We start from the raw sequence: 57,671 nt of genomic DNA, 5'->3' as shown, positions 1-57,671 counted from the left end.
GGAGACAAACAGCGCCTGTGTCATGGTTGACAGGCTGGATACAGTATAAGAGCCTGGTTTATAGGCATCACCGGCCACAAAGATACGGATAGAACGCAACTCTCCCATGGTGATATTGGATTCAATGCCTATCATCTGATGCTTGATGCGCTTTTGCAGCGTGTCTTTGGTTTCCGCAAAGCTCAAACCCGCCACACTAATTGGGCCAAGCTCAGGGAATTGCACTGTACCGTCACGGTTAACAGTAAGAGTAAACTCCCGATTATCTTTACCGAAGAGTTGTACATTCAGAGTGTCTCCAGGCCCCATAAGGTATTCACTGGGAACAGGTACATCTGAAACTGGGGCAAAAGTGCTGGGTTCACCTTCAAACAGAGAATAGCCAAATCGTTCTAGCTCTGCCTTGTCTGCCGCAGCGGTAAAATCCAAGCTGTGCTTATCTTGACTGCGGCGATTATTCAGCTCTCGCCCTTGGCCATTTTGATATTGCCAATTTTCTTGATCATTACCTTGAAAATTCTGCTGTCCTCTGGGGTAAACCAACTGTGGGTTTTCCAGTTTCTGACTGCCGCTGTTACTGCTACCTCTAAGCATGGCGGGATCAATACCATACTGTTTGGCTAACCTTTCCTGCTCAGCACGAGGCAAATTTTTGAATTGTTCAATCATCTGAGGAGATGGCGTAATTGCCTGAGCTTGCGAGCCAAGCAAAGCCAGTGCTCCTATACTCGCTATGATGAGTTTTTTGGTTTTCTGTAACACCAGTTGTCTCCGTAATGGTGAGTAACACTAAAAATCAAATGAACCTTGCAACAACAATAAAAACCGGTTCGGGTGTAGTAACGCCCCCAACCAGGCCTTCATCTCAGGTCAATGTTCCCCAAAAGTGGATTCTGTATATCAAGCATTGGTAATTAGATAGGACCTGTTGCCATCTGGAGAATATAGAAGTTGTCCATACTGATAGCTTCAGACACAACTGTTCCTAATGGCGCCCAGACGGCTTAGGCGTTCACTAAGAATATGAAATTATTCATATTCTTATCTTTCAGACACGCTACCGATCCGCGTGGCGCCCAGAGGGCTTCGGCGTTCACTAAGAATATGAAACTATTCATATTCTTGTCTTTCAGACACGCTACCGATCCGCGTGGCGCCCAGAGGGCTTCGGCGTTCACTAAGAATATGAAACTATTCATATTCTTGTCTTTCAGACACGCTACCGCCCATGGATTTCGGCCTCCAAACTGCCCTTTGCAATGCAAAAATTTATATTTTTTAGTAAGTTAAGAATGTCATTCAAATAAAATAACATTCCTACCCTGTACCGGCTCTTACTTTAACCGGGGATTATACCCCACACCAAGATGTGACACAGATCGAAAAACGCTCAACTCTCAGAGCACCGAGTAATTATTCAATTTGTATTCTAAAACAAGGATGGCTTGTCCAACCAGAATCCATAACAAATTGATTTCCATACAAAACGAAATACGGTTTCAAGATTAACAAACGTTGGATTTGTGTAACAATGGCAAATGTCTCACATACCAGATGGCTGATTACGCACATACAGCTCTGATTGCACTTTGTTCAACTGTGATGCTCTTATGCTGGCCAAGGAAGGTGAACAATACCTTGCAGCGGGTATCACCACACTTCTCTGCGAAAATTCCGTCAAAGTCTGCGAATGGCCCTTCGGTGAACTGTATTTTATCACCAGACTGCAGGGGCTTTTCTGTGATCAAAGGCGTAGCCAATTCACGTTGTTTGAGCTGAATGATCAGTTGTTCATCTATTGGCAGTAGTTTCTCGCGGCAGTTGACTAAATCAGCAACACCACGAGTAGATCTGAGCTGACGAACACTGGTCTGCTCAGGATCAAACTTGATGAATATATAGTTGGGGAACAGAGGTTGCTTACGAACGACAGTCTTGTTTTTCTCTTTTTTTTCGCTCCGCACCATCGGCAAATAAGTCTCCAGCTCTTGGAGCGTTAGATTCTGTTGTGCCCTCACTTCGCTGCGAGGTTTACAGTACAAAAGGTACCAGGCCTTCATGGTGTTCTCACTACTTGGTTTCTGTCGGGTGACGTCCTATCACAGCGGGCAATCATATCAGACATGAGTTTGCGATTGAAAGCGAATTTCAGACCACGCCTTCACCCCACTTTAGTCTAATTGAAATTGCGAACTATTCCAGCACAGCTCCGACCACTACCAGCCTAACAATTGTTCACAAAGCAGCCGTCTCGGGGGGCTAAAATTGACTTTGTTGCTGAATCCAGAGTATATAGGGTGGGCTTTGTTGCTTTTGATGAACAAATTACAATACAGAAAACCAAAGCCTCAATCACAGCGCATTAAAAGATATGCCCATAACACTTTACAAAACAGTGTGATGTTAACGGCAATACAGCTGGGATAAAAACAATCGCTTTCTGTGTCGACTTTTGTCACACGGCCAATTAACAATTTAAGGTGGAAGACTTCATGAGCTTAGCAAAACCCAAGGGGACGATGCTCGGGCATCCCAAGGGATTGTTCCTGCTGTTTACAACAGAGCTTTGGGAACGATTCAGTTATTATGCGATGCGAGCCATTCTGGTTCTGTATCTGGTTGATCAGGCCAACTCTCAAGGCGGTGGACTGGGTTGGACTCAGGCCGATGCACTCTCACTCTATGGTACCTTTACCGCGTTGGTTTACCTTACGCCTCTTATCGGCGGCTGGCTCGCGGACAACTACCTCGGACAACGTAAAGCGATTTATATTGGTGGTGCGCTGATGGCTATAGGCCAGTTTACCCTGGCAACGCCTCACAGCATGACTCCCGGCCTTGAAACCATGGTGTTTTACATAGGTCTTGGCACTCTCATCATAGGTAACGGTCTGTTTAAGCCTAACATTTCAACTATGGTGGGCGATCTGTATGAAGAAGGTGATCATCGTCGCGATGGCGCCTTTACTATCTTCTACATGGGTATCAACTTAGGTGCGGCGCTTTCTGGTTTTGTCGTTGCCTGGGCCTATACCAACTTTGGCCATAAAGAAGTCATCGATGGTGTTGAAACTACCATCAACAACTGGCAAGCAGGTTTCATGTGTGCCGGTATCGGTATGGTATTGTCGCTGATTATTCAATTCCTGTTTGCCCAAAAGTTATTGGGCGACATAGGTACAGTACCTTCTGCCAAGCTTGAGCGTGAAAAAGACTTGGCCCGCGGCCAGGTACGTAAAGAACCACTGACCAAGGTAGAACGTGACCGCATTAAAGTGATCATGGTGATGGGTCTGTTTACCATCATCTTCTGGGCGGGTTTTGAACAGGCCGGTGGCTTGATGAACCTATTCACCAATGAGTTTACCGACCGCTTTATCGGTGCCTGGGAAGTACCGACAACTTACTTCCAGTCGCTGAACGCCATTTTCATCGTGGTTTTTGCCCCGGTTGTTGCTTCTATCTGGATCCGCCTGGGTGATAAAGAGCCTAACTCACCGGTGAAATTTGCCCTTGGTCTGGTTCTGTTGGCTATCGGCTTCCTGTTTATGATTGGTGCCGTACTGGAAATGGGTGGTGACGCCTCAGCCAAGTCCAGCATGTGGTGGTTGGTTGGTGCCTACTTCTTCCACACCATGGGTGAGCTTTGCCTATCCCCTATAGGCCTGTCTATGGTAACCAAACTCGCTCCTCTGCGTATTGTATCTCTGATGATGGGAGCATGGTTCCTGTTTATCGCCATGGCCAACAAGATAGCCGGTGTAGTCGGTTCCTTTATCGGCCACGGCGGCGAGAAAGAAGAACAGCTGGCCAACGCCATGTCTATCTTCTCCGGCATTGCCATCACCGCTGCTATTTCCGGCGTTATCCTTTATTTCATGGCTGACAAGCTGGTTGACTGGATGCACGGTGCTGAAAGCAAAATCCATGATCATTCTGAAGAAGAAGCTCTGGAGCAGGAAATGGCTGTAACCGGCGAGCACGAAGCCATTAAACGCTAATTCTGATATATACAAAGAAGGCTGCAAAATCTGCAGCCTTTTTTATTGGAGTTTTTCACAGTTTTAAGTTCAAGCCAATTAAGCCTCAGTTTGAAAACCAGAAGGTGCTTTCTCTCACTATAAAAAATGGCACTCTTACAATGTCGATACAAAACTAAAAGTAGTGAGACAAGCATTAGGGAAGGTGCGAATAAGTCCTCGTGGCACTCTCTTTTGTAGAGAGTGGCTTGCACAGCAATTGGCATTCAAGGCATCTGAGTGAAGGCATGCCGGGGCCTGTCGAAGTCGGATAACGCAGAGAGCCGGTTGTTGTGAAAGCCCCGAAGGGCCTGGCTTACAGGCCTGCCTGCTGTGTTGTGCTTCTTGCTAAGGATTAAGGCCATTAAAAGGCCAGTTGCAGGAATCCACCTTGAGGTATTTTAGGGTTAAAAGTCAGCCCCAGGAATTTATCTTGCTGAAGCAGTTGTCTGTGCTCTGCCTCACTGGTAACAATGCAGAGCCTTTCACCTGGCATTAAACTCCGGAACTGAGTCGCCGGCTTGCCCCACTCCAATAACCCCAACTGCAGTGAATCTGCCAACGCCAGAGGTGTAAGACCATCCTGGTTACGAATGTAGCATCTCAGCCCCCTGCCCGCCTGGGCAATAGCCGCGCGATAACTATCAAGCTCAATCGCGATGTAAATCATGTCGCAATAGAGATCCAGCCCCGACTTGACCAAACGATCATTCAAATAGCTGAGCATATTGAAAGGTTCTATCACCACAGAACTGACACCGTTGCGATTCAGTTTCAGCTTTTGATTGACGAAACTACGCATCAACACGCTGGCAAAGGCGGCCCTGTTGTCTTCCGGGTGAAAGTGGGCCATGTACATGATGAGGTGGTTATTCCCAACCATAGCCGAGTCGATGAAGTAAGGGCTTACCTGCTCATGTTTGAACAAGCTATAGTCCAACCTGGCCTTGGGATATTCAATACGGCTTGCGGGGAATAGCTGTTGCTGTACACACCTGGCCGCTTCAGCGTTTTGCTCCAGCAGTGCCAGGTTTTCGTTCAACTCCATAAAGGAGAGCTCTTCCACATCTCGATTAAGAGTATTTTGTTCCTGCTCAGGAGCCGTAAGACACTGATTAATGGCGAGCTCTATGCTGTAGAGATCCGATACGGGTTTAACCAGATAGTCACTGGCACCAATCCGCAGCGCCTCGACAACATCGGCCATAACCTGGTTTCCGGAAATCACAATGGAAGGAATAGCAGGGTTGATACGCGACATGGCTTTAAGCATTTCCAATCCCCCCATTCTGGGCATGGAGAGATCGGCTACAACTACATCATACTTTTGGCTTTTAAAGCTTTGCAGTCCTTGTTCACCATCCTCGGCTTCAACAACATTGGCACCTCTCCCGGTAAGAAAGGCGGCAACGATATTGCGAAAGACGGGATCATCCTCAACCAGCAGTACATTGAGACTGTTCAGCGCCATGGTCAATTCCCCGCAGGTTTCAATCGCCGGTAACGAGTGACCGAATCAACCACCTGCGGGTAAGCAAACAGATGGTGGGTTACTCCAGTTCCTGCATATATTCATCAAGCAACTCGTCTTCGTCCTCATTCGAAGGCACATTGCCATCGTACACCTTATAGTCCATGTGCTGTATATAAGCGTCTTTAACAAAAGTGTATGGATCGAGCGCGTTGTCTACTAATCTTTCTTGATCTATGGCAACAGAACGGGCGTGGAGATTCTTCAGGCCCCACTTGATAACTGACTGCCACATTGTTAATTCAGACAATGGAAAGTATAGACCATCCACCCAATCTGAAGCGAGTTCACGGGTGACGTAGGGGCCGAAGAATGGTGCCATAAAGTAAGGACCATTGGGCACTCCGTAGTAACCGAGTACTTCGTTGAAGTCATCCTGTTTACGGGGCATCCCCATCATATCGGCGACGTCAATCAAACCAAGCAAACCCACGGTCGAGTTAACGGTAAAACGGCCACCGGCATTCAACGCCCAACCCCACTTGCCCTGCAATGTGTTGTTGACCAAGCTGTGGGGCTCTTCCAGGTTGAGAACAAAATTGTTGAGACCTGACTTGACCGGCATAGGCACATAGTCGTTGTAACCATGAGCAACCGGACGATAGAGAAATCTATCCAGATACAGATAGTTGAAGTCCCACATGACACGGTTGAACCCTTCTATCGGATCCCGCGGGTCGTTATAACTGATGCGCACATCCTGTGTATTGTTGCTTTCGCCACTCCCTGCAGCCACTGCCGAATGCGCACTCAGGGCAGCCACAACCATCAGAATCCATTTAAACTTCATATTGCTCTCTTTGTAAAAGTACCGCTGTAATCCAACCGAAAAACAGTTAAAGCTTTGATTACCATAGGCCGATAACCTGAGTATACCTATGGCGACAGTCAAATTTCTGTCTAATGTCGATTTGGACGGATAAGGATACTTCGCTGTGGAAATAGATCAAATTTAAATTTACGATTGCCTACAGATAAAGCAACTTGAGGAGTGGGGTTTGCAACAATGGATCCAGTGAATGGTACAATCCCCCCCTCAGGGTCAAGCCCAACTCCTCAAGCAAATGCATCCATCCCTCTGCTTCCGGTAACCACAGTCGATGTGGGTAGCGAGCTCAGACTACAACTGCAAAATGCACAGTATCAATTGCAGCTTGCCAATCAAGAGTCCAACGCTCAAGCCAAAGCCCTGTTGCATCAGGCCAATACTACACTGCTGGAGCTGACTCGCCCCTTACCGGAAATCGTTCAGGGCAAAACTGCCCAATTGCTGTTGCTGGCCGGTGAAGTCCAAATAAAACTGCCGGACGCTTTGATGCAGCTGGCGGCCAAAAATGGCATCAGTCAAACAGCACTGCAGCAGTTGGCAGCCAGGCCACAAGGTTATCCCTTACCCATGTTGACTGTTTCCCAGGGTGAAATGCGTTTTGCCAATGGTACAAGCATAGCCTTCCCGCCGCAGTTACAACTACCTGCCGGAGAATACGTTGCCAAAGTTGTCAGCAACAGTCAGGGGCTACAGCTGCAATTAAGCCCCATCAATGCCAGATTGGAAGTAAAACTGACGCCAGTAGCAAATCTGCAACCCGCTGCCCCAACACAGGAAAGTGAGCAACTGATAACCAAGCCGGAAGTCGCCCAAACCTATGCCAGGTTGATAAAACTCCTTGAGCAGCAACCCCAATCCCAAGCGCAGCAAACCCAAAGTAAAGGGGAATCAGCACCATTGAGGGAAACGGCGGTTGATCTCAAAGCAGGCTTGTCTCAAACAGTTGCCAGCGGCAGCAAGTTGCCGGCTTCTGCCTTATCTCAGTCAACACAAACAGTTGATAATGCCCAGTTGCAGCAACCGAAAAATGCTCCGCTGCCGGGGACAGATAAATTCAGTAACCAAGTACTTCAGCAGGCGACTCAAGCCAATGCGGATAAGCCTGTTGGCACAAGTGCATCCAATAAAGTTGCCGGCGAAACGGCCAAAGCGCCCGAGCTGAACTTTCTCCAGCGCGCCTTCAATAAGGCCGGTGCCATGCCAAGGGCCGAGGCTATGACACTGGAGGTGAAACATAACCTGGCCGCTGAACTGCTCAAGCAATTGCCGGCACTGTCGCCTGTGCCCCTGAGCGAGCTGACAGAGCCGTCCCAACTTCGAAGTGAACTGCTTGGGCTCACAGGGTTGCAACTGACCAGTCAGCAAACGCAATCCCAGCCTTCAACTCAAGCCAGTGCCATTACCACCTTGTTTCAGCTGTTGCTTGGCGTTAGGGCTGGTAACCAAAACCTGAGTGTGCCGCAACGCCTGAAGCAATACCTGGAAGGACTTCAGAGCCGATCCGGCCTGCAAACTCATCAGTTAGCTTCACTGGAGAAGAGCGGCACTCTGGACGCGCTACAGCAGATGTCCCAGGCTGTCGCCCTATACCAGCAAGCCAATACAGACAATAGTGGTCAATGCTGGTATTTCATGCTGCCCTACTATCTCAACCAAAGAAACGAACAGTTGGAAGGCAAATTCGAACACAACAATCAGGATAAGGACGCAGACAAAGACAAGACCTGGCAGTTGCAACTCAAGTTTAATCTGGGCATGGGCTCCTTGCTCGTCAAGGCGCAGGTGAAGGATTCCAAGGTCGACCTGCAGTTTATCGGCAGCACCCAGGCGCTGATCAGCAGGGTCAGCAACTTCCTGCCCCCCTTGTCGCAAAAGCTGGTTCAGTTAGGACTCACTCCCAATAAATTGAACGCCCACGTTGCCCCTGTGCCGGCCACCCTGCTGCCAGGCGATCACTATCTGGTGCAACTGAAAGCCTGAGGAAAGACTATGCCCATGGATTCAAACGACAAGCAAGCCAAACCTCGTCAGGCAGTGGCCCTGAGTTATGATGGCAAAACTGCGCCCAAGATAACGGCCAAGGGCCAGGATCTACTTGCAGAAGAGATCATTGCGTTAGCACAGGAGGCCGGGGTTCATATACATCAAGACCCTTACCTGAGTGACTTTCTGCAGATGTTGGAACTGGGGGAAGAGATCCCCAAGGAGCTCTATCAGCTAATCGCCGAACTGATAGCCTTTGTCTATATGTTGGACGGGAAATTTCCCGAGCAGTGGAATAACCTGCATCAGAGAATTGTCGACAAGGTTTAGGGAATCCGACTTCGACAGGCCCCGGCATGCCTTCAGTCAGATGCCTTGAGCGCCAATTGTTGTGCAAGCAACTTTCTAAACAAGAGAACGCCACGAGGACTTATTTGCTTTGCACCTTCCTTTAGTAACGGATAACACAGACAAGCCGTTACCCTGAGAGCCAAAACGGCTTGAGGTTTCTCGCATTCCTTTCAAATAGAAACAGAAAGAGCGCATCTCAATGCGCTCTTTCTTTACTCAGGCAAAATATCAAGCCCGGGCCGTTTTACCGTGCAGACGGATCAAGAGTTCAGCTTCCGCCTTGGGCAACTCGCACTCGCGGATCAGTTCATCGACACCGGCTCCCAACTGCACCATCTTCATGGCCCGGCTGTAAAGCTTGGCCTGAGGATCCTGTTGCATCGATTCATCGAGACGGGCATTTTGCTGCGCGAGGCGCTTCTCAAGCTCCAACACTCGCCGGCCAACGCCTATGGTGCCACTACGCAGTTCTTGCAACTCCCGCTTGAAGGCATCTCTTTGCCTGTCGCTTTCCTTGACCAGAACAGTTAACGCCTCAACCTTGCTTCTAAGCTTGTTGCTTTGTTTTTGCAGGTACAGCACCAGTCCGAGACAGGCAATGACATATACCAGCGCAGCGATAAAAAAAACATCGCCCATCATCGGTTAAAACTCCTTTTCCCGCAAAAGCCTATCAGATTTGCGCCAACTCGGCCCATTCATCATCTGACAGCAGCTTATCCAAGTCCACCAGGATCAGCAGTTCGTCGCCACGGTTGCTGACACCCTGAATAAACTTGGCACTCTCTTCGGTTCCCACATTCGGGGCGTTATCGATTTCAGAGCGGCGCAGATAAACCACTTCGGCCACACTGTCGACCAGAATACCTATCACCTGCTTTTCCGCTTCGATAATCACGATTCGGGTAGAATCGTCCACTTCAGAGGAGGGCAAACCAAAACGTGAGCGGGTATCAATAACGGTAACCACATTACCGCGCAGATTGATGATCCCCAACACATAATGAGGAGCTCCCGGAACCGGAGCTATTTCGGTATAACGTAATACTTCCTGAACCTGCATCACATTGATGCCATAGGTCTCGTTATCCAGCCTGAAGGTTACCCACTGGAGAACGGCATCGTCCTTGCCTCCGGATACCGCTGCTACATTTCTTGAATCAGTCATATTTACCTCAGTCTATCGGATCCTGACAACCTAACCCGGCATTGAGCATTTCAATCAATGCCTGCACGTGCAAAATGCCACACATTTGTTCTTTGACTACTCCAGCCAACCAGGGGCGCTTACCTTCACTGCCACGCCAGTTGACCTGTGACTTGTCAATCTTGACCGCATTGACCAAAGATTCACAAGCCAAACCCCAATTACTGTTCTCTAATACTACAAGATATTGATAATTTACGGATTGCGCCAGTTTATCATCATATTTTTCCGGCATAACCCAGGCGCAGGTATCAACGATATTCAGCTGGGAGTCCCGATAACCCTGAACCCCCATAAACCATCCTGGCCGCCCAAAGATATGATTGATGCGCTCTATTCTGACTATGCCGCCCAGGCTTATCAGAGGCACGGCCAGCGTGAGTCCCGCCACCTTGAAGAACAATACTTGAAATTCATCTTCCAGTTGTTCCTTGAGCGGTTCTATAGGTGCCGCCGGCGCGCCGACTTGTGTCTCGAGCTGAACCTGTTCCAGAACCTCAGGCTCAGTCACCTCTTGGACTTGAGTCTGCTCGCGCTGAGCCGCATCGGCCTGAGTATCCCCCTGCCCGGTTATGGGCTCGCTTTGCAGCGAAGCAGCTGTGATGGTTTCCGACTGAGTTTCTGTCGGCACCTCTGTCTGCGTTACCTCGGCAACCTGCTCTTTAAACACCGGCGCCAGTAGCTGTTCCAGCGCATTACGGTCGAGTCTCGGCTTATCTGGCTCTGCCGGGTATTGCTTGGCAGTACCGTCCGCTCGAGAAAGCGGCGCTTTCTTGGGTGCCGTATCAACTGGCACAGCGATATCGTCCCGTAACCTAGACGTTGCCGGCGGAGTCTGCTCAGCTCTTGCCTCAACTCCAGCTTGCGCTTTTTGTTCAAGCTTAATCGCAGATTGCGCCTCGGATTTAACCTCGGGTGCCGGCTCAGTCAGCAGAATGCTGAAATAATCAAAAACAGTTTCATCAACCGATTTTGACATGGTCAAACTCCCCCGCCAGCAGATAATCCAGCAAACGCTCGTAAGCCTTCACTCCGCGCGAGCTTGGGGCATAGTGGGACGCCGGCAGATGAGCCAAACTGGCATCGCGAAACTTGGTATCCACAGGGATCACATCCGGCCAAAGCGTGTCGCCGTAAACCTCACCAAGATGTTGCAGCGCCGCAGGTGAAGCCTTGGTACGTCTGTCATACATGGTTGGCACTATGGAATAACTGTAGCGGGTCTTTTTCGAGCGCCCCATCAGTTCCATGGTTTTAATCATTCTATCCAGGCCTTTAATCGCCAAAAATTCGGTCTGAACCGGGATAACTATGTGTTGACTGGCCGCCAGAGCATTGACCATCAATACACCCAGCACCGGGGGACAGTCGACCAAGGCAACATCGTAGTCATCCTCAACCGACTTGAGAATACTACGCAGCACCAGCCCCATCCCCTCTTGATGACCAAGGGCACGATCCAAAGTGGCCAACGCCATGGTTGCCGCCAAAAGATCGACTCCCTCAACAGATGTGGGAACCGCGTGTTGCTTTACCAAAGAGGTATCAAGATTCTTGTGAGCCAGAAAGAGATCATACAATGAGCCGGGCACCTCTTCCGAATCTATGCCCAGGTAATAACCCAGCGAAGCATGGGGATCTGTGTCTATCATCAGAACCCGCTGACCACGCTTGGCCAGTGTGCCCGCCAAACTGGCAACTGTTGTGGTTTTGCCCACTCCGCCTTTTTGGTTTGCAATGGTCCAGACTTTCACTTTCCGCCCCTTATTCTCGCCTTATCGGCCAACTAGTGTAACGAGCCACTATTATTGTCGTTCTTGTCTTGTACGGCTACTCATTACCCTCTTCACGGGTAGTGACACGGATCCCACCGTGAGGTAAACGTATTACTTTTACGCCATTTTCCAGCTCTGTCACCCTGGCATCTTCAGTCTGAGCAGGCAGCGGCACTGCGGCCCCAGCCTCGCCCTGGGCTCTTTCCGGTGAAATATCACCCGGCGGGACTGACAAGTTGGCTGAAGTCTGAGCCTCTGGCTCCGTCCCGGATGTCACCTTAGGTCGAATCACATCCAATAAGGATGCGGTCTGTTGTGGGTGACGACTCATCCAATCGGCAATAATCGCAGCCTGTTCATCCGGCACCATCAAGAGGACCTGGGACGATTCAAGCTGGGCGACTTTCTCACTCAGTTGCCGATTTTTTTGTCGCAAGTCCCAGTAAAGCGCCGCCACTACCACCAAGGCGACCAAAAACAAAAACAGCGCCAACCGGTATCCCAGCAGGCGCGTCTCTTTGTCAGCCACGAGCCGATTCTCTCAATATCGCCTCTGCCATATTATCCAGTGAGATGGACTGGCTGGAGATACCGGCCGCGGTCACTGCCTGTGGCATGCCATAGACGACGCAAGAGGCTTCATCCTGGGCCCAGATGGTGGCACCAACACCTTTGAGCATGCGCGCGCCTTCTCGGCCATCGGCACCCATCCCCGTCAGAATAACCGCCAGTACATCTCCGCCAAAGGCTTTGGAGGCTGAAGCAAAAGTGATATCGACACAGGGCTTGTAGTTCATCTCTTCATTGCCGGCAAGAATTTTAATCCGGCCTCCGGCGCCGGAGCGCTCGAGCATCATCTGCATACCACCGGGCGCGAGATAGGCGCAGCCTGGTCTTAGCATATCGCCATTGACCGCTTCTTTGACTTCTATCTTGCACAAGCCATTGAGCCTGCTGGCAAAGGCCGGAGTAAAGGCTGCAGGCATGTGCTGTACCAATAAGATGGGATGCGGATAATCTGCCGGAAACTGGGTCAAAATTCGCTGCAATGCCACAGGGCCGCCAGTGGATGTGCCTATAGCCAACAGCTTGTATTGTTTACCACTGGCTCTGGCAGGGGCCGCACCGCCGCTGCGCCTCACCGGCTGGCGACTGGCGGCAGCACTTTCAGCTGTGACGGCTTGACGCTGCAGAGTGCCTGGCGCCGTGGGTCGGCTTGGGGTGGTTGCCGGCGTAGGCGCCACACTCGGACGGACTATAGGGCGGAATATACGCCTGCGTCCCAACGCCTTGACTCTTTGCTGAAGCAGTCGAATCGCTTCGTCCTTGTTGGTAGCAATGTCCTCAAAACGTTTGGGCAGAAAATCGAGAGCCCCGGCGTCCAGCGCATCCAAGGTCGCCTTGGCACCATCATGGGTCAAGGAGGAAAACATCAGGATAGGTGTCGGATGAGAGGCCATTATCTGCCGCACGGCGGTAATCCCGTCCATGACAGGCATTTCAATATCCATGGTAATCACCTGAGGCTTGAGCTCGGCGGCCAGTTTAACGGCTTCGGCACCGTTATTGGCCATACCTATCACCTCAAGCTCAGGATCCTGATTGACTATCTCGCTGACACGTCGTCGAAAGAAGCTCGAATCATCGACAACCAAAACTTTAATGGTCATTTAAATCCTTATACGGCACTTCAACGCTTGGATTTGGCGTAGTGCTTCAATAATCCTGGTACATCGAGGATCAGCGCGATTCCGCCGTCCGACGTAATTGTGGCCCCGGCCATACCCGGTGTGCCATGCAACATGGAGCCAAGAGGTTTAATTACCACCTCTTCCTGACCTATCAGGGCATCTACCACAAAGCCTATCTGCATGGTGCCAAGCTGAACTATGACCACATGGCCATGTTTCTTGTCACCATGCTGGAAACTCATCGGCTTACGGCTGAGCCAACGCTCGAGATAGAAGAGTGGCACAGCTTTGTCCCGAACAATCACTGTCAATTGCCCATCTACAATATTGGTCTTGGTCAGATCCAGATGGAAAATCTCATTCACGCTGGAGAGCGGCAAGGCAAACACCTGCTTGGCAACTTCCACCATCAGAGTGGGCATAATCGCCAAGGTTAAAGGTACCTTGATCTCCAGACGGGTGCCTTTACCCTTGACCGAGTCGATATGCACAGAGCCGTTAAGCTGAGTAATACGGGTCTTGACCACATCCATCCCAACACCTCGGCCGGAGATATCAGAAATCTCCACCTTGGTTGAGAAGCCGGGAGCGAAGATCAGGTTATAGGCTTCCTGATCGGACATTCGGGCGGCGCTGTCTTCATCCAGCACACCACGACTTATGGCAATCTCTTTGAGTTTGGCAGCGTCCATACCGGCGCCGTCATCCTCAATTTTAAGCAGGATATGGTCACCTTCCTGACTGGCCGCCAAGGTAATAACCCCGGTTCTGGGCTTACCATTGGCCTCGCGCACATCAGGCATTTCAATACCGTGATCCACTGAGTTACGCACCAGGTGCACCAGAGGGTCGGCAAGGGCTTCGACCAGGTTCTTATCCAGATCCGTGTCTTCACCTATCATCCGCAGATCTATCTCTTTATTGAGACTGCGGGCCAAGTCGCGAACCACCCGAGGGAAACGGCCGAATACTTTCTTAATCGGCTGCATCCGGGTCTTCATCACGGCACCCTGCAGATCGGAGGTCACCAGATCCAGGTTGGCCAGCGCCTTGGACATCTCTTCATCTTCGCGGGATATCCCGAGGCTGACCAAGCGGTTACGTACCAATACCAGCTCACCGACCATGTTCATGATCTCATCCAGGCGAGCCGTATCTACCCTAACAGTGGTTTCCCCCTGAGGCACACTGGTCGCAGCCTTGGCTGGAGCTGTGTCTTTGGCAACAGCAGGAGCCTTGGCCTGAGGTTTGGCGGCCGCTTTAGGTGCCTCGACTTTGGCAGCAGCTGGAGCCGCCTTTGGCGTAGCAGCGGCATTCGCTGCCGGTGCTTTGGGTGCGGCTGCTTGAGATGCAGAGGCTTGAGATGCAGCAGGCGCTTTGGCAGTTGCATTACCCGCAGCAGGCTCTGAACCACTGGTGTTAGCGCCAGGGCCGGCGCCTTTACCGTGCAACTCATCAAGCAGCTTTTCAAACTCATCATCGGAAATTTCATCGGCATCGACACTGGCAGCAGGCGCTTCCTCTACGGCACTGTTGGCCGCGGGTGCGGCAGCAAACTGGCCTTTGCCGTGCAGCTCATCGAGCAGCTTTTCAAACTCATCGTCTGTAATGTCATCGGAAGAGGAGTTGGTAGGTGCGCTATCGCTGGGCTTGGGAGCATCACCACTCGGGGCCGGTGTACTATTGGCAGAAGGTCCCTTGCCTGAACCATGCAGGGCATCCAGCAGGGCTTCAAACTCGGCTTCATCGATTTCATCTATGCTGCCTTCAGCCCCTTGGGCCGAGGCCTTGGGTGCTTCAGGAGTTGGCGCGGCCGGCTCATCAAACAGTTCCACACCGGCGCTGTCGAGCATGCCGTCAAACAGCTCATCAACACTCTCATCGCTGGTTTCTACTGCAACAGAAGTTTCCTCCTGAGCCTGCTCGGAGGGCAAAGGCGCCCCAGAACTGAGCAACTTGAGTTTGTCCAGCAAGACTTCATCCGCGGGCTCTTGCTCCTGACCGGACTGAGTTTGGCCGAACATGGTATTTATACTGTCGAGCGCCTGCAGAATGATGTCCATCAATTCAGAGCTGACGCTGCGCTTACCGGTACGCAACAAGTCGAAGGTGTTTTCTGCCTCGTGGCATACATCCACCATGGGGGCCAATCCCAGGAATCCGGCACCGCCTTTGACCGTGTGAAATCCCCTGAAGATGGCGTTGAGCAGATCCGTATCTTCCGGATTGTTTTCCAGAGACACCAACTGTTCCTGCAACAGCTCTAGGATCTCGCCTGCTTCAATTAAAAAATCCTGGAGTATCTCTTCATCAACATCAAAGGCCATTAAATTGACTCCTATTAGAAACCCAGACTCGAAAGCAGATCATCTACTTCATCCTGACCGTTCACCACGTCTTCGCGTTGCTCTGCGTTCAGGATAGGCCCTTCTGCCTCTATGCTCTTCTCTTCCTTGCCGCGAATTTCATCCAGCGGCTGCTCACCGAATACTGTCAGCATAGAAACCAAACTGTTTTCGACTTCCCGAACCAGTTCTATGACCCGGCGAATCATCTGTCCGGTCAAGTCCTGAAAATCCTGGGCCATCAGAATCTGATTCAGCAATTCCCGCAGGCGACAGGCATCGGCTTCGCTCTGCTGCATAAAGTGCTGTACGTCATGACACAAGCTCTTGAATTCATGCAAGGCCAGATCGCGGCGCATCAACTTGTCCCAGGCGGGCTTAACATTTTGCAGGTTGGTACTCAGAGCATCCGACAGCGGCAGACATTCCTCAACCGCGTCCATGGTCTTGTTGGCGGCTTGCTCTGTCATATCTATGACATAAGTCAGTCGTTCTTTGGCATCGGGAATATCAGTATTGGCAAGCTCAATAAGCCGGCTATCCACTTGAAAATCCACCAAGGCGCTATGCAACTGGCGGGTCAACTTGCCAACTTCATCAAACAGATCCCGTTGCAGGGGAGCCGCCAGTTCCCGAAGTAATTCATCGGCCTTTTCCTGCTCGCCCTGACTGAGCAAGGCCACTAATTCCTGCGCCTGCTCCAGTGTCACCAGCCCGGATGTCTCTGCTTTCATCGCATCACCCCACTCAACCGAGCCGTTCGAAGATCTTATCCAACTTCTCTTTCAGCGTAGCGGCAGTAAAAGGTTTAACGACATAACCATTCACACCGGCCTGAGCAGCCGCGATGATCTGTTCGCGTTTTGCTTCGGCTGTCACCATCAATACAGGGATATGCTTGAGGTGCTCATCGGCGCGAATCGCCTTGAGCAGGTCAATCCCCTGCATACCTGGCATGTTCCAGTCGGTTACGACGAAATCAAAATCGCCCTTTTGCAGCATAGGCAGGGCTGTTGAACCGTCGTCTGCTTCCTGGGTGTTGTTGAACCCCAGGTCTCGCAACAAGTTCTTAATGATCCGTCTCATCGTTGAAAAGTCATCAACGATAAGAATCTTCATATTCTTGTCCAAGGTTTCCTCCGGTGAGCTGACATACTTAAAAGTTGCTCAATCATTAATTACGCTTGTGTCCAGTGCTTGAGTTTGGCTTTCAGCCTCAGCATGGCCTGACTATGGATCTGGCTCACCCTGGACTCACTTACCTCAAGAATGGCACCAATCTCTTTTAAATTCAGTGCTTCATCATAATATAGCGACAAAACCAAGGCATCGCGCTCTGGCAAGCGCTTAATTGCATCGGTCAAGGCTGATTGGAATTGGCTTTGGGCCAGATCCTCAAAAGTGTCGTCGGCCGGCATATCTTCCGACACCAGTACATCGGGCGCTACCCCCAGGTCTTCTATCCCTATGATTTTGCCGGTAGAAACATCATTGAGAATATGATGGTATTCATCCAGCGACATATCCAGTCGCTCGGCAATTTCACTATCACGGGCATCCCGGCCCAGCTCCTGTTCGAGCTCATCCATCACCTGAGCTACACGCCGGTTGTTGCGATGAACCGAGCGTGGCACCCAGTCGCCACGGCGTATTTCATCTATCATGGCGCCACGTATGCGGATCCCGGCAAAGGTTTCAAACTTGGCACCTTTGCTGCCATCAAATTTGGATGAAGCTTCCAGCAGTCCCATCATGCCGGCCTGCAGCAGGTCATCGAGCTGAACCGATGCAGGCAGACGCGCGAGCAGGTGATGGGCTATTCGTTTTACCAACGGTGCATATTGCTCAACGATCTGTGTCTTATCGTTTAAACCTGAGTATGCAGCCGCTTTATTCACTCGCACCTTCCTCCTGGTATTCAGTTCTTTGTACCAAACGTTCGACAAAGAACTCGAGGTGGCCTCCCGGTTGCTGAGGTATAGGCCAGCTCATAATCTTGTTGGCCAGCCCATGGTAGGCGATGCTGGCCGGAGATTTGGGATAAGCTTCCACTATCAGTTTCTGCTTTCGCACCGACTTGCGCAGGTTCTCATCGAACGGAATAGTTGCTACAAGTTCCAGTGCCACATCCAAAAATCTGTCGGTTACTTTACTGAGCTTAGCAAATAACTCCATACCTTCCCGCAAACTACGTACCATATTTGCGACAATTTTGAAGCGGAACACACCATGCTCACGACTGAGTATCTTAATCAGTGCATAAGCATCGGTAATTGAGGTAGGTTCATCACAGACCACCACGAGTACATCCTGTGATGCACGAGAGAAGCTGAGTACCATATCTGAGATCCCGGCAGCCGTATCGACTACCAAAATATCAAACTGGGTTTTCATTTCGCTGAAGGCGCGGATAAGACCTGCGTGTTGGGCTGCAGTCAACTCGACCATGGCCTGGGTGCCCGAGGTGGCGGGAATAATGCCAATTCCTTTTGGGCCACGAACAATAATATCATCGAGTTCAGACTCACCCGAGAGCACATGGGATAAGTTACGTTCGGCGCGCAGCCCGAGCATCACATCCACGTTGGCCAACCCAAGGTCAGCATCCAATACCAGGACGCGTTTGCCTTTCTCTGCCAGAGCAACCGCAGTATTGATGGAGACGCTGGTTTTACCCACCCCACCCTTGCCTCCGGTCACGGCAATCACTTTTACTTTTTCGTTATTTGGTTGATTCATCATTCGTAAACCGCTCGCTTGGTCCCGGGTCATAGCTTTACTCAAATGCATAGGTCATCTCTTCTGACCTGGCTTTATTATTAAAATGGCTTGCTTCTGTCTTGTTCAATACGGCCAATGCCTGCTTGGCCAAGGTCAGGGTATCGGCTACCTGCATATCCTCAGGAACCCTTTGACCGTCAGTAATATAACTTAATGATAACCCACTTTGGATCAACACGCTCAGCGCGGCGCCCAAAGAGACGGACTCATCAAGTTTAGTTAAAACCGCCCCTGCGAGATCAATTCGCTGGAAATGACTTACCGCCTCTTCAAGCACCCGGCGTTGACCGGTTGCCGAGAGCACCAGATAGCTACGAATAGGCAAACGGGTATTGGCGGCAAGGTTATCCAGTTGTTGGTACAGGCGCATATCCCTTTGTCCCATACCTGCGGTATCTATCAAAACCAGTTTCCGGCTACGGAACTGATACAGTATCTGCTCCAACTCATTGAGATCATGAGCTTGCTTCACCGGACATCCCATTATTTTGCCATAAGTTGCCAATTGCTCAAAGGCTCCGATGCGATAATGGTCCATGGTGACCAACAATACAGAATCCGGGCCATGATGGGCAATGAAACGGGCCGCAAGTTTGGCCAATGTTGTGGTTTTACCAACACCGGTAGGACCGACCAACGCGACAATGCCGCTCTGACGCATTAAATCATCACCTTGATTATCAAGCAGGTTTGCCAGACTTTGGGGCAAGGCACGGCCAAGTTCAGCGCTTTGATAGTGCTGGCTTAAAGATGCCAGGCGCTCGGCAACATCAGGGGAGAACTCGGCTTCCAGTAATTTACGCTTCAACATGGCACCGACAGGATCTGTACGGCTGCGCTGATCCGACATCAAACTGGAAAGCTGATGGGTCAACAAACCACGCAGGGAAGCCAGCTCTTCACGCATGGCTTCCATCTCTTGCTGTTGCTTGGCGCTGTTGCCCTTGCTTGCCCGCTCAGGCGTTTTTTCACGCAGCTGTGGCGCTGGCTTGTGCTCTTCAGCAAGCCCTTTGGCCCAAGCAGGCATATCCAAATCTTTGGCGCTGTTTTGCTGCCCCAACTGTTCATTCAAACGGCTCTGTTGCCGCTCAAGCAGAGCTTGCAGAGAATCGGCAACAGGCTCCGGGTTGGTCTTACTATTGCTGCGCACATGACCACTGCCGAGGGAGACTTTGTCCTCACCCAGCTCCATAAAAGGCGATGCGGTTGGCGCCGCAGCGGGCTTGGGAGAGTCGTAGTCAACCGCCGCCACTATCTCTATGCCGCCGGTAACCTTCTTGTTGGACATGATTACGGCATCAGCCCCCAGAGTCTCTTTCACCTGAGCCAGCGCAGCACGCATATCTTTGGCAAAAAAACGTTTAATCTTCACTTTCGGTTACCCCTGTTGGCCAACGGCTGACACTATGCGTATCTGTTTCTCATCGGGAACCTCCTGATAGGAGATCACCCGCAGATTGGGAATAGTGTGCTTAACAAAACGTGACAGAGTAGAACGCAGCATGCCGGATGTCAGCAATATGGCGGGCTGACCTACCATTTCCTGCTTCTGGGCCGCTCCGGCCAGTGACTGCTGCATACGCTCTGCCAGTCCCGGCTCGATATTCGGACCTTCGCCCCCTGTCGCCTGCATTGACTGATGCAACATCTGTTCCAACTCTGGCGCCAAAGTTATGACGGGGATTTCCGGCTCAGGACCGGCTATCTCCTGCACTATCATGCGTTTAAGGGCAATACGTACCGCGGCGGTCAACACCTCGGTATCATTGCTCTTGGGACCGTACTCCAGCAGGGTTTGGACTATGGTGCGCAGATCCCGAATCGATACCCCCTCGTTGAGCAGGTTCTGCATCACCTTAACCACATTACCCAGGGTCATCACATCGGGAATAAAGCCATCGACCAACTTGGGCGAATGCTTGGCCAGCATATCCAGCAACTGTTGCACTTCTTCGTAGCCCAGCAGTTTGGAGGCGTTGTTGGTCAGAAGTTGGCTGAGATGAGTGGCCACCACTGTGGCGGCATCCACAACCGTGTAGCCCAGAGTCTGGGCATGCTCTCTGAGCTCGGGGGCAATCCATACCGCATCCAGACCAAAGGCGGGATCCTTGGTTTCAATACCATCCAGCTTACCGAATACCTGTCCCGGGTTAATTGCCAGTTCACAATCGTGGCGTACTTCGGCTTCACCACTTGCCACCCCCATCAAAGAGATGCGATAGGCATTGGGAGAAAGGTCGAGGTTGTCGCGGATATGTACTGCCGGCACCAGGAAACCCAGTTCCTGAGACAGCTTCTTGCGCACCCCTTTGATACGGCCAAGAAGCTCGCCGCCCTGACCTTTATCCACCAAAGGAATAAGTCGATAACCCACCTCCAAACCAATGGTGTCCACATGACGTACATCGTCCCAACTGAGTTCTTTGGGTTCGTTGAGGCTCTTCTCGGTGGGCCCTTTCTTGGCGAGCTCCAGCGCCTGTTGTTTGTTCTTTTCATTACGTTTGTAGATAAAGAAGGCGCCCACTGAGGCCAATAAGGCAAAGGTTAAAAACGCCAGATGTGGCATGCCGGGCACTATACCCATCACAAAGAGTACCGCAGAAGCGATGAGCAATGATTTGGGGTTGTCAAACATCTGCTGCACGACCTGTTGTCCCATATCGCCGGACTCATTCTGACGGGTCACCATCAGCGCGGCAGCGATGGACAACAACAGCCCGGGTATCTGCGCTACCAGGCCGTCACCTATGGTCAGCAGGGTGTAAATCTCTACCGCTTGGGAAAAGCTCAGTCCGTGCTGAACTATCCCTATGATGAAGCCACCCAAGATATTGATCACCAAGATCAAAATACCGGCAATCGCATCCCCTTTCACAAACTTGGAGGCACCGTCCATAGAGCCGTAGAAGTCGGCCTCACGAGTGACTTCTTCCCGGCGTACCCTGGCCTGCTCCTGATTGAGGATCCCGGCATTGAGGTCGGCATCAATCGCCATCTGTTTACCCGGCATGGCGTCCAAGGTAAAGCGGGCACTCACTTCCGAAATACGCCCGGCACCCTTGGTTACCACGGCAAAGTTGATGATAATCAGAATGAGGAACACCACCAGACCTACGGCATAATTACCGCCGATCACCACAGAGCCGAAGGCCTCAATCACTTTACCGGCAGCATCACCGCCGTTATGACCTTCGAGCAATACCACCCGGGTAGAAGCGACGTTAAGCGCCAGTCTGAGCAGAGTGGCTACCAGCAAAACGGTCGGGAAAGCAGCAAAATCCAGTGGCCTTTGGGTGTAAACAGCCACCAACAGCACCACCAGCGCCAAGGCGATATTGAAGGAAAACAGGATATCCAGCAGAAAGGCCGGCATAGGCAAAACTATCATGGCCAGCGTCGCCAGGACCAGAAGCGGCGTGCCTACGCCCTTGAAGTTTGCCGGTTTTACTTGCCTCAGTTGCCCGAGCGTCGCTTTAACATCCATTCACTATCAGCCTGAAGTTTGACACTTAGACCAAGTTCAGCAAGTTTCGCGCCAAGTTAGCCTCAATACTGCTTGTATTCATCCGGGATGGGTTGATTGAGGGGGATAGGTTTGGGCCGAGTGCCCTTGCCTTTTTGATATTGCCTGAGCTGGAACACATAGGCGAGTACTTGGGCTACAGCGGTGAAAAGGCCTTCGGGGATCTGCTGATTGAGCTTGGTGGTATGGTAAATCGCCCGCGCCAGAGGCGGCGCCGATACTATGGCAACCTGGTGCTCTCTGGCAATTTCACGAATTTTAAAGGCCACATCGTCGACGCCCTTGGCAAGCACAAAGGGCGCAGGTGACTTGTCTACATCGTACTTTATCGCTACCGCGAAGTGCTCGGGGTTAACCACTATCACATCGGCCTTGGGCACTTCACTCATCATCCGCCGCTGGGCCATCTCCCTTTGCAACTGACGAATACGGCCTTTGACCTCGGGCTTTCCTTCGGTGTCCTTGTACTCGTCTTTGACTTCCTGCTTGGTCATCCGCAATTGCTTGGCGTGGTTCCAAATTTGAAACGGCACGTCAATGACCACTATCACCAGGGTGGACGCACTCAGTAGAATAAACATCCATACCAAGAGATCCAATGCATGGCGTATGTTGCCCGGCAGGTGATCCTGCGACAATCTGAGAATATCTTCAAAGTAGAAGCTCAGCAGCAGATAGGCTGACAGTGCCACAACGGAAAACTTGGCGATCCCCTTGGCCAGCTCCACCAGCGCCTGTACCCCGAACATCCTTTTAAAGCCGGTCATAGGGTTCATCTTACTGCCCTTGGGCATAAATGCCTGGGTCGAAAAACTGATACCGCCAAGAACAATATTACCGACAAAGGCCACGAAACCGAGAAACAGAATAAAACCGGCCATAGGCCAACCCAGCTCGGCGGCAACTATACCCCAGACATTGAACATGCTGTTGGTATCGAATATCTGATCCCGTTCCATGGAGAAGATACGGCTCATGACAGAGGCCAGACTGGCGGCCAGACTTGGCCCCAGCATGGCAAAACCCAGGGCTGCGGCCAACAATACCGCCGAGGTACCCAACTCTTTTGACCTTGCAACCTGCCCCTTCTCTCTGGCCTGTTGCAAGCGCCTGGAGGTTGCTTCCTCGCTTTTTTCCTGTCCGTCTTCGTTCTCTGCCATCAGGGGACTCCATCCAGATTACAGGTCAGCTCCAGCATGTCACACAGCAACAGCTGCGCCGCATGCCAAACCTCATCGAAGTGAGCCATCACAGGCCCCAGTGTCAACCAAAGAATAATCAGGCCACCTATCATGGTAACGGGAAAACCTATGGCAAAAATGTTCAGTTGGGGCGCCGCCCGGGTCATCACCCCGAAAGAGAGGTTAACGGTAAGCAGTGCGATAATGGCCGAGATAGACATGGTCAACGCGGCGCCGAACATATAACTGCCCCACTCAGCCAGGGTGCGATAGTTGGCAATTTTGATCCCTTCGCTGGATACCGGCAAGGTTTCAAAGCTTGCCACCAGCATACGTATCATCACCAGGTGGCCATCGACCGCCAGGAAGATCATGGTGGTCAGCAGCAAAAAGAAATTACCTATCACAGGCGTCTGCTGCCCTGAGCTGGGATCCACCATGGAAGCAAAGCCCAAACTGGTTTGCATGCCGATTATCTGCCCGGTCAGCACAAAGGTTTGCATAATGAGCAAGGTAACAAACCCCATGGCGGTACCGATAAGAATCTGTTGAGTAGTAATAAATACTGCTGCGAGAGAGAAAAGATCCACCCCGGGCATGGGCGGCAAGACAGGCGCTATTGCCACAGTCAGGGCCAGCGCCAGCAACAAACGGACTCTGGCAGGCGTGGTATTGGCGCCGAAAACCGCCATCACCATCAACATGCTGGCCACCCGAAACAATGGCCAGAGGTAGGCGGCCAGAGTTTGTTGGATGCTGTCGAACAGTATCTCCATGGCTCAGCCCACCACTTGCGGGATCCTGTGAACCATCTCGATAAAGAAATCCATCATGGTGCGCACCAGCCAATGACCGATAAACATCAGTGCAAACAGGGTCATCAAGAGCCTGGGCAGAAAACTCAGAGTCTGTTCGTTAATGGAAGTAGCCGCCTGAAACACTGCCACAATCAAGCCTATAATCAACCCGGGCACCACTATGGCCGAAACCATCATCACGATCACCGCCAGGGCTTCGCGGAAAATGTCGATCAGTGACTCGGGGGTCATCTGCGCCTCCTATAAACCGAAGCTGCCGGCGAGAGTGCCCATCACCAGGGTCCAGCCATCAACCAGTACAAACAGCATGATCTTGAACGGCAAGGAAACAATCATGGGGGATAACATCATCATACCCATGGCCATCAGAATACTGGCCACCACCAAATCCAGCACCAGAAAAGGCACAAACAGCATAAAACCTATCTGGAATGCGGTCTTGAGCTCACTGGTGATAAAGGCCGGGATCACCACTGTCATGGGAGCATCTTCAGGGTTGTTGATGTTCTGGTAGCCGGAGATCTCAATAAAGGAGTTGAGATCCGTGGTGCGGGTTTGTGACAACATAAACTTTTTCAGCGGCGATTGTCCGGCATCGAATGCTTGCTGCAAGGTCATGCTGTCATTCATGTACGGCTGCACCGCGTCATCATAGATGCGGTCAAACACAGGCGCCATGATAAAGAAGGTCATAAACAGGCTCATACCGATAAGAACCTGATTGGAAGGGGTTTGTTGCAGGCCTATAGCCTGCCGCAGGATAGACAAGACCACTATGATACGGGTGAAAGAGGTCAGCATGATCACCATGGCCGGCAGGAAACTCATGGCGGTCATCAGCAGCAGGATCTGCATGGTCACCGAATACTGAGTCGAGCCATCCGGCCCGGTAGTCACGGTTACCGCCGGAAACAGCGAATCCTGAGCCTGGGCAAAGCCCGGCAGCAGCATCAGAGGTAATAGCAGCAGTGGCCAATATTTCATGATGGTTTCACCCTGGCCTGCCTGAGCTTGGCGGCGAAGCTCTCATTGTCTATGGTCACCGGCCGCTCCAGCTTATCTACCAAAGAGACTTGCGCCGCAGTGACTCCCAGCAGGTATTGCTGCCCATCCAGTTCCACCAATACCAGCTTCTCTTTCTGCCCAAGCGGGGTAACTGCCAGCGTCTTGATCGCCGATTGGCTGCCCGGCACCAGATTGAGGCGTTTCACCAGATAGGCCAGCACAAAAATCAACGCCAGCACCAGAATAAGCCCGCCCATCATGCTGGCCATGGTCGCCAGGCTGCTGCCACCGTCGTGAGTCAAGGCGGTTGCCGCCTGGGTCGTCGTTTGAGTCATGGCCACCGGCTTATTTGAGTTTCTTGATACGTTCGGTCTGGCTTATCACATCCGTCAGACGAATACCGAACTTGTCGTTGACCACTACCACTTCGCCGTGGGCAATCAAGGTGCCATTGACCATCACATCCAGAGGTTCACCGGCGACTCTATCCAGCTCCACTACCGAGCCCTGGTTGAGCTGCAACAGATTGCGGATACTGATAAAACTGCGCCCCACCTCCATGGAGATAGTCACGGGGATATCCAAAATGGTATCCAGTTTGGCGGCTTCCTCTTCAGACAAGGGTTTGGCATCGCTCTTGAGCTCATCCAAATCAACCGCCTTGGCCTCCTCTTCAGCCTGCTCGGCCATGGCGGCAGCCCAATCGTCCATCTCTTCAGTACTCATTCTCTATCACCTTATATATCCGAGATATCCTTGGATTTACCCTTGCGGGTTACCAGCTGCAGTTCGGTCTTGACCGTTTCCGGACGCGGGATCTTGTCGCAGATCTTCAGCGCCAGGTTTTCCCTTACCCGCCCCAGCTTACATCTGTAGGTAGGCAAGTCCTCAATCTTCATCACTATATGCTCAGGCAACTCAACCGGGATCACATCACCGGCCTTGAACTCCATTACTTCCCTGAGAGTCATCTCTTTTTCAAGCAGACGTGCATCCAGCCCCACTTCGACATCCATGATCTCGTCTTTCAGCGCCTGAGACCAGCGCATATCGGTATCTTGCTTATCGCTTTGAACCCCGGCGTCCAGCAGTTCCCGGATGGGTTCAATCATAGAATAGGGCATGGTAATGTGAAAATCGCCACCGCCGCCGTCCACTTCAATATGGAAAGAGTTGACCACTACCACTTCGGTCGGGCTGACAATGTTGGCCATCGCCGGGTTAACTTCTGAATCCAGATAGTCGAATTCGACATCCATCACAGGCGCCCAGGCATCTTTGTAATCTTCAAAGATAATCTTCAGCAACAGCTGTACTATGCGCCGCTCTGTCGGGGTAAATTCCCGCCCTTCGATCTTGGCATGGAAGCGACCATCGCCACCAAAGAAGTTATCCACCAGAATAAACACCAATCTGGCTTCCATGGTAATCAGCGCCGTCCCCTTGAGTGGACTGAAGCGCACCATATTCAAACTGGTGGGCACAAACAGAGTGTGCACATACTCACCAAACTTGAGCATTTGCACGCCGTTAATGGAGACTTCGGCTGCCCGGCGCATCATGTTGAACATGCTGATCCGCAGGTGACGGGCAAAGCGCTCGTTGACAATTTCCAGGGTCGGCATCCGGCCACGGACGATACGATCCTGTGAAGAAAAGTCATAGGATTGGGCGTCGTGTCCCGACTCCTGGGCATCCTCTTCTTCGACGTCGTCCACGCCATGAAGCAGCGCATCAATTTCGTCTTGGCTTAATAAATCACTCACGATATTGCCTTCGCCTCTTGTCCCTGTTACTGCATCACAAAGCCGGTGAACAGCACTTTCTCAACGACTTTACGGCCGGTAACCGGTTGCAGTGTGTTTTGTACATTGAGCAGCGCTAACTGTCTGAGCTCATCCTTGCCTGCCTGGCTGCTGAGCTTTTCAACATCGGCACCGCTGAAAGTGGTCAGCAGTGCATCTTCAATCAAGGGAATATGCTTCTTGAGAGTGACATCGTCGTCACTGCCACGCACCATGAGCTGTACCTTTATCTCCACCAGCCTGGAACGGTTGGCCCCCGGCAGATTGAACAGAAATGGTCTGGGCATGGCCACATAGAAGGCTTCCCTGCTGTTATTGGCCTGAGCTTCTTCGGTTACCTGCTCACCTTCGGCCGCATCGACCGCAGTGTCATCTGAACCGCCCAGGAAAAACCACAAGCCAGCACCGACCAGCAGCAACACCACCAAACCAATGCCGCCGAAGATAAAGAGTTTCTTTTTGCTTTTGGGCGCCGGCGCCTCTTGCAGCTCAAGCTCTTCTTGCTCTGCCATTCTCTACCCTTTCCCTTAATCAACCGCAATGCCCGCGGAAAAATACCATCCCTATAGGTTACCTGCTCAGGCGTAATAATCTATACCCGAGCCATAACTTGTTGTGTGATTTGTGCTTTGTGCCGTTTCTTCGGCGGAAATTTCACCATTGGCACCCTCTTGGGCAAAACCACCGCCATTGCCACCTTGCTGCTCGCCTTGCTCCCGACCACCTTGAGAGATGTGGCTATCGGCCAGGTTCATTCCCTGCTCCTGCAGCATTTCTCTCAATCTGGGCATGGCCTGTTCCAGCATATCCCGGGTTTGTGGTTGGGTGACATGGAACTGCACCTGAGTCTGATCACCATGCACCTGAACCCTGACCATCATGGCTCCAAGCTCTGGTGGGTCGAGACGAATCTCAGCCTGCTGCACGCCATTACTGACCATGGTAATCAACTGCTGCCGCATCACGGGGGCAAAACGCTGCACCATATCGGCGGTTTGCAGTGATTGCTCTATTCCCTGCCTCAATGACAGTTGATATTGGGCCATCTCTCCCCTCTGGGGAGTCTGCAATCCTTGTTGATGCAGCTGTTGCTGAAATGGGCTGATATCTGTCTGGGTTGATGCCGCATCGCCCTTGAGCGCCTGATGTATGGCGTCACTCACAGGGCTTCGTACCTCGGCAGCAGTCTGAGTACCTTTCACCTCAGCCTTAAGTAAGCTGGCGAGAACATCCTTGGCCGTAGCTTTGTCACTCTTGCCGTCAGCGCCAACAGACGTTGCCGCCGCGGCCACCGCAGCCCCCAAGTTGCCGGCAGTATCTGTCTTGGCCTTCTCGGCAATTGCGCTTTGCGCCAAGATCTTGTCACTCTTTTCCTCAGCGGCATTGAGCACAGCTTCACGAACCACAGCAGCCATACCATCCTGAGTCGCCGCCTTACGCGCTGACTTATCAGCATCCGGCCAACCCATTTGTTGCTCGCCTTCCTGAGACTTGGCCTTTTCCGCTGTTGCAGCCGCCTTGTCGAGAGCCAGCAAAGGAGCATCTATAGTTTCATCCTCTGCTTTGCTATCGCCTTTGCTTGCCGCTTTCTCATCAGTATCGGCCAGTTTGGCACTGTCTTGTTCACTCTCGTCGCCTTCGTCAGCGGCAATCACCTCTGCGCCTTCCAGACTATCTGTCACTACCATGCCAAGCTCGGCACTCCCCTGCTTGAGGTTTTCCAAGAGCTTCATCTGCTCTTCGGGAGACATGGCCTTGATCTCATCTTCTTTGAGCCCGGTGAGAGCGGCAATCTGTTTCAGCAGGCTCACCTCATCCACTTCGGTGACTATGGTGCCGTCTTCAGACGGCAATTTCTTGCCCATGGCTATTTGCCCCAGAATAAGCGAGACATCGACGGCCTGCTCAGCTTGGGCACCTTCTCTGATAAGACTGCCACCGGTAAATCCCGGCTTGGCGCCTTGCGAGTCGAACGAGAACTTAGCCTGCGCCTGTTGATAAGCGGCGAAAAAAGCTTCGTTATCAGTAGATTGTAGTGCATCTGTGGCAGAAACTCCCTTGCCGCCCGCATTGCCGATCAGGATATTGGATAACTGCTGCATGCCTTCCTCCAGCACCTAGGCCCTCAATAGATAAAGATAGGCCGAGTCAGAATTAATGTCTCTGTCTCAAACAAAGCAAAATTCACGCCAATAAAAAATATAGAATGAATATTAAGGAATTGTCCGGGAATGGATGTCGGAATGGGCTCAATGGTTGAGCTTGCGACGGAAAAACTGCTGGGAAGCAAACTCATCGATGAGTTTCTGCTCCTGTTTGGCGGCTTTGGCTTCGGCCTGCAGGGCTTTTTTCTCCAACAACATCTCCACCGCCTTACGCTTTTGCTGCTTCTCCAGCCAATGTTGCTGTCTATAGGCCCGCTGCTTATCGGCCTCGGCGACCACGGCAAGTTGTTGCCCTATGGCATCATCTACCTGACGCACAAATCGATGAAACTGCTGGTAATAGGAGGCGCCAATGCTCTGCCCCTGCTGGGCATCGAGTTGCTTCATATAGTCGAGACGGTATTCCTGCAGCGCCTGCAGCTGAGATTTACGCCTCTGGCATTCCATTTGCGCGGCTTTAAGCTGCAATGCTGCCTGCTCTTCGGCTTCGACCGCCAGTTTCAACACTGTGTGCAAAGGATCGGGTTTCGCCATCTGTAGTATTATTCCTTAAAATTGCCTGCCTTACGGGCCTTAACCCGGCGCTCTATTGAGATCAGGCTCCCCTATTGTCACTGCATTTTTGTCGAGCACGCAAACTCCCGCACTGAATGGCATTACACCTTACATTGGGCAGCAAGCTGCCCCAACATTTGCTGGCAATCGCTGAAACTAATGGCATCGCGCATCCCCTGCCGCAAAAAGGCGTTCATGGCGGGTTGCAGGCGTATGGCGTTGTCGATACGCGGATCCGAGCCTTGGGAATAGGCACCAATGGAGATCAGATCCCGGTTTTGTTGATAGAGCGAATAAACCTGCTTGACGCGCCGCATCGCTTCCAGGTGCGCCTCGCTTATCACCATAGGTGCCACCCGACTGATCGAAGCTTCAATGTCTATCGCCGGATAATGCCCTGAGTCGGCCAAGGCCCGTGACAACACTATGTGACCGTCCAAAATGGCCCGCGAGGCATCGGCAATGGGATCTTGCTGATCGTCCCCTTCGGTAAGCACAGTATAGAAGGCAGTGATCGAGCCCTGCCCTTCACCGCCATTACCGGCGCGCTCCACCAAACGGGGCAACTTGGCAAATACTGAAGGCGGATACCCCTTGGTTGCCGGCGGCTCACCGACCGCCAGGGCGATTTCCCGCTGCGCCTGGGCGTAACGGGTCAGGCTATCCATTAACAGCAGGACGTCATAGCCGAGATCGCGAAAATACTCGGCTATCCGAGTCGAGGTTTCGCAGGCGCGAAGGCGCATCAAGGGGGAGGTATCGGCCGGGGCGGCTATGACCACAGAGCGGGCCCGCCCCTCGGCGCCCAGGATCTCTTCGATAAACTCTTTCACCTCCCGGCCACGCTCCCCCACCAAGCCAACCACAATAATGTCGGCCGTAGTGCCGCGGGTCATCATGCCAAGGAGCACACTCTTACCCACGCCGGAGCCAGCAAAGAGCCCCATACGTTGGCCCTTGCCCACGGTAAGCATTGCGTTGATGGCTCTGACGCCTACATCGAGCGGTTCGGTAATCGCCCGTCTGGCCAAGGGATTGATTGCCGGGCTGTGGCGCGAGGCTTGTTCGTCTGTATGCAGGGCGCCCATACCATCGAGCGGCTGGCCATTACCGTCCAGCACCCGACCAAGAAGACTCAAACCGACGCTGAGCCCGGTTTGCTCACCGAGCGGCATCACTTTGGCTCCGGGGAGCACGCCCCTGAGTTCTTCCACCGGCATCAGATACAATAGCTCATCGTCAAAACCTATCACCTCGGCAATAAGCTTACCCGCCATGGTATCTATGGCACAGAGACTGCCGACCGGCGCCCGGCAACCACTGGCTTCCAATGTCAGGCCAACCACCCGCACCAACTGGCCGCTGGCAACCGCTTGAAACGGCGCCTGCTTTTCGGCCAAGTGTTTGAGTTCACTCAGCAGTTGGCTTCGGCGCTGCTGCATCATGAGTGTCTCCTTCGCTGGGCTGTTCGCCCTCTTGGCTTGCGGTCTCGGCCTTGTCGGTCACTGCGGCTGTTTGTTCATCTGCAAGCGTTTGCTCCTGCTCGCTGTCCTGTGGCGGTGGGCTTGGCCTATCGTCTATTGCGGCCTGCTGCTGGGCGGCCTTTTTCGCCAACATGGATTGTTCGGCTTCAAGATTGGCAAACACCCCTTCCAAACGGGTTTCCAGACGCATATCCACTTGCGAGCGTTGGCTGTCCACCACACAATCGCCACGATTGAGGCCGGGATCGGCTTCCAGTGTCCAGCGGTTACGTGTCAGTTGCTCTTCACCGTAGAGCTCGCTGACCAAAGCCATATCTTCCGGGTGCAAACGCAGATTCACTTTCTGCTCTTTGAGTGGCAGGGCATCTATCCCTTGCCTGAGCGCCGCCAGTATATGTTCCGGGTGGGTCTTCAGCTCATGGGCTATGAGGTTGCGCGCCAAAGTGCCGACCAAGGTCAGTAACGATTCTTCTATCTGGGTATCCAGCAGCGCCAGCGGCGCCTCGAACTGAGCAAGCAAGGCATCGAAACGCTCTATCATGGCGGCGGCCTGTTGCAAGCCTTCTTCCCGGCCTTGCTCAAGCCCCTGGGCAAAACCTTCACTGTGCCCCTGTTCCAAGCCCTGAAGACGGCCTTCCTCCAGGCCTTTGGCCAGCCCTTGTTCCTTGCCTTCGGCAAAACCTTCCTGCTCGGCTTGCTCGCGGATAGATTCGATTTCAGCCAAAGTCGGTGGTGATACAGCCTCTTCGGCGGCCTTGGGCTCTATGCGTCCAGGCTTATAGCCAAACAGATTACTCGGCTTAAGCGGCATGGCGTCACCCACATCGGGCAACTGCCAATTAACAAACTCGTCCGCTTCATCCGGCGGCAAAATGTTGTGGGACACCTTTTTGTCTGTCATTCAAACTCGCCTGTCAGAGGAATTCTTCACTGCCGCCGCCGCCGAGCATAATCTCTCCGGCATCGGACAAGCGACGGGCGATGGACAATATCTCTTTCTGGGCCACTTCCACTTCGCTGATACGAATTGGCCCCATGGCCTCGAGATCGTCACGCAGCAATTCGGCGGCACGTTTGGACATATTGCCGAGGATCTTCTCCTTCAGTGGCTCGTCGGCGCCCTTGAGCGCCTTCATCAGTACATCCTGCTGCACTTCCCGAAGCAGCGTCTGAATGCCACGGTCGTCGACATCGATCAGGTTTTCGAACACGAACATCAAGTCCTGGATCTGCTGCGCCATCTCTTCGTCGGACTCGCGCAGAGTTTCCATCAGTTGGCTCTCCACCCCGGTATCCAGGTAGTTCATAATGTTGGCAGCGGCCTTCAAGCCACCCATCTTGGCGGCCTGGGCGCCACCCTGACCGGCAAACTGTTTCTCCATGATGTCGTTCAGCTCCTGCAGTGCTGCAGGTTGCACCTCTTCGAGGTTGGCGATACGCATCATCAAATCGAGACGGGTGTTTTCCGGGAACTGGGCAAAGATTTCCGCCGCCTGATCCGGTTCAAGATAGGACAAAACAATGGTTTGGATCTGCGGGTGTTCGTTCTGGATAATAGTCGCCACCTGTCTGGCGTCCATCCACTTGAGCGAGTCGAGGCCTTTGGCGCCGCTGCCCATGACAATCTGCTCGATAAGGTTACCGGCCTTGTCTTCACCCAATGCGGTAGTCAGTGCCTTACGCACAAACTCTTCGCTGTTAAAGCCTATGGAGGAGTATTTCTGGATATCATCCAGAAATAGCTTGTGAACCGCAACCACCTTCTCCTGGCCGAACTCCTGCATGGCCGCCATGGCCATACCCACCTTTTGAACCTGTTTGGGTTCCAAGTGTTTGAGAATAGAGGCCGCATCGGCTTCACTGAGACTCAGCAACAAAATGGCGGTCTTCTCAATCCCGTTGAGATTCTTGACGTCGAAGCCGCTCTCGGCTGGTTTATCCGCTTTTTTTTCAGGCATCTTCTTGCAACCAGTTCTTCACCACTTGGGTGGACAGTTCAGGTTCATTGGCCACCAGAGCACGTATGGCCTTAATCATATCATCATCTTTGTGCAGATCCGGTATCAGAATCGAACCGTCATCGGCATAGCTGTATTCACTTTCAGGGCGGTTGAGCATACCCAGGGTGTCGGCAGCGTACTGATCTTCAATATCTGCCAGCTCGTGCCCCAGCGCAGGTTCGTCCGGCATATTCTGGCCATCGGGATAGATGAGGCGTTTGAGCATGGGACGCACCACGAACAGGATAAGCACCAAAATCACCAAGGCACCTATGCCGAGTTTCATCGCCCGCCAGAACCAGGGCTGCTCCCACAGAGGTGGCTCAGGCAGGTCTTCAACCAGCTGATCCATAAAGGGCACAGTCACCACTTCTATCATGTCACCCCTTTGGCTGCTGAAGCCAACGGCGCCTTCCAGCAAGCGACGGATATTGGCCATCTCTTCACCTGTGCGAGGCACTCTGGCGACCTGACCATTTTCACCGGCAGCACCTGCCTTGTAGTCGACCGCCACTGAGACACTGACCCGGCGTACCACACCTATCTGCTGACGGGTATGGCTGATGGTGGTATCCAGCTCAAAATTACGGGTCGCTTCCCTATGGCTGTTGCCTGAAGTAACACTGCTGCTTTCTGCGGCATCGGCAGCGTTTTCAGGAATATTGGACTCCATCGGCGGCTGATTGGAAAGGGCTCCGGGGATGCCGCCACTGCTGCCACCAACGCTGTTGTTTTCCACTGTCATTTCACTGCGAAGTGATGGCAGATCCGGGTTGAAACGCTTGGCAGTTTGCTCGACCGCGGTGAAGTCCATGCTGACATCCACCTGGGAAGTGAAGTTTTCCGGACCGAGGATCGGCATTAGAATCGAGTCAATCTTGGTGCGGTATTCGTTTTCTTTTTGCTGCACCAGCTCAAGCTCGCGTCTGGCGCGGGCAGATACCCCATCCTGACTGCCTGAGTTTAGCAAGCGGCCGTTGGAGTCTGTCACTGTAACCCGGCTGGGTTCCATGCCATGAACCGCTGAGGCAACGATATCGACTATCGCATCAACTTCTTCCTGTCCCAAACCGCCCCTACGGGTATTGACCACCACTGTGGCACTGGGTTTGGCGCGATTGCGGGCGAACACATTTTCCTTCGGCAGCGCCAGGATCACCTTGGCACGGCTGACACTATTGAGCTCTTCAATCGCCCGCGCCAGGTTCATCTCCTGACTCTGCTTCAGCCTGGCCTGTTCCATCCGCTGACTGACACCAAAGCCGGAATCCTGGCTCAGATAATCCTTGGCCTCGGCACTGGAATCTATGCCGGCGCGGCTCAGCATCATCTTCACGTCCTGATACTTGTCTTCAGGCACAGTGATCACATCGACTTCAATCTTGTACGGTACCCGGTTCTTATCCAGCACATCGAGTACCTGCACCATCTCCTGGGTATCCATCTTGCCCAGTGGCCGATATTCTGGCTCCTGGGCCCAGATCATCACAAATACCGCCAGAGCCAGACAGATAGCCAATGCCAGGATCATGGTGATCTGCCGCAGCATATCCACTCCCCCGAGGGAGCCCAATACACCCGACTTGTTTTCCTGTTGGACCCCTTCCAGCGTTGTTCCACCGGCGGAAACATTGGATCCTGCTACTAATTCTGTGCTCACGGTGCGTTCCTGTTATCCGGGATCTGTGATGCAAGCATGCCTTAAACAGGCATGCTCATAATCTCTTTGTAGGCTTCGACCAGCTTGTTGCGCACCTGCACTGTGGCCTCGAATGCGACGCTGGCTTTCTCGCGGGCAATGACAGTGTCAGACAGAGACACTGTGGTGTCGCCCATCTCCAGCCGGGTGGCCAGATTGGATGATGTGCTTTGCAACTCACTGACATTGCCTACGGCCTGGGCCAGTAATTGGCCGAAATCAGTTCCTGTGGTATTGCCCACCTGGCGTACAGGCGAAGACTGAAATCCCGTTGGGGCAATTTCACCTTTAAGTGATTGCATTTCTTGCAATAAAGAATTGGCACCTATTTGCATCTTCTCACTCCTGTCGTCAGCGAATTGACGAAAAATCTGGGTTACCAGACTCTACGCAATTAGTTTGCCAAAAATGGAATAGTCAAAGTTAAGCTAAGTAAACGCCCTGAATTCACCCAGGGCCTGAAGAAAAACAATGGAATTGGAAAGCGGCCTAACGGCCGCTTTGGAGATGACTCAGGCGGGCACCTCTATGCCCATCTCGCGCATGCGCGCCATCTTGTATCTGAGAGTGCGGGCGCTGATCCCCAATTTCTCTGCCACCAGTTTGCGACTGCCCTGACACTGGGCCAGAGTCTCGAGAATAATCACATGCTCCTGAGCCTTGAGCTCATCACCGAGCGCTTCAGGCGTTTCCGGGGCCGTGGTCTCTCCCAGAGCAACATCCTGCAAATCGATAATAATATCGCCCGCTTCTATCTGCCCTTGACTCAAGATCAACGCCCGCTGGATCACATTATCCAGCTCACGGACATTCCCCGGCCAGCGGTGGGCCAACAAACGCCGCACTGCAGCATCGCTGAGAGCTGGAACCGGGTTAATCGCCGCGTTTTCAGCGTGACGTGCCAACAGATGTTTGGCCAATGGGATGATATCCGCCGGTCTTTGGTTCAGTGCCGGCCAGGCAAGCGGAAACACATTGATCCTGTAATAAAGGTCTTCGCGAAACTCGCCCTTGGCCACCATATCTTTTAGATCCCGGTTGGAGGTTGCCAGCACCCGGACATCGAGCTTGATGGTCTTGCGCCCCCCCAAACGTTCAACCTCGCGCTCCTGCAGTACCCGCAGCAGCTTGGCCTGCAATGCCAGCTCCATCTCGGAAATTTCATCGAGCAACAGGGTGCCGCCATGAGCCTGTTCAAACTTACCGGGGCAAGCCTGATAAGCCCCGGTAAAGGCGCCTTTCTCGTAGCCAAACAAGGTGGCTTCCAGCATATTTTCCGGGATGGCGGCACAGTTAATCGCCACAAAAGGCCCGTCAGGCCTTTGGCTGTGCTGATGAATGTAGCGAGCCAGCACTTCTTTACCCGAACCGCTGGGGCCACTTATCATCACAGAGGCTTCTGAGGCGGCCACCCGCTGCGCCAGTGCCAGCAAGGCCAGGCTCTTTTCATCGGCCACCACTGGGCCGCCGCTAACCACCTTGGGGCGTAAATAGCGACTCACCTGATTGAGCAATACCTGAGGGGCAAACGGCTTGGCGAGATAATCCACGGCCCCCAGCTTGATTGCGCTGACGGCATTGTCGATGGTGGCATAGGCTGTCATCAACAGGATCGGCAGCTGCGGATGTTGCTGACGCAGATAATCCAGCAGCCCCATACCGCCGATACCTTCCATCTGCACATCGCTTATCACCATATCAAAACGATTACCTTTCAAAGCGGTTATCGCTTCTTCGGCGCTGGCGACATCGACGCACTCATAACTGGCGAGCAGCAAGGTATCGAGCAGTGCTTCCCGAAGCGCGGCATCGTCTTCCACCAACAAAATTTTTGCTTCGCTCATGCCACGCCTCCTTGAGAGTCTGTCGTTAACGGGAATGTCAGCGTGACGGTACAACCTGCACCCAGCTTACAGCTGAGGTCCAATTTGCCGCCGTGGCTGCGCACCACTGACTGCACCACCGCCAGCCCAAGCCCTGTGCCCTGACGCTTGGTGGTGAAAAAAGGCTCCAGCACCTGCTTTTGCATCTTGCTGTCCAGGCCCTTGCCGTTATCTATCACATCGAGGCGCAGTGCCTGATCGCAGCTCAGGCGCAAAATGACTCTTTTGGCGCCGGCTTCCAGGCTATTGATCACCAGATTATTGATGGCAGAACTCAAGCCATGAAGATTGACCTGCATCTCGCTATCGCCTTCAATTTGCAGGCTCAATTCAACATTTTGCCTGGCAGCGATGGGCTCACAGTTGGCCATGACTTTTTCCAGCACCGTCGAGAACGGCACTCTATCGCAGGCTTCCTCTTGCTTACCTTTGGCAATCAACAACATATCATTGACCTGCTGCTCCAGCTCGGAAAGCCGGTCGAGTAATTTGCCCTGAAAACGCTCTCTGGAGCCGGCATCCAGCCTTGGACTGCCCAAGTTGGCGGCATAGAGTAAAGCGGCAGACAGAGGAGTGCGTATTTGATGCGCCAGAGTGGCTACCATTTTCCCGAGCGCAGACAAGCGTTCAAGGTGGGAAAGGTTTTGCTGCAACAGTCGGGTTTCGGTGAGATCGGTCAGCATAATCAGCTGCCCCTGCTCCGGGGTCAGAGGCGTAATCGCCAGCTTCACCCGGCGGCCATTACGCAGGGAGACTTCATGACCATCGTCTTTTTGCGGCGCGAAGGCGCGATTGATGATAGTCAGCCAGCGCTGGCCAACCAGAGGAACACCCAACAAAGATTCGGCAACCGGGTTGGCTTCACTGACCAAGCCGTCACCATTGAGGATAACGACGCCCGAAGGCATGGCCTGCAGAATATGCTCCATACGATTGGACATATTGGCGGCTTCCCTTACCGGGATCCATTCGCGGCCATGATGAGAGATGGTTTCGAGCTGAGCCAGTGGGCTTGCAGACATATTAACCCCGTCAAAAATACGATGCTGACAGGGTTAATGCAGAGTTTATGCCAATTTAAAAATCTAAATTATCAGTAGCTTAGTCTTTACTCATGCCGTATTTGCGCATTTTCTCCACCAAGGTGGTGCGGCGAATACCCAGCATTTCAGCGGCGCGGGCAACAACGTTGTCCTGCTGATCCAGCGCCTGACGTATCATATCGATTTCCAATTCGGCCAAGAGATCCTTGAGATTGACCCCTTCCGGAGGCAGCTCACTGGGGAAACGTGTCTCTGGCAAATCGACCGGCTCTTCGTCATTGAAGATCGATGCCAAGGCATCACGCTCCAGTTGCTCTTCACTGACCTCGACCGAATACTCGGGCACATCGATATGGCGATACTTAACCGGCAGGTCGTTAACATCGACCAGGCCGCCCGGATAGAGGATAGTCAACCTTTCTACCAGATTGGACAGCTCGCGGACATTGCCCGACCAGGCGTGTTCCTTGAGAGAGTCGATGGCGCGTTGGGTAAAGCGCACCCGTCCCTTGCCTTCGTTGAAGACCCGACTGACCAACTCCTGCAGCAGCAGCGGAATATCATCCCGACGCTCACACAGAGGTGGCATTTCGATGGGGAACACATTGAGGCGATAGAAGAGATCTTCGCGGAATTCACCGCCTTCAATCATGGTTTCCAGATCTCTGTGGGTCGCAGCTACCACTCGCACATCGGCGGTAATCGCCTTATTGCCACCCACACGTTCAAATACTCTTTCCTGCAACACCCGCAGCAGCTTGACCTGCATCTGCAGCGGCATATCACCTATCTCATCGAGGAACAGGGTGCCGCCTTCGGCCAGCTCAAAACGTCCCTTACGGGCACTGATAGCACCGGTAAAGGAGCCTTTCTCATGGCCAAACAGTTCACTTTCCAACAGCTCTGGTGGAATGGCACCGCAGTTGACCGGAATAAAAGGGCCATCGCGACGCTCTGAAAGATAATGAATATTACGGGCGACCACTTCCTTGCCGGTACCAGAGGGTCCGAGCACCAGCACAGTGGCATCAGATCCCGAAACCTGGTTAATCAGATGGCGCACATTGGCAATGCCGTCGCTGCGCCCTACCAGGCTGCGGAACAGCTTGGTCTGGTTGGCACTGGTTGGTACCTGTGGCCGCTTGACCTGACCGAAGACCTGGCAAAAATGCAACAGTTCAGTCAGTTGGGAATAGCTGAGAGGTTCTTCAATCTTGCCGAGTAGATTGGAAGGATTGGCATTGCTTTGCCCCAACAGCAACATAGGCTGCCATGGCAGTTTAAGCATCAGCGACTGCAGCGCCTCGTCCTCTATGCCGTCACTGACCAATATCATGGCCCGACATCGAGTTTCCGGAGATTGCGCGTCGATAGCCTCGGGAGCCACAACTTCCACTTGCTCACCAATAAACTCTAAAACACAAGATAAGCGACTGGTGCGCTCAGAGGGGTTTCCGACAAGTAAAATTCGTTGATCTGTATGCATCATTCAGTGGGCCGCTAAGCTTTGGCAATTATGGATTCGCATTAATTATTAGTGTTAGTTGCTCTGGAAAGTCTGGCAATGCTTTCTTCACATACTCAGCTAAATTTGTAGCAATGCTGAATATTGTATTATCGGCACGATATAAGCAAGCCTAGGATGGCTTTTCTGCCTAACCCTTCCTGATTTTAGTCCAAATTCAGCACTTAAGAGCCAATATCGTCAATTAAATGGCGCAAGTCAAAAAGGCGCCAAAGGCGCCTTTATCTCGAATGGTTAATAACTCAACGGTTTTCTTCGTGAGCCGTAAGGTGATGTTTATCAGCGGGAATGGCATCCCAGGCTTCTTTGATGTCCCGCAGCACGGCTGCAACATCATCCAGCGCCTGAACATCATTATTCAGATTGGCCTCAGAGATACGCCGCAGCATAAAGTCGTAAAGGTTGCTGAGATTCTTGGCTATCTCACCACCGGCTTCCATATTCAGGCTGTTGCTGAGACCTGTGATAATACCAATCGCTTTGTTGATGAAAATTCCCTTGGACGACTGGTCGCCTTGCTCTATGGCGTAACGACTCTGGGCAATACGCTCCAATGCGCCGTTGAACATCAACTGAATGATCCTGTGCGGTGATGCAACTGAGATTTCACTCTCCAATGACACCTTACGATAAGACTGTAGCGACCCTCTCATAAATACCTACCTATTTGCATCTATAGACTTGTAAACATTGACCTGACGTTTGTTCTGACTCCTGAGCGCCAATAGCTCCTGCCTTTGTTGGCGTATCGCTTTGGCATGCTGCTCAAAAGTGGCAGTCAGCTCCAATTGCTCCTCTAGCAACTCAGGACTCTGCACTTCCTCTATCAGGGTCTGGAGCAAAGTTTGACGCCTGCTTACCAGCTCTTGCAAATTAGAGACCAACTCGTCAGTTTTTTCATCCTCGGCGGGAATTGTCAGTAAACAATCCAGAGCCCGGCGCAACAATTCGTTGATCTGATTCAGTTCTTCAGTTACCTGCATCTTTTATCCCAATCAGCTACTCTTCTTGACGACACCCGGCAAGGAGTTCAGGGCACCGATAACGTTCTGTCCCTGTGCTGACAACTGGCCAACCACCAGATCCATGGCGTTGAACTGTTTGGTCAATCTGGCTTCCAGCAACTCCATTTTAAGGGCAAAGGCCTCACGCTGATCCGCAAGACGTTGCTTATCGCCGGTATAGGCCTGATTGCGGGTGTCTATTACACCGCCGGCCTTGACGTAGGTCGTGGCCAATTCATCCATAGCGTTGGCTAGGCCGGTATCCTTGGTGGAAAACAGCGCTTCGACCCCGTCCATATTGGTCTTGATGGCCTCATCAAGCTTGGCATCATCAATCGAGAGTTTGCCATATCTGTCGGTTTTAATGCCAATATCATAGAGTGCAATAGTACCGTCGGCCGTCGCCACCCTGTCACTGATCCCGGAGCGTAACTGAGATTCCAGTGAGCGGATCATGGAGTCCCCCTGCAGCGCTGCAGCCTCTTTTTTGTCTACATCATAGGCCGAGAGCTTTTCTATCGAGGTGATCAGGCTGTTGTAGGCATCAACAAAACCTTTGACGTTTTCTTTAACCGCATCGGTATCCTGAGCTATGGTCAGCTTGGTGGTCTTGTTGACATCAGCATCAGTGAGGTTGAGCGTCACGCCGGGGATGGCGTCTTTCACTTCATTGGATTGGGAAGTCAGCTTCTGGCCGTCAATATAGAGTACGGCGTTGCTGGCAGCCTGGATCTCTTCAAGATTACCGGCACCAAACATATCTGAAAGCCCGGTGCCTGAAGTATCAGTTGCGGTTACGCTTATCTGGTTATCCGTGCCTTCTTTGTCGGAGCTGAATACCAAACGGCTGCCGGCATCACTGGTAATGACAGTGGCGGTAACCCCCGAATTATCAGCATTGGCATTCACTTTTTTGGCAATATCTTCGAGCGAATCTGTGGCTTCCACATCGACGCTGAAATTCTCGCCATTGACCGCAAATTGTAGGCTTCCTTCACCGACCGCGGCACTGGCATCGGCGGTGGCAGCACCGGCAACCTTGTGTTGCTGTGCCAAGGCCTCAATCTTGATGTTGTAGGAGCCGGGCAAAGAGTTTTTACCTGCAGTGGCAGTAAAGAAGTCTTCGTTGCCCAAGGTGACAGTACGTTGATTCAAGGCGCCGCCATCCTGGAGCTTTTTCAGCGCATCCTGGAACTTGGACAGCTGGCTCTTGAGGGTTCCTATGGCAGAAACCTTGGCATCTATCGTATCTTCGGTCTTATTGAAAATCGCCTCTTTAGGCACTTTCTCGGCGTCAACCAAGACCTTGACTATCTCGGTAATATTGAGCCCCGACCCCAAACCTGTTGCTGTTAATGCCATATCAACCTCTATCTCACGTTAAGCCTTTTAGGCTTCCGTCTTCATCAGCAGTCCTGCTACTTCTGAAAGTTTAGCAGCCAGCTCCAAAGCTTCCTCGCTGGGGATCTGTCTTATCACATCCCCTGAGTCTACATCCATCACGCTGACAACGTGAGTACCGGATGTTTCATCCACTTTGAATGCCAGTCCCTTGCGCATCATAGACATGGTATTGGAGAGTTCTTCCGCCACCTGCTGCAGCTGCTCGGGATCTTGCTGCGCCTCCTTGTTCTGCTCCGCCTCATCGACCGGCTTGAGCAAGGCTGTCGCCTCGGTTTCCGCGTTCTTGGGGGCAGCTTCTTTCAACTGTCCCGGCTTCACTTCTGTCCTCACTGGGACAGCATTGGATAAGGTAGTAACTTCCATCGCCTATTCTCCACTCAGTTGACCTAACTGCCTTCAATATCTTCCTTCCATGAATGCAGCAAAGGGAGATCCGTTGCCGAACCTCCCTTTTACTGACGCGATAGCTAACCTGAAAGATTACAGCAGTGACAGTGCAATCTGTGGCAGCTGGTTAGCTTGGGCCAGCATGGCCGAACCTGTCTGTTGCAGCACCTGGCTCTTGGTCATGGCAGAGGTTTCTTTGGCGAAATCCACGTCCACGATACGGCTCTTGGCGTCGGCAACGTTGGCCTGAGTGTTGGCGCTGTTGCTGATGTTGTGTGCCAGACGGTTCTGGATGGCACCCAACTCGGCGCGTTGTGAGTCGATGTTCTTGATAGCGGCATCGATCTTACCGATAGCTGAGTCACGACCAGCAGAAGTCAGTACAGTCAGAGAGTTAACAGAGAGAGTACCAGCGTTGGTGGTCTTCACTTTAACTGTTACATCTTCGCCATCCTGGTGACCTACCTGGAACTTTTTACCGGCAGAGAAGCTACCTGTCATCAGCTTGGTGTTACCAAAGGCGGTAGTGTTACCGATAGCTGTGATTTCAGTTGCCAGCGCATCCATTTCGTCTTTCAGCGCCTGCAAGTCAGCAGTACTGTTGGCACCGTTTTCAGACTGGATGGCCAGGTCACGCATACGTTGCAGCATGTTGGTCTGCTCCTGCATCGCACCTTCAGAGATCTGGGCGATGGAGATAGCGTCGTTGGCGTTACGCATGCCGACTTCAAGACCTTGCACCTGGCTATTCAGGCGGTTAGAAATCGCCAGACCTGCAGCATCATCTTTAGCACTGTTGATACGCAGACCACTTGACAGACGCTCCATTGAAGTAGCCAGGCTACCGTTGGAGATGTTCAGGTTTTTCTGAGCTTTCAGTGATGTTACGTTGGTGTTTACTGTAATAGCCATAATGATTTCCTCTTTACCTGGCTTGGAAAACTAGCCTGTCTTCGTTTGAGCCAGGCGGGTCTTACTGGTTACAGTATCTTTAACGGCACCCCTGTTTTGATCTTTAGTCATTTTTTTCAAAAAATCATCAATTCTTCTTAACTCAATGATTGTTTGAGAAAAATAATATCGCCAGTGGTGATGAAACCACTGACGATATTGCCATTTCCACTCGATTAGCCAAGCAGAGAAAGCGCGACCTGAGGCAATTGGTTGGCCTGAGCCAGCATGGCGGAACCCGTTTGCTGCAGTACCTGGTTCTTGGTCATGGCCGAAGTTTCCTTGGCAAAGTCCACATCCACGATACGGCTCTTGGCATCGGCAACGTTGGCCTGAGTGTTGGCACTGTTGCTGATATTGTGGGCCAGACGGTTTTGCACCGCACCCAATTCAGCGCGCTGGGTATCTATGTTTTTGATGGCGGCGTCAATCTTGCCAATGGCAGAGTCACGACCGGCAGAAGTCAGTACCGTCAGCGCATTTACCGACATTGATGCGGCATTATTGGTTTTGACCGTCACTGTCACGTCTTCACCGTCTTGGTGACCGACCTGGAACAGCTTGCCACCGGAGAACTCACCAGTCATCAGCTTGGTGTTACCAAAGGCAGTGCTGTTACCGATAGCGGTGATCTCATCACGCAGTTGATCCATTTCATCTTTTAGCGCCTGCAGATCGGCGGTGCTGTTGGCACCGTTTTCAGACTGGATGGCCAGGTCACGCATACGTTGCAGCATATTGGTCTGCTCTTGCATCGCACCTTCGGCAATCTGGGCGATGGAAATCGCGTCGTTGGCGTTACGCATGCCCACTTCCAAGCCGCGAACCTGAGAGTTCAAACGGTTGGAGATAGCCAGACCCGCGGCATCATCCTTGGCGCTGTTGATCCTAAGACCACTGGACAGGCGTTCCATAGAGGTCGCCAGGTTACCACTGGATATGTTCAGGTTCTTCTGTGCCTTCATCGAGGTCACGTTAGTATTAACGGTAATAGCCATGTTGAGTTCCTCTTCCTAGTTTTAGCGCCAAGACTCGGAGCTTGGCTAAATTTGTTAACAATTTATCTGACAGACGGGTAGGTCTTTGCTTTCTGTTAAATAAAGTCAAACAGGGAAACAGAACCCACTCTGCTGAACACATTTGAAACGGCGTTCAACGCCAGCTGCTGTTTTTGAAACTCGGTTATCGCCGAGGCGTAATCGAGATCTTCCAGCAGTGACAATGCCGACTTATTCACCAGCTCTTCCTCTGTATGATTGGAGCTGTAGCTTTCGAGGCTTTTGAGATTATTCCCGGCCACCCCTCTGGCCACACTGAGCTGATTCAAGCCGCTATCAACGTTATTCAATAACTGTGCCAACTCAGCTTTTCCTTCCGGGGTATTGACCCGGTTGGGATCCTCCAGCAGATCGATTGCCTGCTGAATGGTATCGAAAATAGGTACCTCGGCATCGGGCTCCATGGTGAAGGAATCCCCGCCAGCCGGCGTGCCATCCAGCTTCACCTCAATGCCATTGAAACTCACGGGATTACTGGCATCGAAGTTGGCCACATTAGCCACCGCAGTGCCACCCGAGTCCAACACTTCCAAATCAACCCCACCGGCACCATTGTCGGTAAAGTTAAAGGTGTAGGTATCGGCCACATGAGCCGCGGGGTTATCTATCTTGGCGCTGAGTACCCTGAAGTCCCCGGTTTGAGAGGCCAAATAATTGACGCCATAGTCACCCAAACCATTGGGCACCTTCATAAAGGCCGAGTCCCCCGGGATGTTGGTGCCCATGGCAACCCCTTGAGCCACCAAGGCGTCACGAACGCCGCTGTCACCGCTGTAAACCATGTTGCCGCTGGCATCGAAGGCAAACGGCTGATTGTCTGTGCTGAATCCGGAGAACAGATAGTTGCCTGACTCATCCTGGGTATTGGCAATACTCAAGAGTTCATCCAGACTGCCGCGCAGCTCGTCGGCAATCATTTGCCGCTCTGACGGTGCCAGGGTGCCATTTACTGCACGCAACATTTGCTCTCGAATGCTGGTAACCAGAGTTTCGGCACTGCCGAGCTTGCTTTCCGCCATCGACAAATGATTCTTGCTGTAGTCCACATTCTTGAGATACTGCTGCACCAGCGCGTTTTGCTGATAGAGATTGTCTATACCGATAGCCGCCACAGGATCGTCACCGGCAGTGTTAACCTTTTTACCGCTGGAGAGCTGCTCGAGGATCCTGTTGGTATCCGTTTGCTTCTGTAGAATGCTGTTTAAGTTCTGCTGGTACATCTGTGAAGTTGAAATACGCATCTCTCAAGCTCCTATCGAACCGAACTGAACAAAGTGTCGAACAGGGTATTGGCCGTGGTCATGATCCGTGCCGATGCCTGGTAGGCCTGCTGGAACTGCATCAAGTTGGCCGCCTCTTCGTCCAGGTTAACCCCGGATTCCGACTGCACCCTGGCATAGGCCTGGTTGTAAATGGCCTCCGCCGAACCGGCCCTCACCTGGGCGGATTTGGTTTGGCTGCCAATATCCAGCTTGGTCTTTTCAAACACATCTCCCAGGGTCGACTTGCCATTGTTCATTATCTTGCTGTCACTGAGCTTGGCCATGGCCACGGCATTGGTGTTGTCACCCGGCGCAAAGCTGAGATCAAAAGTGAAACTCTCACTGCCGCCACTGCTGCCATCAACTTCGAAGGTAAAGCCAAAGGCGCTGATCTGCGGCGGAGTGCCTGCGGCCGTCCCGGTTGCCAAAGAAGCGCCGTTGACATCAAAGACTTCATAGGTAGGCGGATTGACACTGGTATCCAAGGTGAATGTCAGCTCACTGTCAGTCACGGGGAAGTTAGCCACGCTTCTGTCATCTATGCTGACCAACTTCACTGAAGTGCTGCCTGAATTACCTGTCCCGGCGGTGATTTTCGGCGCCGCAGCGGCAATGCCCTTGGGATCTGACATCACTACACCTATGTTGGCTGCCGCATTGGCCGTTGGCCGTATTTCAAACCTGTCACCGGCGGCCATGGCACCGGCGTCGATATTGATACTGAAACCGTTGGCGCCTTCCAAAGTGTTGCCGTTGAGCGTCAGGTTAGTCACGGCTCCCGTCTTCATATCCTTGAGTTCATAAGTACCGGCGCTGGTATAGTTCAGCTCATAACTGCTGCCGGACAGGGCGCCGACATCATCGATATTAACGCTCAAGGAAGCTGTGCCCGGATTACCCGAATAGGCGCCGACACGGCCGGCGGCAATCACAGGGTCATTGATATCGGTAAAAATAGGTTGTCCCAGCTCGCCATTAAGATCGAAGCCCTGGGACTGCATCTCGTTAAAGGCATCGGCAATCCCCAGCGCCAACTGCCCCAGCTCATGGCTGGCGGGCATCAGGGTATTGTCACGAAAATCAAATAAGGCGCCCAGTTGACCACCAAGCTTGGCGGGGTCTGCCTTTAATTCACTGCCACCAAGGCTATAGGTCAGCTCAGGCTCATTGGGGAAGGGGTCACCTGTGGTCACGCCCATGGTCATGGCCACTTCACCGGATACCAGCATAAAGGAGCTGCCCAGCATGATGGAGCGGGCACCGTTTTCCAGCGGGATCACATTGACTTCGGCATATTGGCTCAATTCCTGGATCAGGGCATCTTGCTTATCCAGCAGCTGCGCATCGTTCCCCGGCGTCTTCATCAGTTCAAGATTGATCTGCGCCATCTCTTTACTGATCTCATTGATCCTGGTGGTAATGCTTTCAATCTGATCATTGGTTTGCTGCACCTGGCCACTCAGATGGCTCTGCATCTGATTGAGATTCTGCGCCAGTTGCGAGGCCGAGTTGAGCACAGAGCCGCGGATCCCCAGATCAGAGGGCAGGTCAGCCAAGCTGTTGAGGCCGGAGAAAAAGTCGTTCAATGAGGCTGGCACCGCCTTGCCTATCTGGGAAAACAGCTGATCCAGCTCGCTGAGCTTGGTGTAGCTGGCCTCGGCGGCACTGAGCCCTGTTTGGCCGATACGCAGCTCTCTGGCGGCATAATCGTTGTAAATACGCTTAACTTCCTGCACATAGGTACCTGTGCCATAGAAGTTATTGCCAAGACGCATTGAGGTGGAGGTGCCTTGAATTGCCACCTGACGGTGATAGCCTTCGGTATTGACGTTGGCAATATTGTTACTGGTCACTCCCAATTGTGATTGGGCGGCCAGTATCCCGCTGCGGGCTATACTGAACAGATCCATAGACATGGGTTATCGCTCCTGCACCTTTACTGGCCCGGCTTTGAGCCGAACTCCTGCAACAATTGGCCAAAATCGGCCTTGATGGTATCCAGCACTTTCATCACCTTGTTGGCATATTGAGGATCCGTGGCGTATCCCGCCTCGGCCAGTGCCTTGATAAATTCGCCGGGATTGGCGGCCATCTTGCGCGCCTGGCTATAACGATCGTTGTCGGAAATAAAGCTGACAAAGTCGTTAAAGCTCTGCTCAAAACTGTCATACACCCGGAAGTCCGCCTTTTGCCGCACAGCTGTGCCCTGCTCATATTCCAGGGTCGACACTGCCGCTTTCTCGCCCTGCCAACGCCTGTCGGCCTTGATGTTGAACAGGTTGTTGCTGGACTCGCCTTTATGGCCACGGACCATTTTCTGGCCCCAGCCGGTTTCCAGAGCCGATTGCGCCAGCAGCACTTCGGGTTGAGTCCCCAAAGCATCGGCAGCGGCCTTGGCATGGGGATAAAGCTGTCTGACAAACTCTTCCTGGCTGCCGATTGCCGGCCTCGCCTGCCGCCATGACGGCAATACTTTGCCGCTCAAGACCTGCTGCAGGCTGTCATTGCTTGGCAGCGCGGATGCTTTGGCCGCTGCTGCTTCAACACCGGATATCTTCTCCGTTTGGCCGCCGTTTAAGGCCGCGACACTGCGGTTATCGACATCACCGCGGAGCACTGAGGCCGGGGTAATGTCGGAGTTTTCAGGTGACAACTGCTGCACCATGAGATCCGCCAGCCCCAACATGCCTTTGGAGGACAGCTCCACCGACATCTGCTGATCGTGCATCTGCTCGTAGAACTTGGTGTACTGGCTGTTCATCGGGCTGTCGGATTCAAATATCGCATTGGCATCACGCATGCTTTTCATCAACATCTGCACAAAGATGCCTTCAAACTGCTGCGCGACTTCTTTAAGCGCCGCCTTTTGATCCTGCTGCGCCTGGGCTCTGAGCTTGTCCAGCCCACCGAGATCCAGAAATTGCGAAGCATCAGCCATTTTGTTCATAGTCGATAAACCAATGTGCCATTAATCAGATGATGATGAGTTCACCATGCAAAGCCCCTGCCATCTTTAAGGCTTCGAGGATGGCCAACACATCCGATGGTGCCGCGCCGACCATATTCACCGCCCGCACCAACTCATCGAGGGAAGTGCCCGGGTTGAACATAAACATACGTCTATTGTCCTGAGCCACATCTATGGTGCTGTTGCTGGTCACCGCAGTCTGGCCACCGGCCAGCGCATTGGGCTGAGAAACCTGAGTCGCTTCGGCAATGGTGACGGTAAGGCCACCATGGGTCACTGCCGCCGGCAGGAGTTTAACGTCCTTGCCGACCACTATGGTGCCGGTACGGGAGTTGACTATCACCTTGGCCGATTCATCGGCAGGCTCAACCTGAATATTTTCCAGGGTAGCCAGGAAAGATACCCGCTGTGACACATCTCTGGGGGCACTTACCTGAATGGAAGAAGCATCGAGCGCCCGTGCCATACCCGGGCCGAGTAAGCCATTAATGGCATCGGCGGTGCGCTTGGCGGTGGAGAAATCGGCTCTGTGCAGGTTAAAAGTCAGGTGATCGCCATTACCGAAAGGGCTGGCCACTTCACGCTCGACTATGCCGCCGTTGGGAATGCGGCCCACGGTTGGCGTGTTCTGGATGACCTTGGAGCCATCAAGCCCCTCGGCACTGAAACCGCTGACTACCAGACTGCCCTGGGCGATGGCGTAAACATTGCCGTCCACCCCTTTAAGGAAAGTCTGCAGCAAAGTACCGCCGCGCAGGCTCTTGGCTTCACCCAGGCTCGATACCGTCACATCCAGGGTTTGTCCCGGCTTGATAAAGGGTGGCATATCGGCATGCACTGCCACCACGGCAATATTCTTGATCTTGGGCCTGAAGTTATCCGGCAAATTGATGCCGAAATTCTTCAACATGGTCTTGAAGGTCTGCTCCGTGTAACGGGTCTTCTCCCCGGTGCCCGGCAAACCTACCACCAGACCGTAGCCTATCAACTGGTTATCCCTGACCCCTTGGATATCGGCGATATCCTTGATGCGCTCGGCCTGTCCCGGCAGGGAAACCAGCAAACAGGCAAGTGCCATGATTAATTTGATTTTCATGAGCTTATCCTCAGAAAGGCCACCAGTCAGAGAGGAAGAACTGGCTCAGCCAGCCCACCTTTTGCGAATCGGCAAAGGTGCCGGTACCACTGTATTGAATACGGGCATTGGCGACTTTGGGCGAATCTATGGTGTTCTCGGGAGTAATATCCTGCGGCCGAATAATGCCGGTTACCCGGATAAACTCGTCGCCATTATTGATGGTGATCCACTTTTCACCGCGAATAACCAGGTTGCCATTGCCCAGCACCTGCATCACATTGGCCGAGATCTGCCCGGAGAGACTGTTGCTCTGATCGGCATCGGCCTCACGATTGGTATCCATGCTGTCGCCGTAACGGAAATCCAGCGGATTGCCCTTGATGGTGACATTGCTGCCGCCCATATAGAGCGGGTTCACCGACATGTCCGAGCCTTTCTTGATCTTGTTACCGACGCTTTTCTTCGCCTGGGTCGACTCCACCAGCACCACAGTGATGATGTCCCCTACCCTGTGCGCCCGCAGATCCGAGTAAAGCGAAGACGCCTGGCTATCCTGATAAATAGAGCCGGTCGGCGCTATCCGGGTCGGCGGTGCTTCGGGATACACAGGCGCATAATAGGGATCATCGGCTATGGGTTTATTCTGGGTAGCAGTGCAAGCCCCCAGAAACAAAGCCGGAATGATAAGGAACAAGGGTTTCATCACATCACCTCATCACAGATTCTGGTTCACGTAGGCCAGCATCTGGTCTACGGCCGAAATGACTTTGGAGTTCATTTCGTAGATCCGCTGACTCTCAATCAGGTTAACCAGCTCTTCAGTCACGTTAACGTTGGAGGTTTCCAGCGAGCCCTGACGAATGGAGCCCAAACCGTCGAGCGAAGCCGTGCCCTGAATTGGGGTACCGCTGGCGCCCGTCTCCAGATAGAGGTTTTGCCCTATGGGATCCAGGCCGGACGGATTGATGAAATCAGAGATGGTCAGCTGGCCCACCACCTGGTTTTCAGCGGCGCCCGGGGTTTTAACCGACACTTCACCTTCGGCGGAAACGGTAATACTGGTGGCATCGTCCGGAATGGTAATGGCAGGCTGCAGCACATAGCCGGCGCCGGATGTCACTATCTGGCCGGTATCATCCAGAGTGAACTGGCCGTTACGAGTGTAGGCTGTGGTGCCATCGGGCAGCTGGATTTCAAAGAATCCCGGGCCTTCAATCATCATGTCCAGCGCGTTATCTGTGGTTTGCAGATTCCCCTGGGAGAAAATCTTCTGGGTGGCTACCACCTTGGTACCTGCGCCCAAGTTAAGGCCATTGGGCAGCTTGGTGTTGGAAGCACTGATACCACCGGCCTGATTGACCGTCTGGTACAGCAAGTCTTCAAATATCGCCCGGCCCTTTTTGTAGCCTATGGTGCTGGCATTAGCGACGTTATTTGAAATCACCGAGATGTCTGTTTGCTGGGCATCTAGCCCAGTCTTACTTATCCATAACGCGGGATGCATATCAATTACTCCTAGCTAATGCGCATCAATGAAGCGGACGACTTGTCGTTCTCTTCTGCGGTTTTCATCATTTTTACCTGCAGCTCAAACTGACGTTGCAGCTCAATCAGGTTGACCATTTCATCCACGGCATTGACATTGCTGCCTTCCACAGCGCCGCTTTCCACATTCACAAAGGGATCGGCGGCAGCCGGATTGCCGTCCAGAGTGCGGAACAAACCATCTTCACCGCGCATCAGGTTCTGATTGCCCGGGTTGACCAGCTTGATGCGGCCCACCTCTTCAATCACCTCGGCGGTTGCGCCCTGGGGACGAATGGAGATGGTGCCGTCGGTGGCAATCTGGATTTTGTCTATCGGCAACGGCAGCACTATCGGGCCGTTATCGCCCATTACCGGGTTGCCCCTGTCGTTACGCAGTAAACCTGTGGTGTCAAAACTCAGACTGCCGGAGCGGGTATAGGCCTCGCTGCCATCGGCAGCCTGCACCGCAATCCAACCTTGATCTTTGATGGCTATGTCCAGATCCCGCCCGGTCGATTTGATAGGGCCAGACTGAAAGTTGGCCGAGGGCGACTCTGTCATGGCAAACACCCGGGTCGGCAATCCTTCACCGAAGGCTTGCATCGCACGGGCCTGAGCCATGTCTGACTTGAAACCATCTGTGTTGGCATTGGCCAGGTTGTTACCCCGAACCGCCAGCGCATTCATGTTTTGTTTGGCGCCAGTCATGGCGACATAGAGAAGTTTGTCCACCTGCTGCTCCGTCAATCTTTTTACCTATTCAGGTAAAAGCAAACATCGTGCCAATAAAATGAGCAATCGAGCGCAGTGACAACAGAAGAACTTCAGTAACTTGGGAGTATGTACGGGGAGAAGCGGCAAGACATTGCCGTAGCGGCAATGTCTTGCGCAGGAAGCATTAGCGGATCTGCAGTACTGTCTGCTGGAGTGTGTTGTTTACTTCCAGAGTACGGGAGTTGGCCTGGAAGTTACGCTGAGCCGAAATCAGGTCCACCAGTTCAGTGGTCAGGTCGACGTTGGCCTGCTCCAGCGTTGAGGAACGGATACTGCCGAACACGCCACTGTTGGCCTCACCGGCCAGTGCTGCGCCTGAATCCAGGCTCGCTTTCCAGGAGGTGTTACCTACCTGGCTCAGACCCTGTTCATTGGAGAAACGCGCCAGTGCCACCCGCGCCAAAGGCACAGTCGAGCCATTGCTGTACTTGGCTGAGATCAACCCGTCTGTACCCACTTCCACATTGGTCAGACGACCCACAGTCACCCCATCCTGCGTCAATTCAGTGGCGTTGAACTTTTCCGAGAACTGGGTCGGGTTGTTGAAGTCTATGGTTATTGTCTGGGTTCCGTCCGCCGCGGGGCCGAGAACATTGGCACCGCCAACACCCAACTGCTCAGTGGTGATCACCGCAGGATCTGAACCTATATAACCGCCGACATCGTTGAACTTGAGCACGGCGCCAGTCCAGCCACCAGCAGTTTGTGCTGTGCCTGTGCCATCCGGGTTACCGTCACCATCAGTATCTGTCTGATAGCTGCCAGCGGCGCCGCCGCCCAGATTGACCGGCTTGTCGTCGATAGCATAATAAGCCACCCAGTTACTCTCGCCCGTGTAGGCGCCATTGTCCGGACGCACAAAATAGGTGGTCAAGGTGTGGGAGTTACCCAGGGAGTCATAAATGGTCACTGCGGTTGAGTTGTTGAAAGTGTCTGACTTGGATGGGTCAAACAGCGCCGGATCTTTGGTGGCCTGGGTGGAGTCCAGGTTCATGCTGATGCCGACATTATTGGTCTTCTGCGGGCTACCGGCAGTATCCGGGATCTGCACCGGCTTGGTAGTGGTCAAACTCACAGAGGTGGAGTTGCCGTCTTTATCGACGGGGAAGCTCTGCAGGAAGTTACCTGCGGCATCGACCAGGAAACCGTTTTCATCACGCTTGAAGGCACCGGCGCGGGTGAAAGAGTAATCCTGACTGCCCACATTGGGAGAGGTCACGAAGAAACCGCCACCGTTGATCGCCAAATCCAACGCATTGTTGGTGGAGTTCAGGTTACCCTGGTGGAACTGCTGCGCCACCTGAGTGGTGGTCACACCGCCGCCCACTGTAGTTCTGCCGTTGGAGAAAATCGAGCTGGCGTAAACATCGGCAAACTCGGCCCGGGATTCTTTAAAGCCGACGGTATTGACGTTGGCAATATTGTTGGCTGTGGTATTGAGATCTTTCTGCGCCGCAGCAATCCCACTCAGAGCAATGTTAAAAGACATAATTCACCTCATGATTTTCAGATACTGTCCGGCGCAGCCGGGGCAGAAACAGAATTAAACTTCGGAAACAGCCAGCACGTCGGCCAGTCTGATCCCGCCAATACCTCTTAGGTTCAACACGGCACCACTGGCCGAGTTGAGCGATACACTGGTCACGTGGGCATAGGCACTGACAATAAGATCCTGGGACTTGCCATCGACAACCCCGCTGGCCTTCATGGTGTAGATACCGGCCTCAACGGGTTTACCGTCCTTATCCAGGCCGTCCCATTCCACGTCTATGTTGCCGCCGGCACTGCCATCAACATCAAAGGTCTTGATTACCTGGCCGGCTTCATCCTCAACGGTCACCTTGATGGAAGGCATTTTCTCTGGCGATGTGATCACCCCTTTGAGCGTCGGGTCTTCCTCGGAAACATAGCCGGTGCCCGCCGGGATCAACACTTTCTGCCCCACCAGGCCTGATGCCTGCAATGCCTGACTCGAGGTCATTACCGTGTTGAGATTCACTATCTCCTCGTTGAGCTTGGAGATACCATCCACGGTAGAAAACGACGCCATCTGGGCAATCATCTGGTCGTTGTCCACAGGCTTGAAAGGATCCTGCATCGACAACTGCCTACTCAGCAGCGAGAAGAAATCTTCCTGGGTCAGCTGCTGGTTATTGCTCTTCTTGGTCTCCGAATCCCCTTTGACGCTTATGCTGTCGAGGAAGGGGTTAACTGAACTTACACTCATGGGCTATGTCTCCCTTTATTTGCCCATTCTCAGGGTCTGCTGCAGCATGGACTTGGCTGCATCGGCCACCTGGACGTTCATCTGATAGGAGCGGGAGGCGGAAATCATATCGGCCATCTCTTCCACTACATTGACATTGGGTTTGTAGATAAAACCATCGGCATCGGCCATGGGATGATCCGGCGAATACTCTTTCAACAAGGGTTTATCGCTTTCCACTATGCCCTTAACCTTTACCGCAGCGCCTTGCTGCTGTTGACCATTGGCCTTGGCCAGCTCGGCCTCAAAAATGGGATGCCGCGCCTTGTAGGTCTTATCGATACTGGAAGAGACGGAATCTGCGTTGGCTATGTTACTGGCGGTGGTGTTCAAGCGCACAGACTGCGCCGACATTCCCGACCCCGCAACATTGAAGATATTGTACAAGCTCATGATTAATCTCCTTTCAATGCCTTTTTCATCCCGGCGAACTTACCGTCGAGGAACCCAAGCGACATCTGATATTCAAGCGCATTTTGCATAAAGGCCTGCTGCTCTTTTTGCATATCGACAGTATTGCCGTCACCCGTGTCCGGTTGATCCGGCACCCGATACTGCACATGCTGGGCTGTCAGCGCCTTGAGGTCGAAATGCTTTTCAGAAGTTGCCGCCATGCTCATCCCCTGTTGCCGCCCTTTTGCCGCCTGCAACGCCGAGGAAAAATCAACATCCCGAGCCTTATAATGTGGGGTATCGGCATTGGCTATATTGCTGGCAAGCACTTCGGCACGCTGGGCGCGAATGCCCAGAGTGTATTGATGTATGCCAAGGGCCTTATCGAAACTGATCGCCATAAAACCGCCTCCTCCAATGACTCGACAAAAACAAAGCAAGCTTTGTGCCAGATATAGAGTGGAGGATAACAGATAAGAAGATGATGGCCGTTAGGGTGAAAGGTAAAACAGAAAAGGCCCGTCCAAGTTGACGAGCCTTTCAAACTATCTAATTAAAAATCAAATGATTAGGTGGTTAATTTTTCTTTTGATAATAGATGCCTGGGTTACAGCGCACCATGTCGAATTCATCGGTCAACCCGGCAATCGATTCACTGGCGCCCAAAAACAGTATCCCCTTGGGATTAAGGGCGGCAGCAAATTGCCGCAGTATTTTTGCCTTTGCCTCCGGCGCAAAATAGATAAGCACGTTGCGGCAAAAGATGATGTCGAACTTGCCGAGTAAGGTGTAGCTTTCAAGCAGGTTGTGGGCCCGAAAACTCACCAAACGACGCACATTGTCTTTAACCCGCATATTGCCGTTGGGCAGGGCTTCAAAAAACTGACGCTTGCGCTCTTCAGACAGGCCGCGGGCCAACGCCAGCTTATCGTACTCGGCGTTTTTACAACGCTCCAGCATGGACGGCGACAAATCTGTGGCCTGAATCATGGCGCCCCCCGGCAAAGCACCCGGCTTACGCTGCTGATATTCAAGCACTGTCATCGCCAGTGAATAGGGTTCCTGGCCGGATGAACAGGCTGCCGACCAAATCTTCAACGGCCGCCCCAGCTTGGCATAACCGGGCAACAATGTATTGCCGAGCAGGTCAAAAGGATACTTGTCCCGAAACCACAGGGTTTCGTTGGTGGTCATGGCATCGACGACTTCAGCGCGTAACTGACGCTCGGTGGGCCGCATCGACTGCTTAACTACGTCCGACAGGGATGGCAAGCCATATTTCCCCATCAAAGGCGCCAAACGGCTGCGAACCAAATACTGTTTGTTCTCACCCAATACAATGCCACTGTGCTGTTCAAGAAACAGCCTGAATTGATTGTACTCAGTTTCTGCGAGAGATTTATCTGGCACCTTAGTGTCCTAACTATCCGTGAAAACGTCGCTGCAACTCAATGCAGCGCCATTTAAAAACTGGGTCAGCGTTATACCCCAGCCCCATTTGCAACACAAGACATCAAACTCACTATAGTCATAAAAATCCACAGCAGACAGCGACTATAAACTCAGATGCTTGTTAACTGCCGATGCCAATTCATCGGGGTTGAACTTGGCAATAAAATCGTTGGCGCCCACTTTTTGCACCATGGCCTGGTTGAACACCCCACTCAACGAGGTATGCAACACCACCTTGATATGTTTCAGCTTGGGATCATCACGGATCTCGGCGGTCAGGGTGTAGCCATCCATTTCCGGCATCTCAATATCTGAAATAATCAGCGGGATCTCATCGGCGACATTGTCCATCTCCGACGCGATACTTTTCAACTTATCCAGCGCTTCCCGGCCATCTTTGGCAGTATCTATCTGCAGGTTCAACGAAGACAGCGCCCGAATGATCTGCTTACGGGCCACTGAAGAGTCGTCAATCACCATAATATGATAGTGCTGCTCTCTGTCGATTGTGAGAGATTCATCGATTTCCTGACTGATGTCTGTCTTAACCGGCGAAATTTCATCGAGAATTTTCTCAACATCGAGAATTTCAACCAACTCACCTTCGATTTCGGTCACCGCGGTCAGGTAGGAGTATCGCCCTGCCCCTTCCGGTGGCGGCATGATGGACTCCCAGTTCATATTGATGATCCGCTCGACAGACTTCACCAGAAAGCCCTGCACGCTGCGGTTGTACTCGGAAATAATGATGAAGCAATCCTTGACATCATCTATGGGTTTGCCGCCGGTCGCCGCACTGAGGTCGATAACCGACACTGTGGTGCCGCGAATATGGGCCACGCCCTTAACGAAGGAGTTCAACTTGGGCAGTGCCGTCAGCGGTGGGCACTGCAGAACCTCTTTAACCTTGAACACGTTGATCCCGAACCTTTGCCTGCCGTTGAGTTTAAACAACAGAAGTTCGAGACGGTTTTGTCCGACCAGTTGAGTGCGCTTGTTGACTGATTCAAGAATGCTCGACATAAGGCTGCCTTGTTGTCTTTGTATTGATAAATACCTGCTGTCACGCAGACAGGCATACTATTTGCTTTGTCCAAGACACTGGGTCTCAGTCAAATTTCTGACTAAACCTGTGGTGAAGCCAGCACTGGGATCCGCGAATCATTGAAAGTATAGGTGTAATCTGGCGAGACAAGCTAGCCCGTTCATTATGAAAGTAAATTTTGCGTACATTTTGGCTACAATTTTAATGCCCATCCCAGCGGTGGCGGCAGAGAATAGCTTTGTTCCCAGTATATCGGCCGTAGAAAGCCTGGCTAAAGAGGCAGTTGCCAAAAAAGTGCTGGCGGCCGAGAATGCTCAAATTACCATCACGCCGCAGCGACTGGATTCGAGGCTCACGCCCCCCAGATGCAATTCGCCTTTGACGGCCGAACTTGCCAGCGACAGAGAGATAAGTCGCAACAATACGGTACGCATAGGTTGTAACAGTCCGGAGCTCAGCTACCCGTGGCAAATCTATGTCTCGGTGCGGGTGGATATCAGTTACCCTGTGGTAGTGGCTACCCAGACACTGGCCCCGGGCACTGTGCTTGGGCCGGAAAATCTGGCGCTGCGTTACATAGATGAAACCAGTTTGCGCGGCGCGCAATTTGACGATATAGCCACAGTCACAGGTACCCGCCTCAAGCGGCGCATAGCCAAAGACTATCCGGTATTTGCCGCCAATCTCTGCTTTGTCTGCAAAGGTGACAGAGTCTCCATCTATGCCCGTAACGAGAAGTTTCAAATAAAAACTGTTGGTGAAGCCCTGCATGATGGTAACCTTGGGGAACAGATTCGGGTAAAAAACACTCGCTCAGACAAAGTGTTGGAGGCTACTGTCACCAATGTGGGCGAAGTGGAAGTTCGAATGTAAAAAATGCTAAAGTTCCCCTTGGCGGTGCCGA

Annotated in this window: 58 protein-coding genes (1 of these 58 cut by a window edge); 4 read left to right on the top strand and 54 right to left on the bottom strand. The window is 52.5% G+C overall.

Features of this window, described 5'->3' with window-relative positions; genetic code table 11:
• Both E1N14_RS07190 and rfaH read right to left on the bottom strand, forming a co-directional pair.
• Positions 1-762: the 5' end (the start) of an SLBB domain-containing protein gene (locus E1N14_RS07190; protein ID WP_062793623.1), read on the bottom strand. It extends 2,058 nt beyond the left edge of the window; the window shows 762 of its 2,820 coding nt (coding positions 1-762); its start codon is at positions 760-762; its stop codon lies beyond the left edge, outside the window.
• A gap of 800 nt (positions 763-1,562) precedes the next feature.
• On the bottom strand, positions 1,563-2,060 hold the full coding sequence (gene rfaH, locus E1N14_RS07185; RefSeq protein ID WP_025011089.1) for a transcription/translation regulatory transformer protein RfaH: 498 nt from the start codon (positions 2,058-2,060) through the stop codon (positions 1,563-1,565).
• Positions 2,061-2,492: 432 nt separating this feature from the next.
• Here rfaH and E1N14_RS07180 point away from each other — a divergent pair, with 432 nt between their 5' ends.
• Positions 2,493-4,001: a peptide MFS transporter gene (locus E1N14_RS07180; protein WP_025011088.1), complete on the top strand. Its 1,509-nt coding sequence runs from the start codon at positions 2,493-2,495 to the stop codon at positions 3,999-4,001.
• A 382-nt stretch (positions 4,002-4,383) separates the two neighbouring features.
• On the opposite strand, the gene E1N14_RS07175 is transcribed toward E1N14_RS07180, so the two are convergent.
• Entirely contained in the window at positions 4,384-5,490 is a 1,107-nt protein-coding gene (locus E1N14_RS07175) for a response regulator (RefSeq protein WP_025011087.1), read from the bottom strand.
• Positions 5,491-5,569: 79 nt separating this feature from the next.
• Positions 5,570-6,340 (bottom strand): MlaA family lipoprotein, encoded by a 771-nt coding sequence (locus tag E1N14_RS07170; RefSeq protein ID WP_025011086.1) that lies wholly within the window; start codon positions 6,338-6,340, stop codon positions 5,570-5,572.
• Between the two features lie 216 nt (positions 6,341-6,556).
• On the opposite strand from E1N14_RS07170, the gene E1N14_RS07165 reads away from it, so the two are divergent.
• Positions 6,557-8,359, top strand: coding sequence for a hypothetical protein (locus E1N14_RS07165; RefSeq protein WP_152134880.1), 1,803 nt, complete (start codon positions 6,557-6,559; stop codon positions 8,357-8,359).
• Between the two features lie 9 nt (positions 8,360-8,368).
• On the top strand, positions 8,369-8,692 hold the full coding sequence (locus E1N14_RS07160) for an EscU/YscU/HrcU family type III secretion system export apparatus switch protein (protein WP_243756839.1): 324 nt from the start codon (positions 8,369-8,371) through the stop codon (positions 8,690-8,692).
• Positions 8,693-8,941: 249 nt separating this feature from the next.
• Here the strand turns inward: E1N14_RS07160 and E1N14_RS07155 are convergent, their stop codons facing one another.
• From E1N14_RS07155 to E1N14_RS06910, 50 genes are all read right to left on the bottom strand, one after another.
• Entirely contained in the window at positions 8,942-9,352 is a 411-nt protein-coding gene (locus E1N14_RS07155; RefSeq protein WP_025011082.1) for a DUF2802 domain-containing protein, read from the bottom strand.
• A 34-nt stretch (positions 9,353-9,386) separates the two neighbouring features.
• Positions 9,387-9,881, bottom strand: coding sequence for a chemotaxis protein CheW (locus E1N14_RS07150; protein ID WP_025011081.1), 495 nt, complete (start codon positions 9,879-9,881; stop codon positions 9,387-9,389).
• Between the two features lie 7 nt (positions 9,882-9,888).
• Positions 9,889-10,899 (bottom strand): chemotaxis protein CheW, encoded by a 1,011-nt coding sequence (locus E1N14_RS07145; RefSeq protein WP_025011080.1) that lies wholly within the window; start codon positions 10,897-10,899, stop codon positions 9,889-9,891.
• Complete coding sequence (locus E1N14_RS07140; protein WP_025011079.1) at positions 10,883-11,674, bottom strand: ParA family protein; 792 nt, start codon at positions 11,672-11,674, stop codon at positions 10,883-10,885. The genes E1N14_RS07145 and E1N14_RS07140 overlap by 17 nt, the downstream gene beginning before the upstream one ends.
• Positions 11,675-11,750: 76 nt before the next feature.
• On the bottom strand, positions 11,751-12,224 hold the full coding sequence (locus E1N14_RS07135) for a hypothetical protein (protein WP_025011078.1): 474 nt from the start codon (positions 12,222-12,224) through the stop codon (positions 11,751-11,753).
• Complete coding sequence (locus E1N14_RS07130; protein WP_025011077.1) at positions 12,217-13,365, bottom strand: protein-glutamate methylesterase/protein-glutamine glutaminase; 1,149 nt, start codon at positions 13,363-13,365, stop codon at positions 12,217-12,219. The genes E1N14_RS07135 and E1N14_RS07130 overlap by 8 nt, the downstream gene beginning before the upstream one ends.
• Positions 13,366-13,385: 20 nt before the next feature.
• Positions 13,386-15,713: a chemotaxis protein CheA gene (locus E1N14_RS07125; protein ID WP_025011076.1), complete on the bottom strand. Its 2,328-nt coding sequence runs from the start codon at positions 15,711-15,713 to the stop codon at positions 13,386-13,388.
• A gap of 14 nt (positions 15,714-15,727) precedes the next feature.
• Complete coding sequence (locus E1N14_RS07120) at positions 15,728-16,465, bottom strand: protein phosphatase CheZ (RefSeq protein WP_025011075.1); 738 nt, start codon at positions 16,463-16,465, stop codon at positions 15,728-15,730.
• Between the two features lie 13 nt (positions 16,466-16,478).
• The gene (cheY, locus tag E1N14_RS07115; RefSeq protein ID WP_025011074.1) at positions 16,479-16,862 is read right to left on the bottom strand and encodes a chemotaxis response regulator CheY; all 384 of its coding nucleotides are present in this window, start codon (positions 16,860-16,862) and stop codon (positions 16,479-16,481) included.
• A 47-nt stretch (positions 16,863-16,909) separates the two neighbouring features.
• Positions 16,910-17,629 carry an RNA polymerase sigma factor FliA gene (locus tag E1N14_RS07110; RefSeq protein WP_025011073.1) on the bottom strand — a complete coding sequence of 240 codons (720 nt, stop codon included), beginning with the start codon at positions 17,627-17,629 and terminating at the stop codon, positions 16,910-16,912.
• A complete protein-coding gene (locus E1N14_RS07105) occupies positions 17,622-18,503 on the bottom strand; it encodes a MinD/ParA family protein (protein ID WP_025011072.1) in 882 nt (293 codons plus the stop codon). The genes E1N14_RS07110 and E1N14_RS07105 overlap by 8 nt, the downstream gene beginning before the upstream one ends.
• Positions 18,504-18,507: 4 nt before the next feature.
• Positions 18,508-19,884, bottom strand: a complete 1,377-nt coding sequence (flhF, locus tag E1N14_RS07100) for a flagellar biosynthesis GTPase FlhF (RefSeq protein ID WP_062793626.1) — start codon at positions 19,882-19,884, stop codon at positions 18,508-18,510.
• A gap of 6 nt (positions 19,885-19,890) precedes the next feature.
• Positions 19,891-21,996 carry a flagellar biosynthesis protein FlhA gene (gene flhA / locus E1N14_RS07095; RefSeq protein WP_028779136.1) on the bottom strand — a complete coding sequence of 702 codons (2,106 nt, stop codon included), beginning with the start codon at positions 21,994-21,996 and terminating at the stop codon, positions 19,891-19,893.
• A gap of 62 nt (positions 21,997-22,058) precedes the next feature.
• Entirely contained in the window at positions 22,059-23,195 is a 1,137-nt protein-coding gene (gene flhB, locus E1N14_RS07090; protein ID WP_025011071.1) for a flagellar biosynthesis protein FlhB, read from the bottom strand.
• Entirely contained in the window at positions 23,195-23,992 is a 798-nt protein-coding gene (gene fliR, locus E1N14_RS07085) for a flagellar biosynthetic protein FliR (protein WP_025011070.1), read from the bottom strand. Before fliR ends, flhB begins: the two co-directional genes overlap by 1 nt.
• Positions 23,993-23,995: 3 nt before the next feature.
• Positions 23,996-24,265 carry a flagellar biosynthesis protein FliQ gene (gene fliQ, locus E1N14_RS07080; RefSeq protein WP_025887440.1) on the bottom strand — a complete coding sequence of 90 codons (270 nt, stop codon included), beginning with the start codon at positions 24,263-24,265 and terminating at the stop codon, positions 23,996-23,998.
• Positions 24,266-24,274: 9 nt separating this feature from the next.
• Positions 24,275-24,985 carry a flagellar type III secretion system pore protein FliP gene (gene fliP, locus E1N14_RS07075; RefSeq protein WP_243756868.1) on the bottom strand — a complete coding sequence of 237 codons (711 nt, stop codon included), beginning with the start codon at positions 24,983-24,985 and terminating at the stop codon, positions 24,275-24,277.
• A gap of 29 nt (positions 24,986-25,014) precedes the next feature.
• On the bottom strand, positions 25,015-25,374 hold the full coding sequence (gene fliO, locus E1N14_RS07070; RefSeq protein WP_025011068.1) for a flagellar biosynthetic protein FliO: 360 nt from the start codon (positions 25,372-25,374) through the stop codon (positions 25,015-25,017).
• 10 nt (positions 25,375-25,384) lie between these two features.
• A complete protein-coding gene (fliN, locus tag E1N14_RS07065) occupies positions 25,385-25,765 on the bottom strand; it encodes a flagellar motor switch protein FliN (protein ID WP_025011067.1) in 381 nt (126 codons plus the stop codon).
• An 11-nt stretch (positions 25,766-25,776) separates the two neighbouring features.
• On the bottom strand, positions 25,777-26,805 hold the full coding sequence (gene fliM / locus E1N14_RS07060) for a flagellar motor switch protein FliM (RefSeq protein WP_025011066.1): 1,029 nt from the start codon (positions 26,803-26,805) through the stop codon (positions 25,777-25,779).
• A gap of 26 nt (positions 26,806-26,831) precedes the next feature.
• The gene (gene fliL / locus E1N14_RS07055) at positions 26,832-27,356 is read right to left on the bottom strand and encodes a flagellar basal body-associated protein FliL (RefSeq protein WP_025011065.1); all 525 of its coding nucleotides are present in this window, start codon (positions 27,354-27,356) and stop codon (positions 26,832-26,834) included.
• 66 nt (positions 27,357-27,422) lie between these two features.
• Positions 27,423-28,946 carry a flagellar hook-length control protein FliK gene (locus E1N14_RS07050; protein ID WP_062793627.1) on the bottom strand — a complete coding sequence of 508 codons (1,524 nt, stop codon included), beginning with the start codon at positions 28,944-28,946 and terminating at the stop codon, positions 27,423-27,425.
• A gap of 147 nt (positions 28,947-29,093) precedes the next feature.
• Entirely contained in the window at positions 29,094-29,543 is a 450-nt protein-coding gene (gene fliJ, locus E1N14_RS07045; RefSeq protein ID WP_025011063.1) for a flagellar export protein FliJ, read from the bottom strand.
• Positions 29,544-29,665: 122 nt separating this feature from the next.
• A complete protein-coding gene (gene fliI, locus E1N14_RS07040) occupies positions 29,666-31,006 on the bottom strand; it encodes a flagellar protein export ATPase FliI (protein ID WP_028779131.1) in 1,341 nt (446 codons plus the stop codon).
• Entirely contained in the window at positions 30,975-31,949 is a 975-nt protein-coding gene (gene fliH, locus E1N14_RS07035) for a flagellar assembly protein FliH (RefSeq protein ID WP_025011062.1), read from the bottom strand. The genes fliI and fliH overlap by 32 nt, the downstream gene beginning before the upstream one ends.
• Positions 31,950-31,962: 13 nt before the next feature.
• Positions 31,963-33,006 carry a flagellar motor switch protein FliG gene (gene fliG / locus E1N14_RS07030; protein ID WP_025011061.1) on the bottom strand — a complete coding sequence of 348 codons (1,044 nt, stop codon included), beginning with the start codon at positions 33,004-33,006 and terminating at the stop codon, positions 31,963-31,965.
• Positions 32,999-34,708, bottom strand: a complete 1,710-nt coding sequence (gene fliF, locus E1N14_RS07025; protein WP_062793628.1) for a flagellar basal-body MS-ring/collar protein FliF — start codon at positions 34,706-34,708, stop codon at positions 32,999-33,001. The genes fliG and fliF overlap by 8 nt, the downstream gene beginning before the upstream one ends.
• A 41-nt stretch (positions 34,709-34,749) precedes the next feature.
• Positions 34,750-35,082 carry a flagellar hook-basal body complex protein FliE gene (gene fliE / locus E1N14_RS07020; RefSeq protein WP_025011060.1) on the bottom strand — a complete coding sequence of 111 codons (333 nt, stop codon included), beginning with the start codon at positions 35,080-35,082 and terminating at the stop codon, positions 34,750-34,752.
• A 177-nt stretch (positions 35,083-35,259) separates the two neighbouring features.
• The gene (locus E1N14_RS07015; protein WP_054744071.1) at positions 35,260-36,591 is read right to left on the bottom strand and encodes a sigma-54-dependent transcriptional regulator; all 1,332 of its coding nucleotides are present in this window, start codon (positions 36,589-36,591) and stop codon (positions 35,260-35,262) included.
• Positions 36,588-37,652, bottom strand: a complete 1,065-nt coding sequence (locus E1N14_RS07010) for a sensor histidine kinase (protein WP_045282488.1) — start codon at positions 37,650-37,652, stop codon at positions 36,588-36,590. Before E1N14_RS07010 ends, E1N14_RS07015 begins: the two co-directional genes overlap by 4 nt.
• A gap of 79 nt (positions 37,653-37,731) precedes the next feature.
• On the bottom strand, positions 37,732-39,162 hold the full coding sequence (locus E1N14_RS07005) for a sigma-54 dependent transcriptional regulator (protein ID WP_025011059.1): 1,431 nt from the start codon (positions 39,160-39,162) through the stop codon (positions 37,732-37,734).
• Between the two features lie 278 nt (positions 39,163-39,440).
• Entirely contained in the window at positions 39,441-39,851 is a 411-nt protein-coding gene (gene fliS / locus E1N14_RS07000; protein WP_025011058.1) for a flagellar export chaperone FliS, read from the bottom strand.
• A 6-nt stretch (positions 39,852-39,857) separates the two neighbouring features.
• Positions 39,858-40,181: a hypothetical protein gene (locus E1N14_RS06995; protein ID WP_025011057.1), complete on the bottom strand. Its 324-nt coding sequence runs from the start codon at positions 40,179-40,181 to the stop codon at positions 39,858-39,860.
• Between the two features lie 12 nt (positions 40,182-40,193).
• On the bottom strand, positions 40,194-41,564 hold the full coding sequence (gene fliD / locus E1N14_RS06990; protein ID WP_044734078.1) for a flagellar filament capping protein FliD: 1,371 nt from the start codon (positions 41,562-41,564) through the stop codon (positions 40,194-40,196).
• Between the two features lie 27 nt (positions 41,565-41,591).
• Positions 41,592-41,969 carry a flagellar protein FlaG gene (locus tag E1N14_RS06985; protein WP_025011056.1) on the bottom strand — a complete coding sequence of 126 codons (378 nt, stop codon included), beginning with the start codon at positions 41,967-41,969 and terminating at the stop codon, positions 41,592-41,594.
• Positions 41,970-42,086: 117 nt separating this feature from the next.
• Positions 42,087-42,905: a flagellin N-terminal helical domain-containing protein gene (locus E1N14_RS06980; protein ID WP_025011055.1), complete on the bottom strand. Its 819-nt coding sequence runs from the start codon at positions 42,903-42,905 to the stop codon at positions 42,087-42,089.
• Positions 42,906-43,120: 215 nt separating this feature from the next.
• Positions 43,121-43,942, bottom strand: a complete 822-nt coding sequence (locus E1N14_RS06975; RefSeq protein WP_025011054.1) for a flagellin N-terminal helical domain-containing protein — start codon at positions 43,940-43,942, stop codon at positions 43,121-43,123.
• A gap of 95 nt (positions 43,943-44,037) precedes the next feature.
• On the bottom strand, positions 44,038-45,243 hold the full coding sequence (gene flgL / locus E1N14_RS06970) for a flagellar hook-associated protein FlgL (protein WP_062793629.1): 1,206 nt from the start codon (positions 45,241-45,243) through the stop codon (positions 44,038-44,040).
• 11 nt (positions 45,244-45,254) lie between these two features.
• Positions 45,255-47,180: a flagellar hook-associated protein FlgK gene (gene flgK / locus E1N14_RS06965; RefSeq protein ID WP_062793630.1), complete on the bottom strand. Its 1,926-nt coding sequence runs from the start codon at positions 47,178-47,180 to the stop codon at positions 45,255-45,257.
• Positions 47,181-47,200: 20 nt separating this feature from the next.
• Entirely contained in the window at positions 47,201-48,211 is a 1,011-nt protein-coding gene (gene flgJ / locus E1N14_RS06960; protein ID WP_025011053.1) for a flagellar assembly peptidoglycan hydrolase FlgJ, read from the bottom strand.
• A gap of 25 nt (positions 48,212-48,236) precedes the next feature.
• Entirely contained in the window at positions 48,237-49,328 is a 1,092-nt protein-coding gene (locus E1N14_RS06955; RefSeq protein WP_025011052.1) for a flagellar basal body P-ring protein FlgI, read from the bottom strand.
• 10 nt (positions 49,329-49,338) lie between these two features.
• The gene (gene flgH, locus E1N14_RS06950) at positions 49,339-50,013 is read right to left on the bottom strand and encodes a flagellar basal body L-ring protein FlgH (protein WP_025011051.1); all 675 of its coding nucleotides are present in this window, start codon (positions 50,011-50,013) and stop codon (positions 49,339-49,341) included.
• A 12-nt stretch (positions 50,014-50,025) separates the two neighbouring features.
• Positions 50,026-50,814: a flagellar basal-body rod protein FlgG gene (gene flgG / locus E1N14_RS06945; RefSeq protein ID WP_025011050.1), complete on the bottom strand. Its 789-nt coding sequence runs from the start codon at positions 50,812-50,814 to the stop codon at positions 50,026-50,028.
• Between the two features lie 11 nt (positions 50,815-50,825).
• Positions 50,826-51,569, bottom strand: coding sequence for a flagellar basal-body rod protein FlgF (flgF, locus tag E1N14_RS06940; protein ID WP_028779120.1), 744 nt, complete (start codon positions 51,567-51,569; stop codon positions 50,826-50,828).
• Between the two features lie 166 nt (positions 51,570-51,735).
• Entirely contained in the window at positions 51,736-53,100 is a 1,365-nt protein-coding gene (gene flgE, locus E1N14_RS06935; RefSeq protein WP_025011049.1) for a flagellar hook protein FlgE, read from the bottom strand.
• Between the two features lie 54 nt (positions 53,101-53,154).
• The gene (gene flgD / locus E1N14_RS06930; RefSeq protein WP_025011048.1) at positions 53,155-53,838 is read right to left on the bottom strand and encodes a flagellar hook assembly protein FlgD; all 684 of its coding nucleotides are present in this window, start codon (positions 53,836-53,838) and stop codon (positions 53,155-53,157) included.
• Between the two features lie 15 nt (positions 53,839-53,853).
• Positions 53,854-54,270 (bottom strand): flagellar basal body rod protein FlgC, encoded by a 417-nt coding sequence (gene flgC / locus E1N14_RS06925; RefSeq protein ID WP_025011047.1) that lies wholly within the window; start codon positions 54,268-54,270, stop codon positions 53,854-53,856.
• Between the two features lie 2 nt (positions 54,271-54,272).
• Positions 54,273-54,671 (bottom strand): flagellar basal body rod protein FlgB, encoded by a 399-nt coding sequence (gene flgB / locus E1N14_RS06920; RefSeq protein WP_025011046.1) that lies wholly within the window; start codon positions 54,669-54,671, stop codon positions 54,273-54,275.
• A gap of 175 nt (positions 54,672-54,846) precedes the next feature.
• On the bottom strand, positions 54,847-55,680 hold the full coding sequence (locus tag E1N14_RS06915) for a CheR family methyltransferase (RefSeq protein ID WP_025889999.1): 834 nt from the start codon (positions 55,678-55,680) through the stop codon (positions 54,847-54,849).
• 144 nt (positions 55,681-55,824) lie between these two features.
• On the bottom strand, positions 55,825-56,745 hold the full coding sequence (locus tag E1N14_RS06910; protein ID WP_025011045.1) for a chemotaxis protein CheV: 921 nt from the start codon (positions 56,743-56,745) through the stop codon (positions 55,825-55,827).
• Between the two features lie 187 nt (positions 56,746-56,932).
• Between E1N14_RS06910 and flgA the strand changes: the two genes are divergently transcribed.
• Positions 56,933-57,640 (top strand): flagellar basal body P-ring formation chaperone FlgA, encoded by a 708-nt coding sequence (gene flgA / locus E1N14_RS06905; protein ID WP_025011044.1) that lies wholly within the window; start codon positions 56,933-56,935, stop codon positions 57,638-57,640.
• Positions 57,641-57,671: the final 31 nt, after the last annotated feature.

This window comes from Shewanella algae (assembly GCF_009183365.2).
Lineage (GTDB): Bacteria > Pseudomonadota > Gammaproteobacteria > Enterobacterales > Shewanellaceae > Shewanella > Shewanella algae.
The sequence above is the reverse complement of the archived record's forward strand: the minus strand, read 5'-3'. Positions and strand labels throughout refer to the sequence as shown.

Excerpts from the sequence above, each read along its gene's own strand:
- rfaH (WP_025011089.1), bottom strand. The coding sequence starts at position 2,060 with ATGAAGGCCTGGTACCTTTTGTACTGTAAACCTCGCAGCGAAGTGAGG.
- E1N14_RS07180 (WP_025011088.1), top strand. The coding sequence starts at position 2,493 with ATGAGCTTAGCAAAACCCAAGGGGACGATGCTCGGGCATCCCAAGGGA.
- E1N14_RS07175 (WP_025011087.1), bottom strand. The coding sequence starts at position 5,490 with ATGGCGCTGAACAGTCTCAATGTACTGCTGGTTGAGGATGATCCCGTC.
- E1N14_RS07170 (WP_025011086.1), bottom strand. The coding sequence starts at position 6,340 with ATGAAGTTTAAATGGATTCTGATGGTTGTGGCTGCCCTGAGTGCGCAT.
- E1N14_RS07165 (WP_152134880.1), top strand. The coding sequence starts at position 6,557 with ATGGATCCAGTGAATGGTACAATCCCCCCCTCAGGGTCAAGCCCAACT.
- E1N14_RS07160 (WP_243756839.1), top strand. The coding sequence starts at position 8,369 with ATGCCCATGGATTCAAACGACAAGCAAGCCAAACCTCGTCAGGCAGTG.
- E1N14_RS07155 (WP_025011082.1), bottom strand. The coding sequence starts at position 9,352 with ATGGGCGATGTTTTTTTTATCGCTGCGCTGGTATATGTCATTGCCTGT.
- E1N14_RS07150 (WP_025011081.1), bottom strand. The coding sequence starts at position 9,881 with ATGACTGATTCAAGAAATGTAGCAGCGGTATCCGGAGGCAAGGACGAT.
- E1N14_RS07145 (WP_025011080.1), bottom strand. The coding sequence starts at position 10,899 with ATGTCAAAATCGGTTGATGAAACTGTTTTTGATTATTTCAGCATTCTG.
- E1N14_RS07130 (WP_025011077.1), bottom strand. The coding sequence starts at position 13,365 with ATGACCATTAAAGTTTTGGTTGTCGATGATTCGAGCTTCTTTCGACGA.
- E1N14_RS07125 (WP_025011076.1), bottom strand. The coding sequence starts at position 15,713 with ATGGCCTTTGATGTTGATGAAGAGATACTCCAGGATTTTTTAATTGAA.
- E1N14_RS07120 (WP_025011075.1), bottom strand. The coding sequence starts at position 16,465 with ATGAAAGCAGAGACATCCGGGCTGGTGACACTGGAGCAGGCGCAGGAA.
- E1N14_RS07105 (WP_025011072.1), bottom strand. The coding sequence starts at position 18,503 with ATGACCCGGGACCAAGCGAGCGGTTTACGAATGATGAATCAACCAAAT.
- flhA (WP_028779136.1), bottom strand. The coding sequence starts at position 21,996 with ATGGATGTTAAAGCGACGCTCGGGCAACTGAGGCAAGTAAAACCGGCA.
- flhB (WP_025011071.1), bottom strand. The coding sequence starts at position 23,195 with ATGGCAGAGAACGAAGACGGACAGGAAAAAAGCGAGGAAGCAACCTCC.
- fliR (WP_025011070.1), bottom strand. The coding sequence starts at position 23,992 with ATGGAGATACTGTTCGACAGCATCCAACAAACTCTGGCCGCCTACCTC.
- fliQ (WP_025887440.1), bottom strand. The coding sequence starts at position 24,265 with ATGACCCCCGAGTCACTGATCGACATTTTCCGCGAAGCCCTGGCGGTG.
- fliP (WP_243756868.1), bottom strand. The coding sequence starts at position 24,985 with ATGCTGCTGCCGGGCTTTGCCCAGGCTCAGGATTCGCTGTTTCCGGCG.
- fliO (WP_025011068.1), bottom strand. The coding sequence starts at position 25,374 with ATGACTCAAACGACGACCCAGGCGGCAACCGCCTTGACTCACGACGGT.
- fliN (WP_025011067.1), bottom strand. The coding sequence starts at position 25,765 with ATGAGTACTGAAGAGATGGACGATTGGGCTGCCGCCATGGCCGAGCAG.
- fliL (WP_025011065.1), bottom strand. The coding sequence starts at position 27,356 with ATGGCAGAGCAAGAAGAGCTTGAGCTGCAAGAGGCGCCGGCGCCCAAA.
- E1N14_RS07050 (WP_062793627.1), bottom strand. The coding sequence starts at position 28,946 with ATGCAGCAGTTATCCAATATCCTGATCGGCAATGCGGGCGGCAAGGGA.
- fliJ (WP_025011063.1), bottom strand. The coding sequence starts at position 29,543 with ATGGCGAAACCCGATCCTTTGCACACAGTGTTGAAACTGGCGGTCGAA.
- fliI (WP_028779131.1), bottom strand. The coding sequence starts at position 31,006 with ATGCAGCAGCGCCGAAGCCAACTGCTGAGTGAACTCAAACACTTGGCC.
- fliH (WP_025011062.1), bottom strand. The coding sequence starts at position 31,949 with ATGACAGACAAAAAGGTGTCCCACAACATTTTGCCGCCGGATGAAGCG.
- fliG (WP_025011061.1), bottom strand. The coding sequence starts at position 33,006 with ATGCCTGAAAAAAAAGCGGATAAACCAGCCGAGAGCGGCTTCGACGTC.
- fliE (WP_025011060.1), bottom strand. The coding sequence starts at position 35,082 with ATGCAAATAGGTGCCAATTCTTTATTGCAAGAAATGCAATCACTTAAA.
- E1N14_RS07015 (WP_054744071.1), bottom strand. The coding sequence starts at position 36,591 with ATGAGCGAAGCAAAAATTTTGTTGGTGGAAGACGATGCCGCGCTTCGG.
- E1N14_RS07010 (WP_045282488.1), bottom strand. The coding sequence starts at position 37,652 with ATGTCTGCAAGCCCACTGGCTCAGCTCGAAACCATCTCTCATCATGGC.
- E1N14_RS07005 (WP_025011059.1), bottom strand. The coding sequence starts at position 39,162 with ATGATGCATACAGATCAACGAATTTTACTTGTCGGAAACCCCTCTGAG.
- fliS (WP_025011058.1), bottom strand. The coding sequence starts at position 39,851 with ATGAGAGGGTCGCTACAGTCTTATCGTAAGGTGTCATTGGAGAGTGAA.
- E1N14_RS06995 (WP_025011057.1), bottom strand. The coding sequence starts at position 40,181 with ATGCAGGTAACTGAAGAACTGAATCAGATCAACGAATTGTTGCGCCGG.
- fliD (WP_044734078.1), bottom strand. The coding sequence starts at position 41,564 with ATGGCATTAACAGCAACAGGTTTGGGGTCGGGGCTCAATATTACCGAG.
- E1N14_RS06985 (WP_025011056.1), bottom strand. The coding sequence starts at position 41,969 with ATGGAAGTTACTACCTTATCCAATGCTGTCCCAGTGAGGACAGAAGTG.
- E1N14_RS06980 (WP_025011055.1), bottom strand. The coding sequence starts at position 42,905 with ATGGCTATTACAGTAAACACCAACGTAACATCACTGAAAGCTCAGAAA.
- E1N14_RS06975 (WP_025011054.1), bottom strand. The coding sequence starts at position 43,942 with ATGGCTATTACCGTTAATACTAACGTGACCTCGATGAAGGCACAGAAG.
- flgL (WP_062793629.1), bottom strand. The coding sequence starts at position 45,243 with ATGCGTATTTCAACTTCACAGATGTACCAGCAGAACTTAAACAGCATT.
- flgK (WP_062793630.1), bottom strand. The coding sequence starts at position 47,180 with ATGTCTATGGATCTGTTCAGTATAGCCCGCAGCGGGATACTGGCCGCC.
- flgJ (WP_025011053.1), bottom strand. The coding sequence starts at position 48,211 with ATGAACAAAATGGCTGATGCTTCGCAATTTCTGGATCTCGGTGGGCTG.
- E1N14_RS06955 (WP_025011052.1), bottom strand. The coding sequence starts at position 49,328 with ATGAAAATCAAATTAATCATGGCACTTGCCTGTTTGCTGGTTTCCCTG.
- flgH (WP_025011051.1), bottom strand. The coding sequence starts at position 50,013 with ATGAAACCCTTGTTCCTTATCATTCCGGCTTTGTTTCTGGGGGCTTGC.
- flgG (WP_025011050.1), bottom strand. The coding sequence starts at position 50,814 with ATGCATCCCGCGTTATGGATAAGTAAGACTGGGCTAGATGCCCAGCAA.
- flgE (WP_025011049.1), bottom strand. The coding sequence starts at position 53,100 with ATGTCTTTTAACATTGCTCTGAGTGGGATTGCTGCGGCGCAGAAAGAT.
- flgD (WP_025011048.1), bottom strand. The coding sequence starts at position 53,838 with ATGAGTGTAAGTTCAGTTAACCCCTTCCTCGACAGCATAAGCGTCAAA.
- flgC (WP_025011047.1), bottom strand. The coding sequence starts at position 54,270 with ATGAGCTTGTACAATATCTTCAATGTTGCGGGGTCGGGAATGTCGGCG.
- flgB (WP_025011046.1), bottom strand. The coding sequence starts at position 54,671 with ATGGCGATCAGTTTCGATAAGGCCCTTGGCATACATCAATACACTCTG.
- E1N14_RS06910 (WP_025011045.1), bottom strand. The coding sequence starts at position 56,745 with ATGTCGAGCATTCTTGAATCAGTCAACAAGCGCACTCAACTGGTCGGA.
- flgA (WP_025011044.1), top strand. The coding sequence starts at position 56,933 with ATGAAAGTAAATTTTGCGTACATTTTGGCTACAATTTTAATGCCCATC.